This window comes from Microcoleus sp. PH2017_24_DOB_U_A (assembly GCF_020738205.1).
GTDB lineage: Bacteria > Cyanobacteriota > Cyanobacteriia > Cyanobacteriales > Microcoleaceae > Microcoleus.
In genome coordinates this window covers 34,159-77,447 of sequence record NZ_JAEQCT010000041.1, presented here as the reverse complement: position 1 = coordinate 77,447, position 43,289 = coordinate 34,159, and the positions used below count along the sequence as shown (strand labels likewise).

At 44.4% G+C, this 43,289-nt stretch carries 34 protein-coding genes; 14 read left to right on the top strand and 20 right to left on the bottom strand.

The annotated features are described in order from the left end of the window. From JGK07_RS12290 to JGK07_RS12260, 7 genes are all read right to left on the bottom strand, one after another. Nucleotides 1–199, bottom strand: a 199-nt coding sequence (locus JGK07_RS12290; protein WP_293224716.1) for a hypothetical protein, incomplete at its 3' end; no start/stop codon positions are given. Between the two features lie 28 nt (nt 200–227). After that, a complete protein-coding gene (gene folE / locus JGK07_RS12285; RefSeq protein WP_293153275.1) occupies nt 228–878 on the bottom strand; it encodes a GTP cyclohydrolase I FolE in 651 nt (216 codons plus the stop codon). 322 nt (nt 879–1,200) lie between these two features. Further along, nucleotides 1,201–2,256, bottom strand: coding sequence for a GTP-binding protein (locus tag JGK07_RS12280; RefSeq protein WP_293224718.1), 1,056 nt, complete (start codon nt 2,254–2,256; stop codon nt 1,201–1,203). A gap of 269 nt (nt 2,257–2,525) precedes the next feature. Continuing rightward, entirely contained in the window at nt 2,526–3,095 is a 570-nt protein-coding gene (locus tag JGK07_RS12275) for a Crp/Fnr family transcriptional regulator (RefSeq protein ID WP_293183503.1), read from the bottom strand. A gap of 96 nt (nt 3,096–3,191) precedes the next feature. Continuing rightward, nucleotides 3,192–3,923 (bottom strand): metallophosphoesterase family protein, encoded by a 732-nt coding sequence (locus tag JGK07_RS12270; RefSeq protein WP_293224720.1) that lies wholly within the window; start codon nt 3,921–3,923, stop codon nt 3,192–3,194. Nucleotides 3,924–4,160: 237 nt separating this feature from the next. Further along, entirely contained in the window at nt 4,161–4,976 is an 816-nt protein-coding gene (locus JGK07_RS12265) for a metallophosphoesterase family protein (RefSeq protein WP_293183499.1), read from the bottom strand. Further along, nucleotides 4,973–5,749, bottom strand: coding sequence for a GTP-binding protein (locus tag JGK07_RS12260; RefSeq protein ID WP_293183497.1), 777 nt, complete (start codon nt 5,747–5,749; stop codon nt 4,973–4,975). Before JGK07_RS12260 ends, JGK07_RS12265 begins: the two co-directional genes overlap by 4 nt. A 305-nt stretch (nt 5,750–6,054) precedes the next feature. Between JGK07_RS12260 and JGK07_RS12255 the strand changes: the two genes are divergently transcribed. Next, nucleotides 6,055–6,885: a class I SAM-dependent methyltransferase gene (locus JGK07_RS12255; RefSeq protein WP_293224722.1), complete on the top strand. Its 831-nt coding sequence runs from the start codon at nt 6,055–6,057 to the stop codon at nt 6,883–6,885. Between the two features lie 189 nt (nt 6,886–7,074). On the opposite strand, the gene JGK07_RS12250 is transcribed toward JGK07_RS12255, so the two are convergent. Continuing rightward, nucleotides 7,075–7,776 (bottom strand): alpha/beta hydrolase, encoded by a 702-nt coding sequence (locus tag JGK07_RS12250; RefSeq protein ID WP_293183493.1) that lies wholly within the window; start codon nt 7,774–7,776, stop codon nt 7,075–7,077. 145 nt (nt 7,777–7,921) lie between these two features. Between JGK07_RS12250 and JGK07_RS12245 the strand changes: the two genes are divergently transcribed. Next, nucleotides 7,922–8,401 carry an NUDIX domain-containing protein gene (locus JGK07_RS12245; protein ID WP_293149848.1) on the top strand — a complete coding sequence of 160 codons (480 nt, stop codon included), beginning with the start codon at nt 7,922–7,924 and terminating at the stop codon, nt 8,399–8,401. Nucleotides 8,402–8,738: 337 nt separating this feature from the next. Next, complete coding sequence (locus JGK07_RS12240; protein WP_293183491.1) at nt 8,739–10,409, top strand: hypothetical protein; 1,671 nt, start codon at nt 8,739–8,741, stop codon at nt 10,407–10,409. Between the two features lie 248 nt (nt 10,410–10,657). Here the strand turns inward: JGK07_RS12240 and JGK07_RS12235 are convergent, their stop codons facing one another. After that, nucleotides 10,658–11,395: a class I SAM-dependent methyltransferase gene (locus JGK07_RS12235; RefSeq protein ID WP_293230950.1), complete on the bottom strand. Its 738-nt coding sequence runs from the start codon at nt 11,393–11,395 to the stop codon at nt 10,658–10,660. Nucleotides 11,396–11,517: 122 nt separating this feature from the next. On the opposite strand from JGK07_RS12235, the gene JGK07_RS12230 reads away from it, so the two are divergent. Next, nucleotides 11,518–12,732: a transposase gene (locus tag JGK07_RS12230; RefSeq protein WP_293183487.1), complete on the top strand. Its 1,215-nt coding sequence runs from the start codon at nt 11,518–11,520 to the stop codon at nt 12,730–12,732. Between the two features lie 11 nt (nt 12,733–12,743). Here JGK07_RS12230 and JGK07_RS12225 read toward each other — a convergent pair whose 3' ends face one another. After that, the gene (locus JGK07_RS12225) at nt 12,744–12,941 is read right to left on the bottom strand and encodes a hypothetical protein (protein WP_293149854.1); all 198 of its coding nucleotides are present in this window, start codon (nt 12,939–12,941) and stop codon (nt 12,744–12,746) included. A gap of 19 nt (nt 12,942–12,960) precedes the next feature. Between JGK07_RS12225 and JGK07_RS12220 the strand changes: the two genes are divergently transcribed. Next, complete coding sequence (locus JGK07_RS12220) at nt 12,961–13,224, top strand: hypothetical protein (RefSeq protein WP_293183485.1); 264 nt, start codon at nt 12,961–12,963, stop codon at nt 13,222–13,224. 106 nt (nt 13,225–13,330) lie between these two features. Here JGK07_RS12220 and JGK07_RS12215 read toward each other — a convergent pair whose 3' ends face one another. Continuing rightward, the gene (locus JGK07_RS12215; RefSeq protein ID WP_293183483.1) at nt 13,331–13,471 is read right to left on the bottom strand and encodes a hypothetical protein; all 141 of its coding nucleotides are present in this window, start codon (nt 13,469–13,471) and stop codon (nt 13,331–13,333) included. Nucleotides 13,472–13,560: 89 nt separating this feature from the next. Here JGK07_RS12215 and JGK07_RS12210 point away from each other — a divergent pair, with 89 nt between their 5' ends. Together JGK07_RS12210 and JGK07_RS12205 are read left to right on the top strand one after the other, a co-directional pair. Continuing rightward, nucleotides 13,561–16,104, top strand: a complete 2,544-nt coding sequence (locus tag JGK07_RS12210) for a mannose-1-phosphate guanyltransferase (RefSeq protein ID WP_293183481.1) — start codon at nt 13,561–13,563, stop codon at nt 16,102–16,104. Nucleotides 16,105–16,357: 253 nt separating this feature from the next. Continuing rightward, entirely contained in the window at nt 16,358–16,909 is a 552-nt protein-coding gene (locus JGK07_RS12205) for a single-stranded DNA-binding protein (RefSeq protein ID WP_293183479.1), read from the top strand. A 210-nt stretch (nt 16,910–17,119) separates the two neighbouring features. On the opposite strand, the gene lipB is transcribed toward JGK07_RS12205, so the two are convergent. Further along, entirely contained in the window at nt 17,120–17,893 is a 774-nt protein-coding gene (gene lipB, locus JGK07_RS12200) for a lipoyl(octanoyl) transferase LipB (RefSeq protein WP_293183477.1), read from the bottom strand. 151 nt (nt 17,894–18,044) lie between these two features. On the opposite strand from lipB, the gene raiA reads away from it, so the two are divergent. After that, nucleotides 18,045–18,698: a ribosome-associated translation inhibitor RaiA gene (gene raiA / locus JGK07_RS12195; protein WP_293183475.1), complete on the top strand. Its 654-nt coding sequence runs from the start codon at nt 18,045–18,047 to the stop codon at nt 18,696–18,698. Between the two features lie 104 nt (nt 18,699–18,802). On the opposite strand, the gene JGK07_RS12190 is transcribed toward raiA, so the two are convergent. From JGK07_RS12190 to JGK07_RS12170, 5 genes are all read right to left on the bottom strand, one after another. Further along, nucleotides 18,803–19,261, bottom strand: a complete 459-nt coding sequence (locus JGK07_RS12190) for a peroxiredoxin (RefSeq protein WP_293183473.1) — start codon at nt 19,259–19,261, stop codon at nt 18,803–18,805. A gap of 33 nt (nt 19,262–19,294) precedes the next feature. Further along, complete coding sequence (locus tag JGK07_RS12185; protein WP_293183471.1) at nt 19,295–22,309, bottom strand: hypothetical protein; 3,015 nt, start codon at nt 22,307–22,309, stop codon at nt 19,295–19,297. Between the two features lie 17 nt (nt 22,310–22,326). Beyond that, a complete protein-coding gene (locus tag JGK07_RS12180) occupies nt 22,327–25,956 on the bottom strand; it encodes a helicase-related protein (RefSeq protein WP_293189919.1) in 3,630 nt (1,209 codons plus the stop codon). Beyond that, nucleotides 25,953–28,973: a hypothetical protein gene (locus JGK07_RS12175; RefSeq protein ID WP_293189917.1), complete on the bottom strand. Its 3,021-nt coding sequence runs from the start codon at nt 28,971–28,973 to the stop codon at nt 25,953–25,955. The genes JGK07_RS12180 and JGK07_RS12175 overlap by 4 nt, the downstream gene beginning before the upstream one ends. A gap of 126 nt (nt 28,974–29,099) precedes the next feature. After that, nucleotides 29,100–29,369, bottom strand: a complete 270-nt coding sequence (locus JGK07_RS12170) for a YciI family protein (RefSeq protein WP_293183463.1) — start codon at nt 29,367–29,369, stop codon at nt 29,100–29,102. A gap of 164 nt (nt 29,370–29,533) precedes the next feature. On the opposite strand from JGK07_RS12170, the gene JGK07_RS12165 reads away from it, so the two are divergent. Then, complete coding sequence (locus tag JGK07_RS12165) at nt 29,534–30,106, top strand: Uma2 family endonuclease (protein ID WP_293183461.1); 573 nt, start codon at nt 29,534–29,536, stop codon at nt 30,104–30,106. Between the two features lie 136 nt (nt 30,107–30,242). On the opposite strand, the gene pheT is transcribed toward JGK07_RS12165, so the two are convergent. Beyond that, nucleotides 30,243–32,708, bottom strand: a complete 2,466-nt coding sequence (pheT, locus tag JGK07_RS12160; RefSeq protein ID WP_293224731.1) for a phenylalanine--tRNA ligase subunit beta — start codon at nt 32,706–32,708, stop codon at nt 30,243–30,245. Between the two features lie 113 nt (nt 32,709–32,821). Beyond that, the gene (locus JGK07_RS12155; protein ID WP_293196495.1) at nt 32,822–32,965 is read right to left on the bottom strand and encodes a hypothetical protein; all 144 of its coding nucleotides are present in this window, start codon (nt 32,963–32,965) and stop codon (nt 32,822–32,824) included. Nucleotides 32,966–33,244: 279 nt separating this feature from the next. Here JGK07_RS12155 and JGK07_RS12150 point away from each other — a divergent pair, with 279 nt between their 5' ends. From JGK07_RS12150 to JGK07_RS12135, 4 genes are all read left to right on the top strand, one after another. Beyond that, nucleotides 33,245–34,876 (top strand): serine/threonine-protein kinase, encoded by a 1,632-nt coding sequence (locus tag JGK07_RS12150; protein ID WP_293149884.1) that lies wholly within the window; start codon nt 33,245–33,247, stop codon nt 34,874–34,876. Between the two features lie 289 nt (nt 34,877–35,165). Further along, nucleotides 35,166–38,261 (top strand): MASE1 domain-containing protein, encoded by a 3,096-nt coding sequence (locus tag JGK07_RS12145; protein WP_293224733.1) that lies wholly within the window; start codon nt 35,166–35,168, stop codon nt 38,259–38,261. Nucleotides 38,262–38,614: 353 nt separating this feature from the next. After that, a complete protein-coding gene (locus JGK07_RS12140; protein WP_293189913.1) occupies nt 38,615–40,399 on the top strand; it encodes a PAS domain-containing sensor histidine kinase in 1,785 nt (594 codons plus the stop codon). 260 nt (nt 40,400–40,659) lie between these two features. Then, the gene (locus JGK07_RS12135) at nt 40,660–41,145 is read left to right on the top strand and encodes a hypothetical protein (protein WP_293183451.1); all 486 of its coding nucleotides are present in this window, start codon (nt 40,660–40,662) and stop codon (nt 41,143–41,145) included. Between the two features lie 232 nt (nt 41,146–41,377). On the opposite strand, the gene JGK07_RS12130 is transcribed toward JGK07_RS12135, so the two are convergent. Next, the gene (locus JGK07_RS12130) at nt 41,378–41,866 is read right to left on the bottom strand and encodes a WbuC family cupin fold metalloprotein (protein WP_293196490.1); all 489 of its coding nucleotides are present in this window, start codon (nt 41,864–41,866) and stop codon (nt 41,378–41,380) included. A 76-nt stretch (nt 41,867–41,942) separates the two neighbouring features. Here JGK07_RS12130 and JGK07_RS12125 point away from each other — a divergent pair, with 76 nt between their 5' ends. Next, on the top strand, nt 41,943–43,169 hold the full coding sequence (locus tag JGK07_RS12125; RefSeq protein ID WP_293242696.1) for a tetratricopeptide repeat protein: 1,227 nt from the start codon (nt 41,943–41,945) through the stop codon (nt 43,167–43,169). The last annotated feature ends 120 nt before the right edge of the window (nt 43,170–43,289 follow it).

The following is a 43,289-nucleotide window of genomic DNA, read 5'->3' as shown; positions in this document are numbered from 1 at the left end:
ATTTGGAGATGTTCCAATTCCCAATCAAAATCCCAGAAATCATTTTCGGCTCCAATCTCGCATTTTTTCTCGTCTCATACCCTGATTCAGCAACGCCAGATTTTTTACCGCAGAGGGCGCAGAGGGCGCAGAGGGAGGAAAGGAAAAGAGAGAAATATGGTAATCTAATATGACTCTCTTTTCTTTGTTCAGCCTGCAAATACGGAAGTTTTCGCAGACAATTCTAGCTAGTGAAAACTTGATTTGTGTGCGATTAAACTCATAAATTCTTGACGAGTTCTGGAATCTTCAGCAAACACGCCACGCATTGCTGAAGTCGCAGTCCAAGAACCTGGTTTTTGCACGCCACGCATTACCATACACATATGAGTTGCTTCAATTACAACTGCTACACCTTGAGGTTTTAGCAATCCTTGAAGTGCATCAGCAATTTGTGCAGTCAAGCGTTCTTGTACTTGCAATCTGCGGCCGTACATTTCACAAATTCGAGCGATTTTTGACAGTCCAATTACTTTGCCGTTGGGAATGTAAGCAACGTGTGCTTTGCCAATAATTGGCAGAATATGATGTTCGCAGGAACTGAAAATATCAATGTCCCGCACTAATACCATTTCGTTAGCATTCTCTGTGAACACCGCTCCGTTGAGCAGTTCGTCGAGAGATTGACGATAACCTCCAGTTAGAAACTGCAAGGCTTTGACAACTCGTTTCGGTGTATCTCGTAACCCTTCACGGTCTGGGTCTTCTCCCAATCCTAGCAGCAATGTACGCACTGCTTGTCTCATTTCTTCATCTGAGACAGGGGGTTGAGATTGAGTAGGAATTGATGACACTACACCATTTGGAGAAGTCAGTTCTGGGCGAGTAGATAAAGTCATGCTTGCAGTTTGTGAGAATGTTTAACAGTCGGTATGGACTTTTGGTTGCTACCTGATTATAACAAGATTTACAAAATGTAATATTAAAATATTGAGATTTTTTTGGATGAGTTTTATCGATATAAATGTAAAATTTGCCGTTAGTATTTACACGATTTGTGAACAGCAAAAATTGCAACCACTAACGGCGAAATTAAATAGATATCTCCCCAAAAAATTGTCTTGAACAGGCAGGATGCCTGTTCCACACTAAATATTGTCGATACCTAATGTAAAATGTGTCGGCTAGAATCCTGGACGTGATACTTAGATTGATGAAATCTTAAACTAAGCAACTGTTAAGTTGTTCTCGAATTTGAGCAGTATCTAAGTTGCGGCCGATGACTACGAGTTGATTTTTAGGTGGAGTCAACCATTCGTAAGCGTTTAATTCATAGCGCGCGCCGCTAAGTTGAAAAATGTGTCTCATCGGACTGTCTTCAAACCAGAGAATGCCTTTTGCTCGAAATACATCTAAGGGCATTTTTTCGGTGAGGAATTCTTGGAATTTGTGAAGATAAAAAGGTCGATCGCTCTCAAATGATAGCGAAACAAATCCGTCATTGTCTAAGTGATTGGAGTGATGTCTGTGATGGTGATGTTCGTGATGATGTTCGTGATGATGATCCTGTTCGTGATGGTGTTCGTGATGCTCGTGTTTTTCCTCTGCTTCAACACTATCAAAAAGATCGGCTTGTGTTAAACCTACACCCAAAATTAAGGGTAAAGGAACTTCACCGTGTTGAGAGTGGAGAATTCTCGCTCCTTCCTTAACTGTGCGAATGTAAGCTTCTAACTCTTCTACTTTTGCTTGAGGAGCTAAATCAGTTTTGTTCATCAGCACAATATCTGCAAATGCCACTTGTTTTAAAGCTGCTTCGCTGTCAAAATGTTCGGGAGTGAATGTTTCGCTATCGACTACGGTGAGTACAGAATCTAAACTGGTTAAATCCCGCAATTCAGTGCCTAAAAATGTCAATATGATCGGTAGAGGATCGGCAACTCCGGTGGTTTCAATCACCATGCAGTCGATGGGTTCTTCCCGTTCTAAAACTCGGTAGACGGCATCGACTAAGCCTTCGTTGATGGTACAACAAATACAGCCGTTGCTCAATTCTACCATGTCATCTTCGGTAGAAATTAAAAGCTGCGAATCGATGTTGATATCGCCAAATTCGTTAACTAAAACTGCTACTTTTAAATCTTGGCGGTTTTTGAGTATTTGATTGAGTAAAGTGGTTTTTCCACTGCCGAGAAATCCGGTAATTATAGTTACTGGCATTCCTTTTTTGGGAAAATCGGAAATTAAATCTGGGGTTTGTACAGTGAGATTAGTCATTGTCCCTCATCTATTAATTGTAGAAGCCCTGCTGTTAATTGGGAAAGGCACTGCGCTTCCCAAGGCAATTGTCGTTAGCGCAGTCCTCGAAGAGGATCGCACTTGATAGCTGAAATCCAGGCGATACGGGCGATCGCACTAGACTAAGTATGATAATCATTCTCATGATATCTAAAATGTGCTGTAAGCGCAAGCCCTAGAATTATTGCTCAGCTAGCTGATGACTCTTGAACACTTGACTGTCATCTCTTTTCCAGATTAATCCCATGTTACAAACGGGAATTTAAAACAATGTATTGAGGGCGAGTGCGATCGATAATTCCCTCCTGCTCCAGCCGACACATCAGGCGCGTGACGGTAATCCGCGTAATTCCCATCGCCTCAGAAATCTCCTGGTGAGTCAATCTCAGATCGATTAAGATTCCTTGTGCTACTTCCCGACCAAATTTTTTTGCCAACCAAGCTAATAGTTGCACCAATCTATCCCGCAGATATTCGCTACGCACAATGCAGAAAAATTCTTGAGTTTGCTGAAAGTGTCTGAAAATTTCATCTAAGGATTGATAGCACAAATTTTGAGGAATGTAACTCACTTCTACATGAGTTTTGCACTCAATTTGATAAGGTTCAATGCCTGACAGCGAGTGACCGAGTACGTCTCCAACTCCCCAATATCCGAGGGTTATTGGTGTTCCCTGTTCGCTCCAGGTCATGGTTCGGACGGCTCCCCGTTCAATTCGCAGTAAGCCGTTAAAGGGCATGGGTACTAACTGACGGCAGGTGAAAGTCTGCTGTCTGAGATTAGAGTACAAGGCTGGAGTGTAGGTTGAAAGAGTCATAGGATTTAGGTTTAGCGCGATCGCTACTTTGGATACTATTACAGTCTAAGTTAATTGATAATCTATATCAACTAGCTGGAAATTCCAATTCCGGAGTCAAGAAGGTTGAAACCCTTTGCGGGTGCTGTAAGAGACGTTTCGGAACTTGACTGTATCGGTATCTGGGTCGTACAGGGTATAAGTTGCTCGATCGGCGATCCGCCCGACATTCCCAACTCCGATCGCCCTTCGCGCAGTTGCAGACACCGTTGCAGGAGGCTCTTGAGAATCAAGTGTCATTACCCAGTTATTGAGAATAGTTGGCTGTAATTGATACTCAAATGCTAAGCCCGATCGCCCGCAAAACAAATTATTAGCATCAGCACGGATTACGCGATCGAGCATCACAGGCGGCGGAGTCTCCGGGGTAAGCTCATCAGATGCGCTAACGGTACTCCCATGAATCAACAAACAATCCAATTCATGAAAACCAAAATTCAAAGAGCGCAACCACTCTACAGTTTTTCGGCTGACAGAATCCCAGAGCAACTTAATCGTCTCAGCACCGTATTTTTGTTGCAATTCTGTCGCATCAGGGCTAGAACCTATTCCATATAAGTTAAAACACTGTTCTTCCCACCACCCGATACAGATTTGAGGTGCGATTTCTCCTCGTTTGGGCGATCGAACTCGCTGCACTAATTTTTCGCAATCGGGATTCGGGCCGACTAAATCGCCTAAAATATACAATTCGTCAACGCGAATTCTCAGGCGTTTTATGTCAGCTAGTACAGCTTCGTAAGCTATCAAATTCCCTTCGATTCCTGTTAATATTGCCCAGTTTTTCATTGTTTATTGTTGTTGATACTAAAGGTTTTTTTCGGAGATTGTTTTGAACGAACCGCGAAGGCGCAAAGGACGCGAAGTAAGATAAAGGAAAAAGTTCTGAATCTCTCCTTTACTCTTAGTCCGCGTCGGCGGACTTCGTTTTTGTAGTAGCGGTTTCAACCGCCGATTCATATCGTTTCTGGTTGCATTGGAATGATTGAATTGTCAATTGTCAACTGTCAACTGTCAACTGTTTATCTATCTCTCACAAACATGAGTTGGATCGTCAGCTCTTTCGGCATATTCCAAACCTCTAGCCAAACGCCAAGCAAAAATCGGCGGCAAACCTTTTTCAATAATTGCAGCGCAAGTAGTTTGATAGTCATATTCCACTTCTCGCAATATCACCTGTTGCGCGTCAACATCATAAATCACATAGGTAGCATTCGGTCTACCGTGGCGCGGTTCTCCTACAGAACCAACATTCACAATCCGCTTTAAAGGAGCAGTAAAACTTAAATCTTTATCTCCTTCAATGCTCGGCCCGCTGACTCTAACCTGCATATTTCCAGCATCTAAAGTGCGAACATATGGTACATGAGTGTGACCGCAAAACAGCACGTCAGCACCCGCCGAAAATACCCGCTCTAAGGCAGAAAAAGCATCCATTGTCGGCAGTAAATATTCATGATTGCTGTGAGGGCTACCGTGAACAAAACACATATTTTCTTCTCGCAAACTGTGCGGCAAAGTGGCTAAATATTCTCGCGTTTCTGGGAAGATTTGATTGTTAGTCCATTCGTGGGCTAATTTGCCTCTTTTTTCGGCTAAAGCTGAGGGATAGCTGCATTCGCAGGAGTTCAAACCTTCGACGATATCTTCATCCCAACAGCCGACGCAAGTGGGAATGTCGAGCGATCGAATCATTTCTACTACGGCGTGGGGATTGGGCCCGTAGCCGACTAAATCTCCGAGACAAAAGATTTTATCGGCTTGTTGTTCGTCAATGTCTGATAAAACTGCATTTAAGGCTTCATAGTTGCCGTGAATGCAGGACATAACTGCTATTTTCATTCTGCTTCTTCTCCTAATGAAAGTGATTCTTTGACTTGTTGTTGGTAATTCAACATAATTGTTTCGGAGAGACAGCAATCTTCTAGAGTTTGTCCTAATGCTGTTTCATCAAGATTTTCGCCGACTATTTCTATGCCGCTAAATCTTTGGGGGCGGCCTTCTAGCCAGCGGGGAAGTGGCAATTCTTCGTGGGCAGTTTCTTGGAATTTCGCGGCGAAGTCGAAGTAGAAAGATCGCCCGTCGGCTATGTCAAAGATGCCTTTGGCTCGGTGGATTTTGCCGTAGGCTCCTTGGGTCATTTCTTCATACCAAAACAGATCGAGGCTGGCTGGATCGAGGACTTGTCCGCTGGCGGGGCTGCGCCAAATTGATAGTTTTTCCGGTTCGCCGCTAACGGCTATGCCCTCTACAATTACATCCGCCCATTGATGCCATTCGGTGTTTTTGATGTCTGGTGGTACGACAGCGAATCGGCGACTGGGGAAGCTTTGAAGCAGGTTTTCTATTGATGTTAATTGTAGGTAAAATCCCAGTTCAATGTAAGCTGAAACGCCGTTGTTTAGGTGTTTCGCGAACTCGGATTCTTGGCCGTCTGTCAGGATGGTGATTTGGGGGAATTCGGCGACGATGCAGGTTTGGTCGATCGGCACATTGCCGGTTCCGGGACACCAATACAGTACGGGTGCTGTCTCGACGGCTATCTGCTGTCGAATCCAGGTTGTTTTGCCACTTCCGGGCGGGCCCGCTACGGCGGTGATTGTAGGTTGACTCATAATACAATGATAATCGTTCTCAGTCAAATTAGCTCTTAGATATTTAGATTTAATTTGGCGATCGCACCCGATGCCCCTCCATAAGAGAGGTAGAGCCTCCGAACATCGGTTCCAATAATCCGATTTCCCGCGTGCCTGCCCTACACTAGATCTCTTGCAAAAATCGTTTTAATCAAATTTTGGAACGGGCAAGATGCCCATTCCACAGAAAAAAAAATTGTGGAACGGGCATCTTGCCCGTTCCTAGCTATTTTGCAAGAGGTCTACTATAATCGGGGCATCACTCCAGGAAGAAAGAAGACTTTATGCCAGCAGAAAGTTCGTATCAAGCCAGTACGTACAATCTGGAACTTGACGCAGAAATCCAGCGATTAAAAGCTCAAGTTGTGCTCAGTTGGGAAAAAGAAGCACGCACCTTAAAGTGGTTCGGTTTAGCCGACGGGATGAATGTTTTAGAAGCGGGTAGCGGGCCGGGATTTTTTACCGAACAACTTTTAAAATTACTGCCAAACAGTTCGGTAACAGCCGTAGAAATCGACCCGGTATTGCACGAGAAAGCTCTAGGATATTTGCAGGACAAAGGAGGCGATCGCGTGAATCGCATTCAAGCATCGATCGCAGATACTGGTTTAGAGGATAATACATTTGATTTTGCGATCGCCCGTTTGCTATTTGTTCACCTCCCAGATCCCGTCGCAGCAGCCAGAGAAATCTTCCGCATCTTAAAACCGAGTGGTAAACTGGTGATTATCGATAGCGATGCGGATCTATTTTGGCTGACAAATCCACCTTGGTCAGTCGAGATTGTCCGGGAGAAATTCAAACAGGTGATGGCCTCTCGGGGCGGTAATTTATGCGTAGGGCGAAACCTGTGCCGCATTCTGAAAGAAGCTAAGTTTGGTAACGTCGATTTAGAAGCCGTTGTCAGCCACAGCGATATCATCGGCATTCAAGCCTTTGAACCTTTGCTGGACTCCGGGCCGATTTTACAAATGGTCAAACAAGGGCTGATTTCCGAGTCGGAAATAGAGAGTTATCTAATTTACCGGGATGAGTTTGCCGCTGCGGGCGATCGATCGATGATGAGTTTTTGGTTGATGGCTTGCGGGAAAAAACTCAATAGATATCTCCCATAATTTTTGTGGAACAGGCATCCTGCCTGTTCTTGAAGCTCTTTTTGCCAAATGTCTAATAGAAATATCGAATAACTCTCAAGTCGGGGGCGGGTTTATGAGATTGTCGATTATTGGCAATTATTGTTGGTGAACCCTTCTATTTTCTTCTTCTTTCTTTCTTCGTGTCCTTCGCGTCTTCGCGGTTCGTTTCTAACACAAATACCCAACCCAATTCGGCAAAACCTCCAGCGAACCATACCACCTCCCCGGAGAGCGAGGCGAATGCCAAACACCCTCCAGCACCAAATTTTCGGCCCCATCCAAAAGAGCAGCTTCAATCGGCGTAATTCCATCGCCCCAAGTTTCGCCCTTCCCCACAGTCAACTCGTAACTTTTATAGGCCAGCCAAGTTCCAAAACTAGGCTTACCAAAAACAGATTTCCCAGCAACGCAGACGTAACGCACCTGCGGGTGGAAAGCACCGGGATAATGAATTTTGACAAAATCTAGATTTTTGCGCGTCCAGCGCTCTTGAGAGACGTGTGGCGTGCCTAAACTAATTAAAGTGTTGACCCAAGGGTGAGCTTCCCACAAACCCGCATCCGACCGCACGTCGCCGTGAATTGTATAAGGCTTTTCGCCTAAATAAATCCGAGAAATCCAGCCGCCTGCGGAATGACCGATGAGATTTACTTGAGAGACGCCGTATTGCTGTAACATTTGTTTGACCGTGCGATCGAGCTTCCGCAAAATTGGCACCATCGATCGCCCGCCAAAAGTCGGCAACCAATCTGCCTTGCCCAGTGGTACTGTTACAGTTGGGAAACCGCGATCGACCAAAGATTTTTCTAATTCCCGATAGTCTGAAGCAGCAGCAAAATATCCTGGCAAAATCACGGTAGGTAATGGCATTATCAATTTTAGATTTTAGACTTTAGATTTTTCGGCCGGGGTGCTAGGATCTATTTTTCAACTTCAAAGACGCTTGCCGAAGCATCCTTTGGATGGCTAACATCTCTTGCTCGTTAAACTTTTTGCTTGGGGAATATCTACTTCTATGGCTCGCGAGCCGATTCCAACATTGTATTTTACCCTAGTTGTCGTTCACTTAGAAGACCGTTTTCTACTGGTACAAGAGCGCAAGTACGAGCAGCAGTGGTATCTGCCAGCAGGGCGAGTAGAAAAAGGCGAGACTTTGCTTGAAGCTGCTCAGCGCAATACTGTCCAGGAAGCGGGCATTCCTGTGATCGTGGAGGGAATTCTCAGGGTAGAGCATACGGTGATGCCTAGGGGCAACGTGCGCCTGAGGGTGATTTTTGTGGCTCGTCCTGAAGATAAGACGCCACCCAAGAGCAAGCCGGACGAGTTTACTTTGTGTGCTGGTTGGTATTCTCTTAAAGAGTTAGACCAGTTGTCGCTGCGCGGAGAGGAAGTTCGGGAAATGTTTCAATATATGGCAAGCGGCGCTCCAATTTATCCGATCGACTTGCTGAGCGTTGAGGGAGCTCCTTTTAAAACTTACCGCTATCGGTGGTAAAAAGAAGGAAGAAGGAAGAGGGAAGAGGGAAGAGGAAAAAAGACTTATGCAGTCAGCTTTTTAGTCATCCGTCCAAATTCCTTTCTGTAACCGAATTGGAAACAGGGGTCGATCGCAGCGGCCGATCGTGTTTAATCGATTAATGCAGTTTGCCAGCCGGGAAATGACGGTATTGCAGCGGTCTTTTTTGTGAGAAGGCACTAGCGATCGGGCAATTTCCAGGGCGATCGTGCTATGCTTGTACCTTTAAATTGCAAATTTTTTAGTTTTGACCCGCTCCCCATAAAAAAATATCGGTAACAAATAACCAATAACCAATAACCAATTCTCGATCGTCATGACTGACTCATCCTCCCTAGCCAACGCCCTTTCCGAACCGCTGCGCCAGCCTTTTTGGTGGGCAGCCCTAGCTTCTGTGGGCCTTCACGGAGTGCTCGGAGTAAGCGCCCCGACAATCTCAAACATCATCTATGGTGGTGGCAATTCCTCAAAAAACATCCCCGGTTCCGTCGGATTCGTACAACTAACTCCCGCAGAAGCCGGCCGCCTGCCACAAACCATACCACCGCGATCGTCCAATAAGCCGTTTTCGATCGCACCAGTTCCCGTTCCCACCTCGCCCAAGTTAGCTCCCCCTTTGCCCCCTCCACCGGTTAACTTGCCCGCCCTGCCACCGGGAATGCCACCTCCTGGATTCTTTGCGCCTCTCGATCCCCCTCTCCCGCCATTAACTGCCCCAGCCGCCCCGCAGTCACAAACTTCAGTTCCAACGGTCAAACCCCCCTCTCTCAAAACACCAACTTTCGTCCCCCAAGGGCCTCCCAGCGGTTTGATTTTCCCGCCATTACCCGGTAATTTCGATCGTAATATCCCCCCACCGCCACCAGGAGTAACAGGATTACCCCAGCTTCCTGGCGGCACCTCCGAAGATGAGGCAGAGACTCTCAAAAGGGTTATAGCCAGTAGAGGCGGACTCCCGCTATTCCCAGACGGAGCTCCAGTCTTTACCCCGGAATTCCCCATTGGTGGGAGGAATTCAGGGCCCGATGGAGTACCGAAATTGACTCAAAAAGATCCCAATAAACGGAATCTCATCGCAGAAACTCCCGAAGAAAGAATCAGGAGGCAACAATTTGACCAGGGACAGCAACAGCTAGAACAGCAGGGAGTTCCCGGTTCAAACTTACCCAAGGACAGAGAGACATTGCTGGCTGCTGCTAATACCTATGTTGCTTTGTTTAATGACTTCAAAAGAGCTTACCCCGACTTGGAAATGACGGGGCCGACTCCTGTGACTGTCGCTTATCCCAAAGAAGCTTGCTCGCAAAAACTCGAAGGAACGGCAGTTTTCGGAGCAGTTGTCAGCCCTCAAGGTTTGCTCAAGGCAGAGCCTAAGCCGATCGTCCCCACAGGTTACGGTATTCTCGATACTGTGGCTAAAACAGCGATTATTAACCCTAATCTGACATTTCAAGCAGCCAGCACCCACAAGCTTTACCAGTTGGCTGTCGCGTTTAAATACGACGAAAAAGTTTGCAGTGGCATTCCTGTCACCCCATCCACAACCCCAACCAGGCCCACAGGCCCGCAGCCGCTAGCGCCAGCCCCGACAGCACCCAAGCCGACAGGCGAACAGTCACCAGCCCCTGCGGAAGTGAAACCGCAGTTTGAGAAGCCTCCGGCGCCCTCTAACAAACCGCAACCAGGGGCCCAACAGTCGCCACAGCCCTCACCAAAACCCGCAACCAAACCGTCGCCCTCACCTCAACCGAAACCAGCCCCCGAACAATCTCCTTCTCCCCAACCGAAACCAGCCCCCGAACAGTCCCCGCAGCCAGAAGCTGCACCTTCTCCCGCCGCTGAAGTGTCCCCCTCCCCAGAAGCTGCGCCTTCTCCCGCCGCTGAAGTGTCTCCCTCGCCAGAAGCTGCGCCTTCTCCGGAATCTACGCCTTCTCCCGCCGCCGAAGTTGCGCCTTCTCCTGCGCCTTCTCCTGCTACGGCCAATTAATTGTTAATTGGGTGGGAATTGGTATTTGGTAATTGGCGATCAGTCAGTAGGGTGCGTCAGTTGCAATATTTGTTGCCTAGCAAACCAATTTATATTTGCTGGCGCACTCTACATTTTTAACTGGATCTGACCTAAAAAAATCCCACCCAATTACCAATTCCCCATGCCCCATGCCCCATGCCCTGGGAAGGCCAATCCCTCCGCTTCACCCAATTCCCCATGCCCCATGCCCCATGCCCCATGCCCTCTCAATTGTATTGGACTTTATACATTTGGAATAAGTCGCCGTTTTGTTTTTTTACTACTTTAGCGCCTGCCACTTTAATCATTTTTTCCCAGTCTTCTATTGTCTCTAAGAATACTTCGCCTGCTCGATAAGTTTCCAGAATTGCCCAATCTTCTGCTAGAGGTGCATTGGGATTGAGGACATCAAACACAAAATGACCGCCTGGTTTTAATACTCGCTTCACTTCTGCCATGACAATAGCCCAATAATCTATGGGAAAATAGCAACTAAAGCCTGTGGCGATGCACAAGTCAAATTGATCCTCTTCGTAATTTAAGCGATGGGCGGGAGCCAATTCTACGCCTTTAAATAGCTTGGAATTAAGTTGAGGGCCGCGAGCGTTTAAGGCATCTCGGGCGGCGCTGCTGATTTCTTGACCGTAAAAAAGGGCTTCCCAATCCCGCCAAGGATAGATCAGAAAGCTGACTCCGCAGCCAATATCTAAACAGCGCTGATTTTTTTGGGGTTTGGCAATTTTCCAGAAGGGAGATACTGTTTTTTCTTGCAGGGTTCCGGCGACTGATTCCAGGAAAATCGGCATTGCTTCGACTTCTTCGGGTAAGGCGAATGCTTCTCCTCGATATTCGCGATCGAACCGAGATGCAACCTGCGATAGTAAAGCTTGCCAGCTATCTGATTTGTCTTTGGCAAACCAAGTCTGCTCTTGACCTGCTGCTGGGCGTTCCGACTTTTTAGACATTCTTTAATTACCAAGAAATTGGGTCTAAAGCCCCGTCCTTCTAGGACGGCTTTAATTTTTTAATTATTGCACTATTCCATTTCTATCTACCATCTTAGCCCTAGATAAGCTATTATAGAGATATGCTAAACATGACCTACGAGTACAAACTAGAACCCACTTCATCCCAATCTCAGACCTTTGACCACTGGTTAGAAGTCTGTCGCAAGGTGTGGAATTATGCTCTTAGAGAGCGGAAAGACTGGTACAACTCAAGGTCATGTGCAATCAACGCCTGTAGCCTAAAATCCGAATACATTATTCCCGTTGATAGCCCTAGACCAAACTTTGCCGTGCAGTGCAAATCTTTGACCACCGCTAGACAAAGTAATTCAGAGCTAAAAACTGTCCACTCCCAAGTATTGCAGCAAGTTCTCAAGCAATTAGAGAAAGCCTTTACTTCTATGTGGGAATCAGGTTTTGGCTTTCCGAGGTTTAAGAAGAAAGGCAGAATCAGAAGTTTCCTGTTCCCTACTCCTAATCAAACCGTAGTAATCGGGAATAGGATTAACCTACCCAGTATTGGCTTAGTTAAGTTCAGAGATTCTAGACCTATCCCTGATGGTTTTGTAGTCAAGCAAATCAGAATAGTTAAAAGAGCCTCTGGATACTTTGCCATGTTAGCTTTAGCTCTAGATGTAAGTATCCCTACTACCATGCCTCATGGCTATGCCCTAGGAATCGATCTAGGTTTAGAGAAATTTCTCGCTACCTCCGATAATGAACTAGTTGCCAGACCTAAATTCTTTGTGGATGCTCAACGCAAGCTGAAATCGCTGCAAAAAGTAGTCAGTCGCAAAAGAATCGGGTCAAAAAACTGGCAAAAAGCTCAAAAAAAAGTAGCAAGATACCATCAACATATCAGTGACAGTAGGAAGGATTTCCATTTCAAAACCGCCCATCATCTCTGTAATCAAGCAGGAATGATATTTGCTGAAGATTTGAATGTCAAAGCAATGGCAAAAGGGATGCTCTGCAAGCACACTCTAGATGCGGGATTTGGACAATTTCTATCTATTCTGGAATATGTTTGTTTCAAGAAAGATGTATTTTTATTAAAGGTAGATAAAAATGGTACATCTCAAACCTGCCCTCAGTGCCAGACTCATACAGGAAAGAAGCCTTTGAGCTTAAGAATTCATCAATGTCCTGAGTGTGGATATGAAGCAGATAGAGATGTAGCAGCAGCGCAGGTAGTAGTCCAGCGTGGGCTTGCAGCGGTAGGGCATACCGTCAAGATGCTTTCAGAGGGTAAAGCTACTAGGCTCCCTGTGATGAAAGAATCCCCGTCTCTTTAGAGCGGAGAGTGTCAACTTCTAGAGCCTTTGAGTGCTTTTGTAAAGTTTTGACGGTAAGGCTTATTAAAAATTAACGCGGGCCACAGCAGCGACAGTTTCAGCTTATTTGCAAAACTTCTGTCGAAATTAGTGCGATCGAAACCATTCCAAAATTTCCAAATACCGCCGCCGTAAGCGACTAGCAACACTAATCCAATTAACGGTTCCATTAAATAACCCCCTAAGCGAGTGATTGGATTTTTCGTCAGCGAGCCTGTATCGCTATTCTTAATCTATCATTTTTCAACTGCTCTGGTGCAGAGATACGCCCTTGTAATTCTACCTTCAGCTAGAGACTTGAAAATCCCCGATCGCCACAGACTGAAAAATATAGCAGAAGGAAGAAGGAAGAAGGAAGAAGGAAGAAGGAAGAAGGAAGAAGGAAGAGGGAGGAAGGAAGAGGGAGGAAGGAAAAAACAAGAAGCAATATTCAGCAAGGGTTTCAGCAATTAAGAACAGTCCAGTCGTCGGCTGCGGTTGCTATAAAAGCCAAGCAGATACCTTTCAGGGTGCAAGATGCAAGAAACGACTTCTGGCAAAAGTCGATGATTCTGAGGATTTACGCAACATTCCCTACAAATTGGAGTTCTATCGCGCCCTTTCTCAGCTTCCACCCAAAAGTTGAAATCGGTGGCTGTTGGGCGACGGCTTCTCCTTCCTGGATTTCTGAGACGTGGGATAACTCAAAGATAATTAACACTGATAGTTAGTACCCCACAGGTTACAGCAGGCAAGCTTTTTCTAGCGGACAATAACGGTAGAGAGGTTTCTAAGTAAGGAGGATTGTTTATGCGTGCTGTGCTGATGGCTGGGGGGTCGGGAACGAGGCTCAGACCTCTGACGTGCGATTTACCTAAACCGATGGTGCCGATTCTGAATCGCCCGATCGCAGAACACATTATCAATTTGCTAAAAAGGCATAATATTACGGAAATTATTGCGACGCTGCACTACCTTCCCGATGTCATGCGCGAATATTTTACTGACGGCAGCGAGTTTGGCGTTCAAATGACCTACGCTGTGGAGGAAGACCAACCGCTGGGTACGGCTGGTTGTGTCAAAAATATTGCGGAATTGCTCGATCGAACTTTTCTGGTCATCAGCGGCGATAGCATCACAGACTTCGACTTGACAGAAGCTATCAAATTTCACCGCAGCAATAAATCCAAAGCTACGTTAATTTTAACTCGCGTTCCCAACCCAATGGAATTCGGGGTAGTAATTACGGAAGAAAATCACCGGATCAGTCGCTTTCTGGAAAAGCCTTCTAGCAGCGAAATTTTCTCCGATACCGTCAATACCGGCACTTACATTTTAGAACCGGAAGTATTGGACTACCTGCCGGCAAATCAAGAGTGCGACTTCTCGAAAGACTTGTTTCCGCTGCTGTTGGAAAAAAACGAGCCGATGTACGGTTACATCGCGGAGGGTTACTGGTGCGATGTGGGCCAGTTGGATGTTTACCGGGAAGCTCAGTATGACGCATTGCGGGGAAAGGTCAAACTGGATTTGAGTTACTACGACGAAGTTCGATCGGGACTTTGGGTAGGTCAAAATACTTTTATTGACGATAGCGCGATCGTCGAAGTACCTGCCATGATCGGCAACAATTGCCGAATTGGAGCCCGAGTTAAAATTAACGCGGGTTCAGTAATCGGAGATAATGTGACAGTCGGGGCTGATGCTAACATTAAACGTCCGATCGTCTGGAATGGAGCAATTATCGGCGAAGATGCTCATCTCAGGGCCTGCGTGATTTGCCGCAGTACCCGCGTAGACAGGCGCGCCCACGTCCTCGAAGGTGCTGTCGTCGGTTCAATGTCCATTGTCGGAGAAGAGGCGCAAGTCGGCCCTAGCGTGCGAGTCTGGCCGAGCAAAAATATTGAATCCGGCGCTCTGTTGAATCAAAATTTAATTTGGGGAGAACAAGCTAAACGGAATTTGTTCGGCCAGCGGGGCGTTCAAGGACTGGCCAATGTGGATATTACCCCGGAATTTGCCGTTAAATTGGGCGCGGCTTACGGCTCAACTTTGAAACCAGGGGCTTCGGTATCGGTTTCTCGGGATCAGCGCAGTATTTCGCGGATGGTTTCGAGATCTTTGATTGCGGGTTTGATGTCGGTGGGAATTAATGTAGTCAATTTGGAATCGACGGCAATTCCGATCGCGCGCACGGTTTCGTCTACGATCTCAATTGCTGGCGGCATTCACGTTCGGATTTCGCCCGATCGCTCCGACCACATTTTAATTGAATTCTTCGATATCAAAGGTATCAATATCACTAAAGCTGCGGAGAAAAAAATCGAGGGCGCTTATTTTAAGGAAGATTTACGCAGGGCTCTGATTCCCGAAATTGGAGATATGTCGTACTTTAACCAAGCACTCGACGTTTACAACCGGATGTTTGAGCGGCAGATGAATGTTGAGGCAATTCGCTACAGCAATTCTAAGGTGGTGATCGATTACGTTTACGCGGTTTCCGGAGCAATTCTGCCACAAATGCTCGCCAAATTCGGCTGTGATGCGGTGGTACTCAATGCCAGTCTCAAGCAGACTTCTCTGAGCAACGGAGAACGGGAATATTTGCTCGACCAACTCGGCCGGGTGGTAAAAGCACTCAGCGCTAATTTTGGCGTGCAGGTGTCTGCGAACGGCGAACAGCTCATTTTGGTAGACGAGTCGGGAATAGCGATTCGTGGGGAAATGCTGACGGCGCTGATGGTAAATTTGATGCTGACTTCCCATCCCAGAGGTACAGTAGTAGTACCGGTGAATGCGTCTTCTGCGGTGGAGGCGATCGCCCGCCGCTATCAAAGCAAGGTAATCCGCACTAAGGCAAACCCAAGTGCATTGATGGAAGCCTCTAACAGGAACCCGAATGTGGTTTTGGGCGGTAGCGGCAATATGGGTTTTATTTTCCCGCAATTGCATCCGGGGTTTGACGGAATGTTCTGCATTGCTAAAGTGATAGAAATGATGACGATTCAGGAGCGATCGCTCGGACAGATCAAAGCGGAACTTCCCCGCGTCACCCACCGCAGTTACAGCGTCCGCTGTCCTTGGACGGTAAAAGGTTCGCTCATGCGGCATTTGGTAGAAACTCATTCGCCCGATCGTTTAGAATTAATAGATGGAGTGAAGATTTTTAACTACAGCGACGACAATTGGGTATTAGTTTTGCCCGATGCTAGCGAACCCACCGTTCATATCTTCGCCAACAGCGAGGACAGAGATTGGGTATCTGAAACTTTGAAAGAGTACCGCGCCCTCGTTCACGATTTTGTGACCCAAAGCGAAGAGGCGGTTCGACAAGATAAATTTGGTAATGGGTAATTGGGAATTGGGAATTGGGAATTGGGAATGGGTAATCGGTAATGGGTAATCGGGTATTATATTATGTCCGGTTATGCAACGATAATTCAGTTCTTAGTAAGGACTTTAGTCCTTATTAATTCATATATAAAGAGAGGACTAAAGTCCTCACTACAAACCCTCGCTTTCCCAATGACTAATTCCCTCTTTGCCCAATTCCCTCTTTGCCCAATGCCCAATTCCCAATTCCCAATTCCCAATTCCCATTTAAGTTATGAATAGCTGCATTTTAATGGCGGAAATAATTCAACAACCGCAACTCCGTTATACTCCAGACAATCAACTTCAAATCGCTGAGATGCTGGTGCAGTTTCCAGGGTCGAGACCTGAAGATCCGCCAGAACATTTGAAGGTGATAGGATGGGGCAATTTAGCTCAAGAAATTCACGACAAATATCGCGAGGGCGATCGCGTGATTATTGAAGGGCGGCTGGGTATGAATACGATCGACAGAGATGGTATCAAAGAAAAGCGCGCTGAACTGACAGCCCAAAGAATTTACACTCTCGGCGCCGATGCGATGAGCGCTGCACCCGCAGCTAGAACCGCCCCCGAACCCGCTCAAATTCGCGACACCGCCCCGGCTAATGTGCCGAGCAATGTCGTTCCCATGAGTTCCCGAGGTCGCAGTTCTAACAGCGCTCCAGCCCCTGCTAACCGCCCGTCTAGTTCTGATTGGAACTCGCATCAGTCTTCTGAGTCCGATCGCAAGCCTGGTTCCTCAAGCGAAGCTGACAATCCAGATTACGATCCGATTCCGTTTTAAGAGCCGATTCCGTTTTAAGAGCCGACGGCGAATAGATCCGACGGCGAATAGATCCGACGGCGGTTGAAACCGCGTCTACACAGGCAAAACCCGCCTCCGCGGGTTGAAAAACGGGTGGTTAAATTTACGTTATTTTCTTCAGTCTGCGGAGGCAGACTTCGTTTTTGTAGACGCGGTTTCAACCGTACGTCATCGTTTGTAGACGCGGTTTCAACCGTACGTCTTGGTTTGTAGACGCGGTTTCAACCGTACGTCATCGTTTGTAGACGCGGTTTCAACCGCCGTTTGATCCGATCGCACAATTTCCCGATCCGATCGCACAATTTCCACCCCAAAAACGCGAGCAAACTCAGCAACAACGATCGCCCTAACTCGATCGACCTCAATCCCCGGAATAAACTGCTCTAAACTACCAATCGGTCGATCGGGAATCCCGCAAGGTACAATTTGCCCAAAACCTGCCATATCCGGGCAAACATTCAAAGCAAAACCGTGCATCGTAATCCAGCGACTGACTTTAATGCCGATCGCACCCACCTTGCACCCATCCACCCAAACCCCAGTCATTCCCGGAACCCGCGAACCCTTCAGCCCGCAAACTTCCAGCACTCCCAAAAGCACTTCCTCCAACTGCCGCAAATACCAGTGCAAATCCTGCTGGTGGCGGCGCAAATTTAAAATAGGATAGCCCACCAACTGGCCAGGACAATGGTAAGTCACCTCCCCGCCCCGCTCAACTCGGTGCAACTCCGCATGAGTTTGGCTCGGGTCAAACTTCAGAAATTCCAACTTCGATCCCAGCCCCAAAGTATAAACCGGCGGATGTTCCAGCAAAATCAGCACATCAGGCAAATCTGGATTGTCCCGGCGCTCTTGCACCAGTTTTTGCTGGATTTCCCAAGCTTGGGAGTAGGGTACTTGTCCCCAATCGAGGAGCAAGCACGGTTCGGGGATCGCAGGTTGATGAATGAGAGGGGAAATCATGAAAAAAATCAACAGTGTTTTTACGGAATATTTACGCAGTTAAAATCAAGAATTGTCAACATATGAAAAAAGATTTGGAAGATAAGTGTTTTCTAGAATACATAGTGCTATTGTATAAACTATACCCACGTTACAGAAGGGAGGGAGCTCTATGAAGCTTGTTATCCAGGGTAAAAATATAGAAATCACCGATGCCATTCGCGAGTACGTCAATCAAAAAGTTGAAAAGGCAGTTAGCCATTTTCAAACTTTGACGACGGAAGTGGATATCCATCTATCGGTGGCTCGTAACCCCAGGATCAATCCTAAGCAGACTGCTGAGGTGACTATCTATGCTAACGGCAGCGTGATTCGGGCTGAGGAAAGCACGGAAAGCCTGTATGCTAGCATCGATTTGGTCGCAGACAAGATAGCTCGTCAACTGCGGAAATTTAAGGAAAAACGCCACGACAACAAGACCCAGAGTAGTGCCAAAACGGTTACGGCAGTTGAAGAACATCCTGTAGTAGCAGATTTGATTGGCGATCGAACTCCCGAACTTCCACCCGAAGTAGTACGGACAAAGTATTTTGCCATGCCTCCAATGACTGTGCAAGAAGCTTTAGAACAATTGCAGATTATCGACCACGATTTCTATATGTTTCAGAATGCAGAAACAGGCGAAATTAATGTGCTTTACGAACGCAAGAGTCAAAGCGGCTATGGAGTTATCCAGCCTCGCAATGCTAACGGCCACGGTAATAGTAAGAATGGCAAAACCGCCCACAACGTAGCACATGAAAAATCAGGTGCTGCGAAAGGTTAGATAATTGCTAATAGCAAAGAGAGGACTAAATTCCTCTCTTTGTCTTACTCTTCCTCTGTGTTCTCTGCGCTCTCTGCGGTTAAATCAATCCGATCCAATCATATCTAACCTTTAATACCTTCCAAAGTTTTGAGAGACTCAGCAACGTGCGCCTTAAAATCCAGCATTGAGTCAAAAATATGCTTGACAACACCTTGTTTGTCAATGACGTAAGTGACTCTACCGGGCATAATCCACATGGTAGCTGGAACCCCGTACAATTGCCGCACTTTATTGCCAGTATCGCTCAACAATGTGAAAGGTAACTGATATTTGGTAGCAAATTTTTGGTGAGACTGCTGCGAATCATCGCTAATCCCAATTACTTCTGCACCTGCGTCTTTGAAAACTTCATAACTATCACGAAAAGCGCAAGCTTCCGCAGTACATCCGGGCGTGTCATCTTTGGGGTAAAAGTAGACGATGACATTTTTTTTGCCTTTAAAATCCTTGAGACTGACTGATGAGCCAGTTTGAGATAATAAGCTAAAATCCGGTGCGATGTCTCCTACTTTGACAGTCATATTTATTTAAGTGAGTGTTTTGTTTATTGATTATTATACAGTCTCAGTTACGTTCAATACTTCTCTTACCTTATTCAAAAAAGCCAGCGAATTAAAAGTAGCACTACCACCAGCGTGAGTGAATTCAGATAAAGCACCAACTGAGTCATTGCCAATAATGCGATCGAACGGATCTAACTTGAGACTGATTTTTTGACGAGCTTCGTACCGAGAAAAGTGAAATATTGTCAAATAGTGTAGCAAAGTATCTTTAATTATACCATCATAAATCAAACCTTGACGAATATCTTCATCGTCTAGGATACCTTCATAAATATTCAATAGCGTCGAATAGGAAATCACTCCATTATAAAAGTTCTTATCCCCTTGTTCAACTTTAATCCCGTTAAACAAATTAAAAAACACAATAGCTTGTTTCCTCCTATCCGAAAACAACTCGGCAAGCTCTGCTGTATCTTGAATATAAAAAGATTCTCCCCGATGCTGTTTGGGACTATGTACATAATATTTGTCACAAAATACCGGGTAAATCCTAACATCTTCCCGTTCTCCTTTCAAAACTCGGATGATATCTTTCGACATAAAAAATAATTTATCATCTCCATCATTTTGAGTAATATGCAGCGTACTCATATAAGGTGCTTGAGATATATATAAAAATTTTCGATACCCTCTATTATATAACTGACTAACAATATCTGCGAGAATTAAAGGCTGAGTATAAAGACGCTGAAGGCTGTAATTTTCCGAGAAAGTTTTCAGCATTCCCACCTGAATAGTACCATCTTCTTGACACCTAATTCCGGTGACTTCGCCAAAAAAACAGGCTTTTCTGCGATCGCGCCTCCCGCCATTTTTCCCATCGCTATCCCTAGTCGATACTGTAATAATTGCTAAATTATCCAATTCTGGAGATAACTGTACATTGTTAAATCGAAACTTTTTAGGCAGGATTGAATACAGGGAACTCAAACCATTTTTGGCTGTCAAATGATACTTGTCACCCAGAATGCGAAATCCTTGGGAATTCGATCGGTGTTTTTCGCTCAAAATGTGAGATAATACTTTAGAAAGGTATGCCATAAATTTTTCTGAAGGCGAAGGGTTTTCGTGGTAGCCTTCGTGAAGTCTTACCATCGGCACAAATAAATTATTGGGTAATTTTTGTAACAAGATTCCTAGGGAAATATATGACATCAGCGAAATAGCAAACTTGTAAACAAACGTTGCTTGTCTTTGCAAGCCTCCATTGCTGTCTAAACGTCGGTTGTTGTAGGGAAAAACCACGGATTTATGCTGAAAACTTTTATAAAAAACATCTCTAGAGCGATCGGCTTTAGGAATCCAAAACACTGGTAAAGCCTTAATACCTTTAATATTGTATTCCATGCTGAAACTTTGGGATTCATCAGTTGAAAAATAGCGAATATCTTCAATTTTAATACAGACTGGTAATTGACAAATTGCTCTTTGATTAACATTAGGTTTTTCCACAGAAATATACTGAAGTGTTTCCTTCGGATTGCGCCCCACAACCTCATTGAAAAATTTTCCGGTTGTTAAGATACGATCTATATTGTGAAGCAGACCTCTTTTGATCGAAATCAGTCGCGATTCTGTGCGAGGTGATAAAATAGTTTTATCTAAGATATATTTTTGCAGTAATTGCTTAAGACAGTTAATTTTATAATCGACATTAATTTCTTGAAAACGCTTAAAAAATTTGCAAAAAAGCACCTTTTTATGCTCTTCGTTAGAACTTTGTAATATCGGTAAAACTACTCGCTCAAATCCTGCGATCGGATCGTATTCTAATTCTAATTCTGGGTTGTAATCGGCTGCTAGGGGGTTTTGAGATGATGCAAAGACAAAGTGATACAAAAATGCTGTTTTTAATGCCTTGCGGAAGAAGGTTTCATGATTGGCTGGTTCCTCCAAAGCGGCGAGATGTTCCTCGCTGTCGGGATTTAACAAATTAAGATAGTAGTCGAATACCCGATCGCCTCCCCGCGATTGCACAGGATTGCCAAACTTGAGTTTGAGGCCAAAAATAAATTGGCGATCGCCCCCAGCATCATCCGTAGTTTCTCCCAGACTACCTGCTATAATCGGAACGATCGGTAAATAATCGAAAGCTTCCGATCGCGAAAACATATCTTTGTAATTAACCGGAGTTTTCTGATAGCTAACCAAGTAGTCACCATCAGGTTTATTGACATCGTTGATATATCCTTCTATTAACCTCAAACGCCGGATTAAATCTTGGAGATAAATCAAACCTCGCCTATTTTCTGTAGTTGAATCAATATTTTCTAAAAGATACTCCAAGTAAGTAATTTTCGCTTCTTTCTTCAGTTGTCCCAGAGTTTCCCGATCCACAACTCTAATCAGTCGGTGAAAATCAGAAGTTTCATTTTCTACCATTTCTTCAAGCAGGAAATTAAGTTCTTCCTTCTCCTCTTGATTTCCAGTATTTTCAGCAATATAACTCTTTAAACCTGCTTGCAATTCTTCTTGGAAAATATCTACATTGCGGATCGAAATAGTTACTTTATGAAACTTCAGCAGCGAATCATAATTAGAGTCTAAGCATTCCAAACTCAGCTTCTGTTTCTGTAAATCTTTATAGAAATTATCAAAGTCATACCTTAAACCTAACTGAGTTCCCTTACCTTTAAAAGACTCTAGCGGACTAATTAAACTAACTACAAATTGGTCAATTGTAACACTATCTCCCAAAACAGATTGTACTTTTCGGCGCAAACAAGCCTCAATTTCCCTAACTTGACTCCGAAAGCGCACCTCAACTTCCGGTAAGAAATTCACCGTAGCATAATCTGCTTGATTCTCACAATTACCCAAAGGATTTTGTACTTCTTTGCAAGTAGCGACTTGATTAGCAAGTGTATCAATATCTATTAGCAAACGTTTGCGATCGCCCGAAATGCTAAATGGGTTATTTCCCTGCAAAACTTCTAAAATTTTGTCCAGCAAATCGCCATAATCTACCGTTACTAAATCGCTATCATCTAATCTTAAAACGTTCACCCTGTCAACCCCCGATGTCAGATTTCCTTAGACAAAACCAAATTGAGTACATTCAACTCATTGGAACTCAAAAGATACTTATCCGTAAATATCTTTTCCCTAATCTGTTCTAAACTGTAGCTTCTAAATACAACAAATGGGAAATCTTGATATTTATCTCCTATAGGCAAAACATTACCAACAGGATACAGCGCCTTAATATATTGAGTCAAGATATTTCTAAAATCTTGATATTTCTGTTCTTGGGGGTTACTAGCAAAATATTCCCTGAATACTTCCCCAGCAATAAACGCAAATAATGGTAAGGCATAATACCGATCCTTGCGCTGACTGCTTTGCTCAAATCTCTGTGTCTTATCAACAGAGTTTGTTAGTTCTTTTACTAACTCCATCGCATCTTTAATCGCAAATTGTAAATCCTCTGAATAAGCACTAGCATAACTAATTATCTGCATATTATGCCAAAGTTCACTATTAGCATTTTTGGCTATTGTTGCCAGAGGCATAATGTAGGTTTCTTCCAAAGTTTGCGATGCGATCGGTACAACTAACAAACCGCCACTCATATATCCCATTTCCAAGTTATTCAGATTCAATAACTTCTCGAAACTTTCACTTACTAACTGGGAAAATCCATTGTTGAAAAAATCACGCTGCGAAAGATATGAAGTCTGAGATTTACTATTAGACTCAACATTCTCTCTCAGTGTAAAATCAGCTTGACCGAGTAAATCTTCTAGACTATCATAGACTTGTGGTAAACGCCGATCGCTCCTATTCTTCCTGTGCTCGCTCTTCAACTTATCGATTAAGTTTTTCATTTGGGATGAGAATGTTTCACCAGCAGCAAACACAGACTTACCGCCGATGGGTATGATGATAAACTTATCTGAACCAATTTGCCCGCAACCATAAATTCGCGTCATTATAGATGCTTTCAAAATCAACAGAATATTTAAAAGACTCAGTTTACTTTCCTGTATCGATATCTCTTTATTATCTTCAAAATACACTACCCGATCGCCCAAATAGAAAATCAATTCTTTGTCCTGATTATCAATCTCATCCTTTCCGCGCCCCCGATAAATTACCTGAATCAATTCCATCAGATTTTTCTCTATTTCAAACCTCGGAATCTCAACCAAAATGTGTTTTGCCTTGGGAAAAGATAGCCCGCGACTACCTGAAGCAGTCATAAATACTACTTTCGCATCTTTTTTCCATTTTTGAACTAACTCTTTTTCCTCCTCACCAATATTAGCGTGTATTTCGATATAATCTGTCCCTTTTTCAAACTTACCCCGATGTTCTCTAATCTTGTCTATCAAATTACCCAGTTTTTGTTTATCTTGAATATAAACTATCACTTGTTCAACATCAGAGCGTTGTAACAGGGCTTCTATATCTTGTAAAATTTCGCCTTGTACTGTCTTGGTTAAATCAGTTTCTCTATCTAGCAAAGTATCTTCACTAAACTTGCAAGATTCAATGAAAACTTTGTATGTTATGCTTAAGCTTTTAGCAGGATAGGAGTTAGTGTTAATCACAGTTGCGTCAGTATCTTTAAACTTAAAATTCTCCACTGACAGAGGCGAACCTGGATTTTTAGCTTTCCGAAAATAGATTTTATCCGGTTCAGCAGAGGTATCGCTTAGGTGTTGGCTAATTACAGCTTTGTCAACGATAGAAGCATCTGCAACGATCACCTTTGTATTAAACCCGTGAGCATTATTTTTCAATTCATAGGTGTTGAGGATATTGTTGATGCCATTTAAGAATTCTACACCTCCCTCGTCTCCCGTAATCTCATCGATCATGATAAACAAATGCTTGATGCGACTGGAGATGTCTTTCATGCGATCGGGAAGCACTTCACCTAGCTTTGTGTTGTAAGCATTCCTAAAAATTTTTTCAAAATGTTTTAATGTATCGCCCGCATCAGTTTTCTTTAAAGATTGGATGGAAACAGTCGCGACAATATTGTTGAAATCTTTAGTATCAATCAGGGTAGAAATGGCTTCACAAATGCTGTTAAGTACGCCCTTAGTATTCCGTCCACCATCTTCAATTACATTTTCTGTTTGTCTCTTGAGTCGGTCCGATCGCCTATTTTGACGCTTAGTTTCTCTGCTATCTTGAAAATTAACAACTTGTAATCCAAATTTTCCATGCCGTTGATTCGAGAGATACTGGACAGTATATTTATGACCGCTATCTTTAATTAAATCGCTATAGGTATTAATTGCTAATATTTTATCATTCCATAAATCCTCAGTACCAGGTTTTTTGAACTTGTCGATAATATCCAGATTTACCTGCTTCCTGGGACTGACATAAAAGAATAGAAATCCATCGTTTACATGATCTGTGAGAAATTTGGCGATCGCAGTCGTCTTCCCAATACCAGGATTTCCAGTCAAAAAGATATAAGTAGCAGCAGATTCCAGGGCTTTTTCAATTAGCTTAGCGTGAGCATTCCGCAAACTCAAACCTCCGCTCAATCCCAACTGCTGCATCAATTCATCCGGCACAATTCCTGCTGAATTGACAAACCCCTCAAGTCGCTCTGGGTGGCGCACAACATTGATTTTATCCGCAGACATTGCTAATATATCGTCAACAAGCTTTTTTCCTTGATCGAAGCTGTAGCAAGCACTCCGCTTGATTTTATTTAAAACTAATTTGCGGGCATCGACGATTTCTTGAGGACTCGAATCATACTTATAAATCGAGTAACAAGTTTTCAAAACATCTAAATTTTCGGGGCGGACAGACATAGTGCTAATTCCGCGATCGCTATATCCCACCGCATTAAATATTAGTCGCGAATCCTCAGCAAGTATCCCTATTTCTCGGAGAAATTGATAAAAACTATAAGCATAACCGCCAGCTTGAATTGATTTAGCACTCTCCTTATCATCATACTTAAAAGCAGTAAAATAGCTCTTCAAACCTTCCGAAAATTCAACATCACAACTTTCAGTATCTATGCGAAGTTTAGAAAACACACTTTTTGAGCGCAAATAGTTAATATCTCGTCTCAACAAACGCCGAATAATCTCCAAATAGTCCAGATTCGTCACATCCTCAGATGTCCTAATCGAAAACACCGACAAATCTACACACAAAATTCTAAATTGCCTACCATATCGTAGGAATATTAGAGTATCAGCTCTCAGAAACTCGCCTTTCCCTTTGTAACTTCCAATATATTGAGAAATATTATCAATCTGGTCAAATTGAGATATAACTTCTCCACACCACTGTTCATAACCTTTAGCGTAAGTACCAATACTGCTCTCATCGCAAAAACAGGATTGGTAATACAAAATTTCCAAATGTCGTAGTTTATTTGTCTCATTCCAACCTGTAGATTGTAGGTACTCTCGAAAAAAGTTTAAACCTGATAGAAAGCCTTTTTGTAGGAAAAATGTACTCCACTTTTCAGCCATCTTTCTTTCCAGGGGACTGGTTATTTTATCGGTGATTTTTCTCAGCATCTTCGGGAATTTTAACTCCTGCAATTCCTGAAGGTACAAGTTTCCAAAGTTATGCTTAATTTGCTTCTCTTTAATACAAGCAAGAATCCCAATATTAAACCCAACTTCAAACAAACGCCCCAAATCTTCTGCTATTTTAGATTTCATGACTGCGTGCCTCCTGTTGGTGTATTTAAAACTTCTTTAACTTTAGTCAAAAATGCCAAGGCATTAAACTCTGCAACTCCTCCCATATGCTTGTAGAGAGATAGTTTACCTACAGACTGATCTCCTATCAGGTTTTCGTAGGGGTCTAATTTAAAACTAATTTGAGCGTTTTTACCACTTGCTTTTTCGTAGCGAGAAAAGTGGAACAAGGTCAAATACTGCAAAATGTCATTTTTTAATTGAGTATTAGAAATCAATCCTTGATGGATATGTTCATCATCCAGTATATCTTGATAAATATTTAACAAGGTGGCATAGGAAATTACACCCCTATAATTACGTTCTGCTTCTGAGCCGACTACCAAACCATTAAACAAATTAAAAAATACCACAGAGCGTTTGCTGGGGTCTTTGACTAAAGCGGTTAACTCCAATGTATCCTGAATGTATAAAGAATTTACTCCCAATCTTTCTGACAGTTTAACTGCATAGTATTTGTCAAAAAACATCGGGTAAATTTTGATATCATTGTAGTTTTCTTTAAAATATTTAATCACATCTTTCGACATGAAAAATAAAGCATCTTCTTTTTGTGTCATGTGCAAGGTACTAGAATAGGGAGCTTTGGCTATGTAGAGAAAGTGTCTGAATCCCAATTTGTAAACTTTCCCTATTTCATCTCGCACCACAGTGGGTTCTTTAAACATCTGTTCGTGTTCGTAGGTTTCCGAGAAGGTTTTGAGCAATTGTAGCCTGACAGAACCATCTTTTTGACGAATTGCACCGACAATTTCTCCTTGCAAATTCGATAGCTTTTGGTTGCTATTCCACCTAGCATCACTCTCGCGACTGGAAACTATAACTATAGCCAGTTTGTCGAGTTCTTTTGGAGAATCTGACTGCTTGGCAAAGGTAAACTTTTTAGGCAATACAGAATATAGAGAACTCATTACATTGGGAGCTTTGTATTCTATATTTCTGATATCAATACCCTGAGAATTAGAACGATGTTCTTCATTTAGTAAATGCGATAACCTTTTAGATAAAGAACGCATGAACTCTTCTACGGGCGAATCTGACTGTTGATTGCTCAGTTGCAGTCGCAGTATGGGAATGAATAATCTACTCTGTTTTTCCAATAACAGTTTGAGGCAAGTATAGGCAAGTATATCGAAGGTAAATCGATACACAAAACTTTTTTTATTATCCCATTTGTTGCTAGCAAGACTGTAGGTAAATTCGACTAGCTTACGCTGTTGATAAAACCGATTATATATAGTTGTACACTGTTGCTCAGTTGGTCTCAGCAACACTGGCAGAGCTTTTACACCTGTGACATCATACTCCATACTAAAGCTTTGTAGGTCGTCACTAGCAAAATAATGAACATCACTAATTGCGATTTTAGCTGTGAGAGTACATAGGGAATTTTCACTAGCCTTTGCTTGACCAATAGCTATATATTTTAATACTTCTTTGGGCTTGGTTCGTAGCTCAGGCTTGAAAAATGTAGAGGTTGTAGAAATATTGTTGATACTATTATCTAAAATGTTTTTTCTGACCGAAATGTGAAGCGGAAATTCTTTCGGTGAATGCTTGTGTTTCAGAATTTTTTGTAGGAGATTCTTGAGAGTGTCTATTTTAGAGGCAACATTATATTGTTCAAAACCTTTTTTGATCCCTCGCAAAAGTTTTTGCTTTGATACTTCATCAGAACCTTTGAAGATTTTTAATACTTTTTCCTCAAATACTGGAATTGGATCGTATTCTAAGTCTGAGTTAATTGTATAACCCTCTGATGACGGGTCTTTTGCGGCAAAAACGAAGTAGTACAAAAATACTAACTTCAATAGCTTTCTGGCGAAAATCTCTTTTCTAGCAGGGTCGGCAAGTTCGGCTTTATGTTCCTCACTTTCAGGGTCAAGCAGATTGAGGTAATACTCAAAGACTGTTTTGCCGCCATAGGCTTGAACTGGGTTATTAAACTTAAGCTTGAGTCCAAAAATAAACTGGATATCTCCTTTGTTTTCGTCTTTGGTTTCTCCTAAATATCCTTCTATTTTGGGAATAATTGGCAACATATCAAAGGCTTCAGCACGAGCAAAAGCATCTGCATAGTTCAAGTCAGTGCCGGCATAGTTCACTAAGTAATCGCCATCGGCATTTTTGACTATATATTCATCAATCTGTTTGAGACGCTGAATTAGGACTTTTAAATAAATTAAACCCTCGGCATTGAATGGGTTATTGCTGGTGCTAATGTTGTCTTGCAGAAATTCTAGATAACATATCTGTGCTTGCTTTTTGAGTTTGCCGATAGTTTCGATATCTACAAATTCTTTGAGTCTGTAGAAATCTGATTTGGCATCTTCTTCTAAATCTTGAAGAATAAAATCTAATTCGTCGCGATCGCTCTCACTAGCGCTAGCAAACTGAGATTTGATATAATTTCCTAAGCCTTGTTTTAGCTCGGTGTTAAATGTACTGGTATTTCCAACGGTGATAGTTAGTTTGTGAAATTTTAGCAGTTCTTTGCTGCTAGGATTTTTTGTGATACTCAATCGCTGCTTTTGCAACCCGGAATATTTGCCAAAGGGATAGCTAAAGTCTAAATTGGCATAATTATTTTTAAACTTTTCCAAATCTGTAATTAAGTTGGCAACAAATTGTTCGATCGCAAGCTGTGGGTTTTGTTGATTAATTGCAGATTCCAGTCGAGTTTTTAAACTATTTTTGATTTTGGTAATTTGATTGGGAAAGCGTTCTTTGAAGCCGGGAGTAAAGTTGACTGTGGCGGTACGAGCACCGCGTTCGGAAGCACCTAAAGGATTTTCTACTCCCAAACCTGCGACTGCTTCGGCGATGCTGTCAATGTCGATGATTAACCGATCGCAATTACCATGTATCTTAAATGGATTCTGAGTCTCCGGCTTCTCTAAAATTGCTAAAATCTTGTCCAATAAGTCACCACAGTCAACGGCAACTAAATCCCCGCCTGTTGTTCTTAGGGTATTCACTCTGCAACCTCCTCGCACCGCTTGACAACTTATGCAATTCAGCTATGTTAGCCCACATTGATTCATTAGTCAAGCAAGTTGATTTCTGTATTTACTAGCCAAACAATTCTTAATTTCTCTGTCGCTTCAAAAAGCTTGAATCCACTCTTTCACTTGGTACTCAGTCCAAACCTTATTTACCCAATAGGGATCGGCTTCAACTAATTTTCGCACAGCCGCCTCATCTTCTGCTTCGTAAATTGCAAAAACTTTGCTTAAATCTTTGGTTGGCCCGATCGCAATTAACACTCCCGATTCTTTCTGTTTGGCAAGTCCGGCTAAATGAGCGTCTCGAAATGGAGCACGTTTTTCGAGGACATCTTCGCAGTAACTTCCCCACATTACATATTTGGTCACGGTTTTGAGCCTTGGATGAATTTATTTGAAATTTATTGTACAATAAGTGTAGCAGGATTTGATAATTTTTTTTAGGATAAGATTGATTGACTACAGAGGGTGCTGAGGGCGCTGAGGAAGAGAGGGGAGAAAGAGAGACGTTTGTTAAATAGGAGGAGATAACTATGACTTTACTAGACCTTCGGCTGCTAACGGTTCAAGAATATGACCGGATGACGGAAATTGGTATTTTTGATGAGGATGAACGGGTAGAATTACTAGCAGGACAGATAGTAAAGATGGCCGCAAAGGGAACAGCACACGGTGCGGCGGTAAAACGAACAGAGAAGCTACTGGAAAACCGTTTGGGAGAGAGGGTTTTGGTGCGACTGCAAGACCCTGTTCGGCTCGATAATTACTCGGAACCTGAACCGGATATTTCTGTAGTTATACCAGATCCACTTTACTATGAAGACCACCATCCAACGCCATCGGAAATTTATCTGATTGTGGAAGTTGCGGATACTACGCTGAGAACGGATTGCGGGATTAAAGCGAAAATTTATGCTGAGTCGGGGATTGCTGATTATTGGGTTTTGGATGTGAATAATCGGCAACTTCATGTTTTTCGAGAACCGAGTCAGGATGGTTATCAAAGTATAGCAGTTCTTGGGGATGATGCGAGTATTTCTCCTTTGCAATTTCCTGATGTTTCGTTTATGGTTCGGGATATGTTGCGTCCTTTAGTTACAAATTGAATTTCCCGGCGGTTGGAAACCGCGTCTACACAAACAAAACCCACCTCCGTGGGTTGAAGGAAGTTAGCCGTAGGGTGTGTCGCCATCAAAAATCCCTCACTAAATATCGAAAATCTCATGGCGACGCACCCTACAATTAGCTTCTCAAACTAACGCCGAATTTCTCGACTAAAACATCGCGGACTTTTTGTTGGGCTGGTTCGACATCGCTTTCGCTGAGTGTTCGATCGCCCGATCGATAAACCAACCGAAATGCTAAACTACGTTGTCCCGCCGGTACGTTTTCGCCGCGATACTCGTCGAAGAGTTCCACGGAATCCAGCAAACTACCCGCCGCCTGCTTCATCGCGCCCTGCATCTCAACTACCGGAACTTCCACCGGCGCGAAAAATGCGATGTCTCTGTCAGAAGCCGGGAAACTCGAATAACCTGCGAATTTGCGAGTCGAGTTGTGCGTTAGCGAAGCCCTCGTAGAGGATCGACCTAACTCACCCAACAACACGCCTAAATCTAATTGAAACACATAAACCTGTTCCGGCAAACCCTTTTCCTGCTGTAATTGCGGGTGTAGCTGTCCGAAAACTCCCAACCGTTTCCCGTTTAACGATAGCGCGGCTGTGCGGCCAGGATGCAGGCGTGGATTAGAGGAATCGCTTGCATATTCCACAGCCAAACTCAACTGCTGAAACACACTTTCTAGGACACCTTTCGCTTCAAACCAAGTCAAAGGTCGATCGCGCCCACCTTGCTGCCATTTCCACACAGTCGGGTCGCCGCCAATAATCCCCGCTACGGCGTCTGCTTCTTTCTTCGCATCCCCTTCTTTCCAAAAAATGCGTCCGACCTCAAAACCGTTGAGCGCGCCGTTTCCTTGCTCCAAATTGTACTGGAAAGCATCGATCGAACCCGACAGCATTTCCGTCCGCAAAGCCGAATACTCAACAAACAGCGGATTCGCTAGCACAACTTGATTGTCTCCCTCGGTTTTCACTAAGGAATAGTGCATCAACTCTGTTAAGCCTGCCGCCCGAAAAGCCGATCGCACATTCCGTATTTGCGCGTATTCTGGAGATAGATAACCAGGTTCTGTTTCGCTAGGCAAAGTATCGCAGAAATTGTCGTAACCGTGGAGTCTCGCGACTTCTTCGATTAAATCAATTTCCCTTTCTAAATCCCGGTAGCGGTAAGGCGGAACAGTTATCGCAAATACTCGTGCTTTTTCCGTCGCAGCCACTTCGCAGCCCAGGGCTGTGAGGATATTTTTTACTTCCTCCGGTTCCAGATAGGGAGAACCGCCGGTTGCTCCTCTTTTTAACTGTCCTAACACCAAGTTTATGCGATCTAGACGCAATTCGATCGATCGCAAAAAACTCAAATCTTCCCCCGAACTCGCCGTTTTTTGCACCGTCGCAGTCCCGCCAGCCAACTCCAAAATTAGGGCAATAGCGCGATCGCACGCCGTCGTTAAAGCTGCCTGATTCACCCCCCGTTCGTAGCGGATCGAAGCCTCACTCCGCAGGCCTTGGGCGCGGGCAGAACGCCGAATCGTTGCTTGGTCGAAAATCGCTGCTTCTAAGACTAAATTTTGGGTTCCTTCGTGAACTTCCGTATCTTCGCCACCCATTACCCCAGCTAAGGCTACGGGTTTGTCACTAGCAGTAATTAACAGGTTTTGAGGTTGCAAATTCCGGTTTTGTCCGTCCAAGGTTTTGAAGGATTCCCCTGGTTTGGCAAAGCGCACGCCGATGCTGATGTCAGAAGTACCGGTGAAAGATTGCAGTCGATCGCGATCGAAAGCGTGCAGCGGTTGTCCCCATTCCAGTAAAATGTAATTAGTGACATCAACCACATTACTAATCGGCCGCACTCCCGCCGCCTGCAACCGCTGTTGTAACCAAGTCGGAGACGGTGCAATTTTTACCCCTGAAATTTCCGTGCCAATGTAAATCGGGCATCCTTGCGGTTCCGATATTTCTACTGCCAAATTCGGACTTTTTTCGCCATGAATCACCACATCATTAGTTGTCGGAATTCTCAAACTTGCGCCAGTTAGTGCCGCCACTTCCCGGGCTACACCCACCATGCTTAAAGCATCTGCACGGTTCGCAGTTGCTGTCAAGTCTAGAATCACATCATCTAAACCTAAAAGCGGACGAATATCGCTGCCTAATTCGGGATTTTCTAGATCAAAGATATGAATTCCTGCTGATTCCTTCAACAATCCCAATTCGGCGAGAGAGCAAATCATTCCTTCCGAAGGAACACCCCGCAATTTAGCAGGTTTAATTTTCAGATCGATCGTCGATAAAAAAGTACCGACAACGGCTACAGGTACATAAATATCCGCCCTCGCATTGGGTGCCCCGCACACAATATTTAAGGGTTCAGGTTTGCCGACATCAACTTGACAAACTCTCAATTTGTCAGCGTTGGGATGTTGTTCGCAGGCGACTATTTTGCCCAATACTACGCCGTCGGCCCATGCACGCCTGTCTTCGATTTCTTCGACTTCAAATCCTGCCATTGTCAGGGTTTCGGCTAATTCTTCCGGGGAACTCGTCACATCGACCAATTCCCGCAGCCAGTTTAGAGAAATACGCATAATTTTGTCAGTAGTTTGTTGTCAGTGCTCGGTAGTTATTCGTCATTAGTCTACGCCGGCGGGCTTCGACTGTGCTGTCCGAGAATTTATTCGGGAAAACTTTTCATACCATACTAATTAAGATTTGTCAAGACTATTGTGGTAGATATCAGCAAAAACGAGCGATCGCCCTTTCGATCGATGTCTGCTGTGGGATGAGTAACATTCTCAATCAGAGAATGAGGTATGCTAGAAACATCTAACAGCGCAAAAAGCACTTAAGTTTAGAAAGACTTTACATAAAAAAGGACAACTTTAGCAAGTCTTTAAACTATCTTCAAGGATAATCTACCGCAAAAACTCACAGCAACGAGATAATTAAAATAGGGAAAAGATATCGGCCTAAAAGACTTAGGTGCAATTCCAATTCGCACGCCGCAGCACGGCCCGCCGGCAACTGATAGAGCTGTATTTCTAGCAGATGCGGTTTAAGGGAATTTGTGCAGTCGAGCGATCGCCAGAGCAAAATCAGAAAAATATAGGCAAACTCAATCAACATGAGCTACTGCGTAAATCCGGGCTGTCCACATCCTCAAAACCCTCCTGACTCTATTCTCCAGTGTCAGACCTGTGGTGCGCGGTTATTGCTGCGCGCTCGCTACCAAGTCATTGAACCTTTAGGACAAGGAGGTTTTGGAGCTACATTTCTGGCAAAAGACATCTCTTTGCCTGGTCAACCGAGTTGCGTGGTCAAGCAACTCCGACCCAGTAGTTCGTCGCCGCGAGTTTTAGAAATGGCGCGGGAATTATTCAAGCGAGAAGCGAAAACCCTCGGCCAACTCGGCGATCACCCGCAAGTGCCGAGGCTGTTAGATTATTTTGAAACCGAACAGCAATTTTACTTAGTTCAAGAGTATGTTAAAGGCTCGACTTTGAAACAAGAAGTCAAACAATCAGGGCGTTTCAATGAATCAGATGTTAAAAATTTTCTATTAGAAATTCTCTCGGTAGTGCAATACGTCCACAGCCAAGGAGTAATTCACAGAGACATTAAACCCGCAAATATTATTCGCCGCGCTCAAGACAATCACTTGGTTCTGATTGATTTCGGAGCGGTTAAAGACCAAGTTAGCCAAACAATATTATTAGACCCCGCCGACCAAAGCGCCAACACGAAATTTTCAGTTGGTACGTTTAGTTTTGCTCCCCCCGAACAAATGGCGCTGCGGCCGATATTTGCCAGCGACATCTACGCCTTGGGCATGACTTGTTTGTATTTGCTGACAGCAAAGTCTCCCAAAGATTTAGATTTTGATGCGGTAACTGGCGAAATTGTTTGGCAGCCCCACGTTCAGGTGAGCCCAAATTTTGCGCGGATTCTTGAGAAAATGCTCAAGCCCATGGTCGGCCATCGCTTTCAATCGACAGGAGATGTCGTCAAAGCTCTGAATGGCGAATTTGAAGACGCAGATCTTTGCAACGGCTTGACAACTCAATTCAACGCAGGTGGCCGCACGGTTGAAGAACCAACGATATTTAATAGTGATGCTACTTCGTTGCCTTCGCCCCAGATGAAAAACGATCGAGATTTGCGATCGAAGCAAAGCATCCGCACTAGAACTTCCTTCAGTCAATCGGGAAATACAGGGATGCAGCCGAGAGTTTCCCGGACTTTGGCTGAGTCTGGCAGAACTTTCGGAACTGCGGCCTTGTCCAATGGCAATTTAGCAGGACAAAAGGTAACGAAAGCGGTTGTAAAGTGGGAAAGTAACAGCTTGCGAGCGGCATATTTTAAAGGTAAACGCGATTTTGCTGACTGCGAACTGTCGGGTTTGCAATTGCCAAAAGCGCAGTTGGCGGGGGGAAATTTTTATCAGGCTAGGTTGGTGAAGGCAAATTTGCAAGCAGCGGATTTGTCGGGGGCGAATTTGGGCCACGCGAGGTTGGTGAAGGCAAATTTGCGATCGGCAAATTTGACTGAAGCTTATTGCAGCACTGCTAATTTTGAAGGTGCGGATTTTCGAGGTGCTGATTTGACGGGCGCTTATTTGAGCAAGGCGAATTTGCGGGGTGCGAATTTGTGCGGCGCGAATCTAACTGACGCTACAGTTACTGAGGAACAACTCGCAAGTGCAAAGACAAATTGGTTGACTACTAAGCCCGATGGTAAGCGGGGTTTTGGATTTTAATAGAAGGAAGAAGGAAGTTCGGCAACGGATTCTGTAGCGGATGTAACGGATGTAACGGATGAAAGTCCGATCGAAGTTGTAAGAAGGAAAGAAGTAAGGAAGAAGGAAAAAGGAATATTTTCCTAATCTCTCTCAATCTCCTCCAATCTTCCCCAATCTCCCCCTCTCCCCCAACTGTCAACTGTCAACTGTCAACTGTCAACTGTCAACTGTTGAACCCTTCCCCCAGTCAGGTGATTCGTCTGGAGGAAGCTCGATCGCCCAAATTCGCCTAAATTAAAAAATAGCAATGGAGGATTCGATCGCACAAAAAATGAAACTGCTCAACCGCCGGACTCGTCCCCTTCTGCACGCCAGCATCCTGGCCCTGGCCTACTTTGTCACCGGAAAACTCGCAGCGTCCATACTGGGACTGGTGAAAGCCGAAGCCTCCCCAGTGTGGCCACCTGCAGGCATTGCTCTGGCGGCAGTGCTGCTACAAGGGCGGCGGATGTGGCCGGGAATTGCCCTCGGTTCGGTACTGTTAAACTCTACCTTCGCCGCGGGTATACCCTCCCCCGTCATTGTGACATCGGCTTTTAGCGTCACCCTGCAAGCGCTGGCTGGGGAGGCTGTACTCGCCCGGCTCGGATTTTGTACTAAGCTCGATCGACTGCGAGATGTTCTGGGTTTGGTGGCGGGCGCTGTCATCGGGTCTACTTTGCTCGGTTCTGCACTCGGCAACTTGGGTACGTGCTTTTTTGGTTGGGCTCAGTGGAGCAATTTCTCTCGCAACTGGTGGACTACGTGGCTCGGAGACGGCATGGGAATTTTAATTGTCACGCCAGTGTTGCTGACTTTACACCACGCTATTAAAAGTTTTAAATCTCCCATAAATCCTCCGATTATTACTGACTTTTTATCATTGTTTAACTGGCTAAAGTGCCAATTGCCAGTTGCTAATTATGAATCATCAATTGCTAATTATCAATCGCTAACTGCTCATTATTTAACTATATCAAATAAAGCCAGAAATCGCTATAATATTATATTTTTAATTTCTGATTATTTAGAAGCACTCATTTTATTTGTTCTGCTGTTGAGCGTGAGTTGGCTAGTTTTTTGTTGTAAAACAAAGGGGGCGAGTGCTCTTTATCCGCTGGAATATTTGCCTTTTCCTTTCATAGTTTGGGCTGCCCTGCGGTTTCAACAGCAGGGAGCAATTTTTGCTTATTCGATCGTCTCTTGCATCGCGATTTTGGGAGCTGTGCAGGGAGGCGGCCCGTTTCTGGTCAAAAGCGAAAATTTGCAACAGGCGGTTTTATTTTTACAAGCTTTTACTGGTACGATCGCCATTGTCGCCCTGATGTTGGCTGCTGCTGTCGCTGAACGCCAGCAAGCTCTGGTGGAGGTACACCGAACGGCGGCTATGTTGCGCGACGCTCACGCTAGTTTAGCCAACGCTCAGCGCATCGCTCAATTGGGCAATTGGGATTTAAATTGCGCCGCCGTCGCCACAACTACAAACTGTGCAGAAGCCGCAGCACATCATATATCCCATATCGAATTGCGGTGGTCTGATGAACTTTATCGCCTCTTGGGTTTGGCTCCGGGAACTGTTAAACCAACACCAGAAGTTTTTTTGCAGGCGGTACATCCAGATGATAGAGAATTGGTGGCGCGATCGCAATGTCAAGCGATATTTGAGCGCAAATCCTATTGCATTAACTACCGAATTTTACTAGCCGACGGCTCTGAGCGCACTGTCTGCGAACAGTCGGCAATTAATTCTAACGTCATCGCCGCCACAGTCCAAGACGTTACCGATCGCCACCGCACAGAAGCGGCTTTGCGAACATCCTCCGATCGCGATCGGCTACTCTCAGAAATGGCCCTGCGAATTCGTCACTCCCTCGATCTCGAAGCAATTCTCAACACTACTGTTGCTGAAGTTCGGCAATTTTTCAAGGCAGACCGGGTGTTCATCGGTATCATGGACGGAGGCGGGGCAAATTTGGCTAGCCCGGTGCGCGGTAAAGTTGTTGCTGAGTCTGTCGCTGTGGAATGTCCTTCTCTGATAGGATGGGTGCTCGCTGACGAAAGTTTTATCGAAAAACAGAAAGCTTTTTATGCTAACAACCTCATCCGAGTTATTTCCGATACTGCTACGGTGCAAGTCAGCAACATCATTGCCAAATTGTACAGCGACTATCAAATTCGGGCGACCTTAAGTGTGCCGATCTTCCTCGGGGAAGAATTGTTCGGGATCTTAGCAGTCAACCAGTGTTCTGGGCCCCGCCAATGGCAGGAATTTGAAATTGATTTGTTAGAAAAACTGGCTACTCAAGTCGCGATCGCCCTCCAGCAAGCCCAACTTTTGCAGCAAGTAAAAGCTCTCAATGCCAACTTGGAATCTCAAGTGGAGGAACGCACCCGCCAACTACAGCAAAAAATGCACGAACTGCAAGAAAGCAACCGCCTCAAAGATCTATTTTTGCACGCAGTTTCTCATAATCTCCGCACTCCAGTTATGGGAATGTTAATCCTGCTGAAAAATTTGCTCAACAAATCGGCCTGTGAGTCTATACAAGATGTTCCGGTTTCGCGATCGATTTTGCAGCGCATAGTTCAGGCCAGCGAACACCAGTTGACTATGGTTAATTCCCTCCTCGACGCTCATGCTAGCGAGGTCAAAGGTATTGCTCTCAACACTGAACCGCTGCACTTGCCATCTTTGATGTCAGCAATTGTTGCAGATTTAGAACCGATGCTGGCAAAAAATCAAGCAACTTTGATTCTGGAAATCCCGCCGAGTTTGCCACCAGTTAATGCTGACAGCAAACACTTGCAGCGAGTGCTACAAAATCTCCTAACCAATGCTATCAAGCACAATCATCCGGGAGTCAATATAACTTTTAAAGCCGAGGTAATTGAAGTAGAAAAAGCACTAATTTTTGCAGAAAATACCCAGGTTTTTACCTCCCGAAATAATTTCGTCGCCCGCTGTATCCCTAACCTGTCATCTGCTGCGGGCGATCGCACGGGGATGTTCGACACCCCAAAAAATCAAGAAACCCGGGCCAAATTTCACCTCGACGGCAGTTGCCAACTGCCCCGCTATCAGGGTCAAATTGGGAATACAGGTGGCAAATTGCCCGATGTCACCGTAAAAATGGTTCGCTGCACTGTAACAGACAATGGAGTCGGAATCAGTGCTAGACAGCGGGAATCTCTGTTTGAACTTTACGTTCAAGACCCCAATAGCCGACAATTAACAGGGCTGGGTTTGGGGCTTTACCTCTCCAAGCAAATTATCAAAGCTCACGGCGGCTTCATCGGCGTCGAAACCACTCCCGGAGGTGGCTCGACTTTCTGGTTTTCGCTACCGACTGTCAGTCGATTTTAGATTTTAGATTTTAGATTTTTAATTTACTTCACAGATGAATGTGGGAGGTTTAACTCTTAGTCTAAAATTTTAATTTCTCCACGACAACAGTCGGGCGCTTGTATCCGTTTGATATGATGTCCGAGCGATTACCATAACAAAAACGGTTCGTAGTGTGGACTTTAGTCCGCAAAAAGAGCGGACTAAAGTCCACACTACGAACCTATTTTATCGCGGTCAATCGACTGGACATCATATGAGGGCTGATTCAACTCAGACAATCGCTATTAACCCAATTATTAAATCTTCAATTATTCAATTATTCAGTCTTCAATTCTTCAATCCAAAATCCAAAATCCAAAATCCAAAATCGTATGTTTTATCCTGGCCATGAAAAATCAGTTCAGGCGTTAACGGTTTACGAGGTGTGGCGCGATCGCTTCCTGCGAGATCGGCTGAGCCCTGCTGTCCGAATTGCCATCTTTTTTGCCTTCACAATAATTGTCTATCTTCTGGGCGAAGCAATCTTCGCTCCCCGGGAATTTAAAATTGTTTATTTGTACACTAGCGCTGCTATACAATTTGGCTTGCTGACTTGTTTGGTGTTGCAAAAAACCTCGATCGGAAAACGCTATCCCGGTTTACTATTTTTGGGTTTTTCGTGGTCGTTAACAGTCGTTGTACAGCTTGGATTAGCCGCTGCAAAAATCGGAGACTTACCACTTTTAACTTGGAGTTTAGCGTTTCTCACTCAAGCGACACTGATGCCCGTCCGCTGGCGCCTTCACCTGATTTCTCAGCTCGGCGTTTTGTTCTGCCACGTTGGCATAAATTTAATTTTAAATCTAAGTTTTGCTAAGTATACTACTTTTCGGCTGAGCGGGTTTTACTTATATTTGTTTTGGTTTTGTTTGATCTGCGATTTGTCGGTTTATTGGTACGAATGCCTGCAACGGAAAGAGTTTAGTACCAGGCGCGAGTTGGAATCTGCTTACCAGCAGTTGGAAGTGGCTGAAGCGAAGTACCGCAGCATTTTTGAGAATGCCGGCGAGGGAATTTTTCAAAGCACTCCCGAAGGGCGCTATATTACTGCTAATCCAGCTTTGGCGCGGATTTACGGCTGCGATTCCCCGGAAGAAGTGACGGCAAAGTTTACTGATATTGAGCGACAGTTGTATGTCGATCCTGTACGCAGAAATCAGTTTTTGCGATCGATCGAGCAAAGCAACACAGTATCGGATTTTGAGTCGCAAATTTATCGCTCAGACGGCAGTATTGTCTGGATATCGGAGAAAGCGCGGGTGGTACGGGATAGCAGCGGCTCCGTGCTTTATTATGAGGGTTTAATTGAGGATATCACGCAGCGCAAACAGGCCCAAGAATCGCAGCGGCTGTTTATTCACGCTCTTTCACACGACTTGCGAAATCCGGTAGCGGGAATGTTAATGGTGCTGAAAAATTGGAAGACAAAAACGGGGGATTCGATCGCAATTCCCCGTTCTGTTTTGGAGCGGATGATTCAAGGTAGCGAGCAGCAATTGCGGTTAATAAATTCGCTGTTGGAAGTTCATGCTGGGGAATTGCGCGGTTTGGTTCTGCACTGCACAGGAGTAGATTTGAGAGCGCTAGTGAAAGCTTCGGCGGCTGATTTGGAGCCTTTAATCAATGATGCTCAAGCTACTTTTACAAATTTAGTGCCAGATGATTTGCCCGCAGTGAATGCTGACTATACTCAGTTGTGGCGCGTTTTCTCTAATTTAATTTCTAATGCTTTGAAACACAATCTTCCCGGACTAAATTTGAAAATTTTTGCTAAAGTAATCCCTAGGGGAAAAAATATCATAAATCAAAGTGAATCGAAACCAGATATCGATAAATTACCAATGCCCCATTCCCAATTCCCAATTCCCCATTCCCCAAGTATGATTTACTGTACCGTTGAAGATGACGGAGTGGGAATATTGCCGGAACAGTGCGAACATCTTTTTGACCTTTACGTTAGGGGCAATCAATCCAGACACTCCGTCGGTTTGGGTTTGGGCTTATACCTGTGCAGGCAAATTATTGGCGCTCACGGCGGGCAAATTGGGGTAATTAGCAGTCACGGTAAAGGGGCAATTTTTTGGTTTACTTTGCCCCTAGCTGAAAATAGCCGATGATTTTTTTGTATTTTTAACTACATTTGAGCGGGGATAATTTTTTTGTATTTTTAAATACATTTCATTGTTGGGTTTGATTGTATTATATCCGTTTAGCTCGGGTGCAGAAAAATCTGTCGATCGCACTATTGATGTTAATTTCAAGCAGTGGTAAGATCGCCGGAACATTTTCCAATTTTTTTTGTTCGATCTTCATATTTTATTTATAAAAATTATTTAATCTAGAAAATCCCTAAAACTAGAGAACAGAACTGCAATTTATGTTTGCCGAGAACTGCTCAGAAAATACAGATCAAAACGATCCAGCGAGGTACGACTCAGCCAAATATAACGAGCGGTCGTTCTCAACTTTAATTCGGGCAATCCGTCTTTCCCAAGGTTACTTTTCTTTCGTTTTAGTCCACTGCAACTCCCTGGCTTTGCGGCAGCAAATAGTCGATCGCCTCCAAGCAACTTGCACCCAGAAACCGCAGCAACTGTTTGTGCCAAAATCGGCGACATCTCTCTACACGACAATCGCAGCAGAAGTAGACAGCGCAAAGCCTCCAGCTTTAATGATTCTCGGTTTGGAGTCAGTGGAGTCGATCGATCGATTGCTAAGTTCTACCAATCTAGTATGCAGCGAGTTCAGCAAAAAGTTTTCCTTTCCCATCGTCTTTTGGGTAACAGATGAACTTCTCAGAAAAATCATTCGCACCGCCCCAGATTTATACAATCGGATGACAACAATTAGATTCATTAGTTAGTAGTCATGGGGCATTGGGCATTGGGCATTGGGCATTGGGCATTGGGCATGGGGCATTGGGCATTGGGCATTGGGCATTGGGCATTGGGCATTGGGCATTGGGCATTGGGCATTGGGCATTGGGCATTGGGCATTGTCCTTCTTCCTTCTTCCTTCTTCCTTCTTCCTTCTTCCTTCTTCCTTCTTCCTTCTTCCTTCTTCCTTCTTCCTTCTTCCTTCTTCCTTCTTCCTTCTTATTTAAATTCTGCTTCCCAAATCAAAACTAATTCCCGCGCCGCCTCAGTACCCTCAGCGGGAAAATCGGGCAAAAAGTCTTTATCCGCCGCCACCTCATAGGGCCCTTCCTTGAACTCCAAAATCACAGTATCCGCAGCCAAAGCTACCAACGTGTGAATAGTGCCCTCTGGAAGTTCCACAGCGCGAGTGGGCCCGGTTGCGCTAACTCGGAACGATCGCAAAATTTGACCGTCTTCGTTCAAAATCAGAATACCCACTTCTCCTTGAATCACGACAAAAAACTCAAAACCGTTAACTTCCGGGGCGCGCAGGTGGCGGTGAGGGCGCACGTAAGTACCCATTTGCAGCACGTTGACAAACCGCTGCACCTTTTCTGACAAATCGTGGAAATTGTAGTTTTGTCGCCCGCGGGGATTGCTGCGAGAGGAAGCTGCAACTTCGTCTAGCAATTCTTGCGTCAAACACTTAATCGGAGAAGGCTGCACAATAGATATCCTGTATTTAATAGTTTTTGAACAAATCGGCTAGGCTGAGATCATCTTTACCAGCATTTCTTGAGATATGAAAATCGCAAATCAGGTGCGTATCACTAAGGCAATGCGTTTGTCAAGTATTTTTAGAACAAGTATTAGCCCGATCGCCCTTTTGATTATTTTACTCTGTACCAGTAAGGTTTCTGCATCCCAAGCGAAGGCTGGGGGACTGTTAATTCAGCAGGAATTGCCCCAGCAGCAACTCAAAGACGAAATTCGCGATCGAGTTCAAGAAGAAGTGGACATTGCTTTTGGGCGCACGGGCCTGCTGCTAAATGGGTTGGTAATTGCCTTAACTTTGTTTCCGACAGCAGCCGGAGTCATTGTTTGGTTTTTGTTGGGCAAATTGTCCAAGCAGACAACAATTGCTCGCCAAGAAATCGAAAGTCTCCACTACGATACCATCTCTCAATTAAAACTATTAATTTCCGATGCTGAAAGTATCTTAGGTGAAATTCAATACCAAAATCACCCAGCAGATGTAGAAACAGATTTGTTATTACCGGATGCCCAAATTCAAGAATTTGCTCCGGTTAACTACGGCAATTATCAACAGTTATTGACGGCAGCCGACTATGCCAAACAGGGAGATGCTTGTTTCTTTGAAAACCGCTATGAAGATGCGATCGCAGCTTACAATCAAGCACTGCAAATTCAGCCGGATTTAGCCGATACTTGGAACAATCGGGGAGTTGTGCTGACTCGAATGCAGCGGTATCCCGAGGCGATCGCATCCTACGAACAAGCTACCACAATTCGCCCGACCTATCCCGACGCTTGGAACAACCGAGGCGTGGTATTGTTGGAGTTGCAGAAGTACCCGGAGGCGATCGGCTGTTACGAACAAGCCATCCAAGCTAAACCCGATTACGCCGACGCTTGGAACAACCGAGGCGTTGCGTTTTCCAAAATGCAGGAATACGAACAAGCAGTAATTTCGTACAATCAAGCCCTACAAGTCAAAAAAGATTATACTGACGCTTGGAACAATCGAGGCGTGGCACTGTCCAAATTGCAAAAGTACGAAGCGGCGATCGAGTCCTACGACAATGCTGCTAAAATTCGACCTGATTTTTACAGAATATGGTACAATAAAGCCCGATGTTATGCGCTCCAAGGTAAAATTGATTTAGCAATTGAAAATTTAAAGCGCGCCCTGAATCTCAATCCGAATTTGTGCAAAGAGTTGGCAAAAACTGAAGCTGATTTAGATAATATTCGCGAACATGATGCCTTTAAGCAGTTGATAAGTTAATTGGGAATCGGCGTGGGTAGTGAGAAACCGGGTTTCTACGAATATTTTCAGTGAAGTACGAAAAATAAGGGAAGAAACCCGGTTTCTGAGATTAGCGTACACCCAGACTTTGTAAGTAGC

What these genes read in the sequence shown, in the direction of transcription:
- folE (WP_293153275.1), bottom strand. Translation starts at nt 878, where the DNA reads ATGACTTTATCTACTCGCCCAGAACTGACTTCTCCAAATGGTGTAGTG.
- JGK07_RS12280 (WP_293224718.1), bottom strand. Translation starts at nt 2,256, where the DNA reads ATGACTAATCTCACTGTACAAACCCCAGATTTAATTTCCGATTTTCCC.
- JGK07_RS12275 (WP_293183503.1), bottom strand. Translation starts at nt 3,095, where the DNA reads ATGACTCTTTCAACCTACACTCCAGCCTTGTACTCTAATCTCAGACAG.
- JGK07_RS12270 (WP_293224720.1), bottom strand. Translation starts at nt 3,923, where the DNA reads ATGAAAAACTGGGCAATATTAACAGGAATCGAAGGGAATTTGATAGCT.
- JGK07_RS12265 (WP_293183499.1), bottom strand. Translation starts at nt 4,976, where the DNA reads ATGAAAATAGCAGTTATGTCCTGCATTCACGGCAACTATGAAGCCTTA.
- JGK07_RS12260 (WP_293183497.1), bottom strand. Translation starts at nt 5,749, where the DNA reads ATGAGTCAACCTACAATCACCGCCGTAGCGGGCCCGCCCGGAAGTGGC.
- JGK07_RS12255 (WP_293224722.1), top strand. Translation starts at nt 6,055, where the DNA reads ATGCCAGCAGAAAGTTCGTATCAAGCCAGTACGTACAATCTGGAACTT.
- JGK07_RS12250 (WP_293183493.1), bottom strand. Translation starts at nt 7,776, where the DNA reads ATGCCATTACCTACCGTGATTTTGCCAGGATATTTTGCTGCTGCTTCA.
- JGK07_RS12245 (WP_293149848.1), top strand. Translation starts at nt 7,922, where the DNA reads ATGGCTCGCGAGCCGATTCCAACATTGTATTTTACCCTAGTTGTCGTT.
- JGK07_RS12240 (WP_293183491.1), top strand. Translation starts at nt 8,739, where the DNA reads ATGACTGACTCATCCTCCCTAGCCAACGCCCTTTCCGAACCGCTGCGC.
- JGK07_RS12235 (WP_293230950.1), bottom strand. Translation starts at nt 11,395, where the DNA reads ATGTCTAAAAAGTCGGAACGCCCAGCAGCAGGTCAAGAGCAGACTTGG.
- JGK07_RS12230 (WP_293183487.1), top strand. Translation starts at nt 11,518, where the DNA reads ATGCTAAACATGACCTACGAGTACAAACTAGAACCCACTTCATCCCAA.
- JGK07_RS12225 (WP_293149854.1), bottom strand. Translation starts at nt 12,941, where the DNA reads ATGGAACCGTTAATTGGATTAGTGTTGCTAGTCGCTTACGGCGGCGGT.
- JGK07_RS12210 (WP_293183481.1), top strand. Translation starts at nt 13,561, where the DNA reads ATGCGTGCTGTGCTGATGGCTGGGGGGTCGGGAACGAGGCTCAGACCT.
- JGK07_RS12205 (WP_293183479.1), top strand. Translation starts at nt 16,358, where the DNA reads ATGAATAGCTGCATTTTAATGGCGGAAATAATTCAACAACCGCAACTC.
- lipB (WP_293183477.1), bottom strand. Translation starts at nt 17,893, where the DNA reads ATGATTTCCCCTCTCATTCATCAACCTGCGATCCCCGAACCGTGCTTG.
- raiA (WP_293183475.1), top strand. Translation starts at nt 18,045, where the DNA reads ATGAAGCTTGTTATCCAGGGTAAAAATATAGAAATCACCGATGCCATT.
- JGK07_RS12190 (WP_293183473.1), bottom strand. Translation starts at nt 19,261, where the DNA reads ATGACTGTCAAAGTAGGAGACATCGCACCGGATTTTAGCTTATTATCT.
- JGK07_RS12180 (WP_293189919.1), bottom strand. Translation starts at nt 25,956, where the DNA reads ATGAAATCTAAAATAGCAGAAGATTTGGGGCGTTTGTTTGAAGTTGGG.
- JGK07_RS12165 (WP_293183461.1), top strand. Translation starts at nt 29,534, where the DNA reads ATGACTTTACTAGACCTTCGGCTGCTAACGGTTCAAGAATATGACCGG.
- pheT (WP_293224731.1), bottom strand. Translation starts at nt 32,708, where the DNA reads ATGCGTATTTCTCTAAACTGGCTGCGGGAATTGGTCGATGTGACGAGT.
- JGK07_RS12150 (WP_293149884.1), top strand. Translation starts at nt 33,245, where the DNA reads ATGAGCTACTGCGTAAATCCGGGCTGTCCACATCCTCAAAACCCTCCT.
- JGK07_RS12145 (WP_293224733.1), top strand. Translation starts at nt 35,166, where the DNA reads ATGGAGGATTCGATCGCACAAAAAATGAAACTGCTCAACCGCCGGACT.
- JGK07_RS12140 (WP_293189913.1), top strand. Translation starts at nt 38,615, where the DNA reads ATGTTTTATCCTGGCCATGAAAAATCAGTTCAGGCGTTAACGGTTTAC.
- JGK07_RS12135 (WP_293183451.1), top strand. Translation starts at nt 40,660, where the DNA reads ATGTTTGCCGAGAACTGCTCAGAAAATACAGATCAAAACGATCCAGCG.
- JGK07_RS12125 (WP_293242696.1), top strand. Translation starts at nt 41,943, where the DNA reads ATGAAAATCGCAAATCAGGTGCGTATCACTAAGGCAATGCGTTTGTCA.